At 65.5% G+C, this 54470-nt stretch carries 57 protein-coding genes and 2 riboswitches; of the genes, 16 read left to right on the top strand and 41 right to left on the bottom strand.

The genetic code is table 11. The annotated features are described in order from the left end of the window. Window positions 1-211 precede the first annotated feature (211 nt). Together ACFSCT_RS07010 and ACFSCT_RS07005 are read right to left on the bottom strand one after the other, a co-directional pair. Window positions 212-883 carry an alpha/beta hydrolase gene (locus ACFSCT_RS07010; protein ID WP_379141345.1) on the bottom strand — a complete coding sequence of 224 codons (672 nt, stop codon included), beginning with the start codon at window positions 881-883 and terminating at the stop codon, window positions 212-214. Then, complete coding sequence (locus ACFSCT_RS07005) at window positions 880-1503, bottom strand: DNA-3-methyladenine glycosylase family protein (protein ID WP_379141417.1); 624 nt, start codon at window positions 1501-1503, stop codon at window positions 880-882. The genes ACFSCT_RS07010 and ACFSCT_RS07005 overlap by 4 nt, the downstream gene beginning before the upstream one ends. A 97-nt stretch (window positions 1504-1600) precedes the next feature. On the opposite strand from ACFSCT_RS07005, the gene ACFSCT_RS07000 reads away from it, so the two are divergent. Further along, window positions 1601-2827 carry an MFS transporter gene (locus ACFSCT_RS07000; RefSeq protein WP_379141343.1) on the top strand — a complete coding sequence of 409 codons (1227 nt, stop codon included), beginning with the start codon at window positions 1601-1603 and terminating at the stop codon, window positions 2825-2827. A gap of 52 nt (window positions 2828-2879) precedes the next feature. On the opposite strand, the gene ACFSCT_RS06995 is transcribed toward ACFSCT_RS07000, so the two are convergent. The 17 genes from ACFSCT_RS06995 to ACFSCT_RS06915 all read right to left on the bottom strand — a co-directional run bounded on the left by ACFSCT_RS06995 (window position 2880) and on the right by ACFSCT_RS06915 (window position 18815). Further along, entirely contained in the window at window positions 2880-3437 is a 558-nt protein-coding gene (locus ACFSCT_RS06995) for a DsbE family thiol:disulfide interchange protein (protein ID WP_379141341.1), read from the bottom strand. Then, window positions 3430-3591 carry a heme exporter protein CcmD gene (gene ccmD, locus ACFSCT_RS06990; RefSeq protein WP_379141339.1) on the bottom strand — a complete coding sequence of 54 codons (162 nt, stop codon included), beginning with the start codon at window positions 3589-3591 and terminating at the stop codon, window positions 3430-3432. Before ccmD ends, ACFSCT_RS06995 begins: the two co-directional genes overlap by 8 nt. Beyond that, window positions 3591-4316 carry a heme ABC transporter permease gene (locus ACFSCT_RS06985; protein WP_379141337.1) on the bottom strand — a complete coding sequence of 242 codons (726 nt, stop codon included), beginning with the start codon at window positions 4314-4316 and terminating at the stop codon, window positions 3591-3593. Before ACFSCT_RS06985 ends, ccmD begins: the two co-directional genes overlap by 1 nt. A gap of 52 nt (window positions 4317-4368) precedes the next feature. Beyond that, window positions 4369-5025 carry a heme exporter protein CcmB gene (gene ccmB, locus ACFSCT_RS06980; protein WP_379141335.1) on the bottom strand — a complete coding sequence of 219 codons (657 nt, stop codon included), beginning with the start codon at window positions 5023-5025 and terminating at the stop codon, window positions 4369-4371. A 28-nt stretch (window positions 5026-5053) separates the two neighbouring features. Beyond that, a complete protein-coding gene (gene ccmA / locus ACFSCT_RS06975; protein ID WP_379141333.1) occupies window positions 5054-5680 on the bottom strand; it encodes a heme ABC exporter ATP-binding protein CcmA in 627 nt (208 codons plus the stop codon). Further along, window positions 5677-6039: an Mth938-like domain-containing protein gene (locus ACFSCT_RS06970; RefSeq protein ID WP_379141332.1), complete on the bottom strand. Its 363-nt coding sequence runs from the start codon at window positions 6037-6039 to the stop codon at window positions 5677-5679. The genes ccmA and ACFSCT_RS06970 overlap by 4 nt, the downstream gene beginning before the upstream one ends. Then, window positions 6039-7040 carry a protein translocase subunit SecF gene (gene secF, locus ACFSCT_RS06965; protein WP_379141330.1) on the bottom strand — a complete coding sequence of 334 codons (1002 nt, stop codon included), beginning with the start codon at window positions 7038-7040 and terminating at the stop codon, window positions 6039-6041. Before secF ends, ACFSCT_RS06970 begins: the two co-directional genes overlap by 1 nt. A 1-nt stretch (window position 7041) precedes the next feature. Continuing rightward, window positions 7042-8712, bottom strand: a complete 1671-nt coding sequence (gene secD, locus ACFSCT_RS06960) for a protein translocase subunit SecD (RefSeq protein ID WP_379141328.1) — start codon at window positions 8710-8712, stop codon at window positions 7042-7044. A gap of 94 nt (window positions 8713-8806) precedes the next feature. Beyond that, window positions 8807-9136, bottom strand: a complete 330-nt coding sequence (gene yajC / locus ACFSCT_RS06955) for a preprotein translocase subunit YajC (protein ID WP_379141326.1) — start codon at window positions 9134-9136, stop codon at window positions 8807-8809. Window positions 9137-10080: 944 nt separating this feature from the next. Beyond that, window positions 10081-11781 carry a methyl-accepting chemotaxis protein gene (locus ACFSCT_RS06950; protein ID WP_379141324.1) on the bottom strand — a complete coding sequence of 567 codons (1701 nt, stop codon included), beginning with the start codon at window positions 11779-11781 and terminating at the stop codon, window positions 10081-10083. A gap of 95 nt (window positions 11782-11876) precedes the next feature. Then, the gene (locus tag ACFSCT_RS06945; RefSeq protein WP_379141322.1) at window positions 11877-12338 is read right to left on the bottom strand and encodes an arsenate-mycothiol transferase ArsC; all 462 of its coding nucleotides are present in this window, start codon (window positions 12336-12338) and stop codon (window positions 11877-11879) included. A gap of 3 nt (window positions 12339-12341) precedes the next feature. After that, entirely contained in the window at window positions 12342-12821 is a 480-nt protein-coding gene (locus ACFSCT_RS06940) for a UPF0262 family protein (RefSeq protein ID WP_379141320.1), read from the bottom strand. 26 nt (window positions 12822-12847) lie between these two features. Further along, a complete protein-coding gene (gene hisD, locus ACFSCT_RS06935) occupies window positions 12848-14161 on the bottom strand; it encodes a histidinol dehydrogenase (RefSeq protein WP_379141318.1) in 1314 nt (437 codons plus the stop codon). 183 nt (window positions 14162-14344) lie between these two features. Further along, window positions 14345-14800 (bottom strand): Hsp20 family protein, encoded by a 456-nt coding sequence (locus ACFSCT_RS06930; RefSeq protein ID WP_379141316.1) that lies wholly within the window; start codon window positions 14798-14800, stop codon window positions 14345-14347. Between the two features lie 108 nt (window positions 14801-14908). Next, window positions 14909-16279, bottom strand: coding sequence for a glycolate oxidase subunit GlcF (glcF, locus tag ACFSCT_RS06925; protein WP_379141314.1), 1371 nt, complete (start codon window positions 16277-16279; stop codon window positions 14909-14911). 3 nt (window positions 16280-16282) lie between these two features. Then, the gene (locus tag ACFSCT_RS06920) at window positions 16283-17377 is read right to left on the bottom strand and encodes an FAD-binding protein (protein ID WP_379141311.1); all 1095 of its coding nucleotides are present in this window, start codon (window positions 17375-17377) and stop codon (window positions 16283-16285) included. Continuing rightward, the gene (locus tag ACFSCT_RS06915) at window positions 17367-18815 is read right to left on the bottom strand and encodes an FAD-linked oxidase C-terminal domain-containing protein (protein WP_379141309.1); all 1449 of its coding nucleotides are present in this window, start codon (window positions 18813-18815) and stop codon (window positions 17367-17369) included. The genes ACFSCT_RS06920 and ACFSCT_RS06915 overlap by 11 nt, the downstream gene beginning before the upstream one ends. Before the next feature lie 90 nt (window positions 18816-18905). On the opposite strand from ACFSCT_RS06915, the gene ACFSCT_RS06910 reads away from it, so the two are divergent. Then, entirely contained in the window at window positions 18906-19631 is a 726-nt protein-coding gene (locus ACFSCT_RS06910; RefSeq protein ID WP_379141307.1) for a DUF599 domain-containing protein, read from the top strand. On the opposite strand, the gene ACFSCT_RS06905 is transcribed toward ACFSCT_RS06910, so the two are convergent. Then, window positions 19613-20791, bottom strand: coding sequence for an MFS transporter (locus tag ACFSCT_RS06905; RefSeq protein ID WP_379141305.1), 1179 nt, complete (start codon window positions 20789-20791; stop codon window positions 19613-19615). The two genes, ACFSCT_RS06910 and ACFSCT_RS06905, sit on opposite strands and share 19 nt — an antisense overlap. 248 nt (window positions 20792-21039) lie before the next feature. Here ACFSCT_RS06905 and ACFSCT_RS06900 point away from each other — a divergent pair, with 248 nt between their 5' ends. The 4 genes from ACFSCT_RS06900 (at window position 21040) to ACFSCT_RS06885 (ending at window position 25085) form a co-directional block, all read left to right on the top strand. Beyond that, entirely contained in the window at window positions 21040-22185 is a 1146-nt protein-coding gene (locus ACFSCT_RS06900; RefSeq protein WP_379141415.1) for an acyl-CoA dehydrogenase family protein, read from the top strand. Beyond that, a complete protein-coding gene (locus ACFSCT_RS06895) occupies window positions 22185-23201 on the top strand; it encodes an enoyl-CoA hydratase/isomerase family protein (RefSeq protein ID WP_379141304.1) in 1017 nt (338 codons plus the stop codon). The genes ACFSCT_RS06900 and ACFSCT_RS06895 overlap by 1 nt, the downstream gene beginning before the upstream one ends. 4 nt (window positions 23202-23205) lie before the next feature. After that, window positions 23206-24078 (top strand): 3-hydroxyisobutyrate dehydrogenase, encoded by an 873-nt coding sequence (mmsB, locus tag ACFSCT_RS06890; RefSeq protein WP_379141302.1) that lies wholly within the window; start codon window positions 23206-23208, stop codon window positions 24076-24078. Between the two features lie 140 nt (window positions 24079-24218). Next, entirely contained in the window at window positions 24219-25085 is an 867-nt protein-coding gene (locus tag ACFSCT_RS06885) for a hypothetical protein (protein ID WP_379141300.1), read from the top strand. An 80-nt stretch (window positions 25086-25165) separates the two neighbouring features. Here ACFSCT_RS06885 and aroA read toward each other — a convergent pair whose 3' ends face one another. From aroA to ACFSCT_RS06850, 7 genes are all read right to left on the bottom strand, one after another. Continuing rightward, complete coding sequence (gene aroA, locus ACFSCT_RS06880) at window positions 25166-26497, bottom strand: 3-phosphoshikimate 1-carboxyvinyltransferase (RefSeq protein WP_379141298.1); 1332 nt, start codon at window positions 26495-26497, stop codon at window positions 25166-25168. A 76-nt stretch (window positions 26498-26573) separates the two neighbouring features. Beyond that, window positions 26574-27302, bottom strand: coding sequence for a tRNA (guanine(46)-N(7))-methyltransferase TrmB (trmB, locus tag ACFSCT_RS06875; RefSeq protein WP_379141296.1), 729 nt, complete (start codon window positions 27300-27302; stop codon window positions 26574-26576). A 156-nt stretch (window positions 27303-27458) separates the two neighbouring features. Continuing rightward, window positions 27459-27938 carry a VOC family protein gene (locus tag ACFSCT_RS06870; protein ID WP_379141295.1) on the bottom strand — a complete coding sequence of 160 codons (480 nt, stop codon included), beginning with the start codon at window positions 27936-27938 and terminating at the stop codon, window positions 27459-27461. 184 nt (window positions 27939-28122) lie between these two features. Beyond that, window positions 28123-29100, bottom strand: a complete 978-nt coding sequence (locus tag ACFSCT_RS06865; protein ID WP_379141293.1) for a toll/interleukin-1 receptor domain-containing protein — start codon at window positions 29098-29100, stop codon at window positions 28123-28125. Window positions 29101-29299: 199 nt separating this feature from the next. Continuing rightward, the gene (gene metK / locus ACFSCT_RS06860; RefSeq protein ID WP_379141291.1) at window positions 29300-30466 is read right to left on the bottom strand and encodes a methionine adenosyltransferase; all 1167 of its coding nucleotides are present in this window, start codon (window positions 30464-30466) and stop codon (window positions 29300-29302) included. 4 nt (window positions 30467-30470) lie between these two features. Beyond that, a riboswitch (SAM-SAH riboswitch) is annotated at window positions 30471-30518 on the bottom strand. 50 nt (window positions 30519-30568) lie between these two features. Then, window positions 30569-32125, bottom strand: coding sequence for an apolipoprotein N-acyltransferase (lnt, locus tag ACFSCT_RS06855; RefSeq protein ID WP_379141289.1), 1557 nt, complete (start codon window positions 32123-32125; stop codon window positions 30569-30571). A gap of 7 nt (window positions 32126-32132) precedes the next feature. Further along, window positions 32133-32756, bottom strand: coding sequence for a DnaJ domain-containing protein (locus ACFSCT_RS06850; RefSeq protein WP_379141287.1), 624 nt, complete (start codon window positions 32754-32756; stop codon window positions 32133-32135). A gap of 79 nt (window positions 32757-32835) precedes the next feature. Here ACFSCT_RS06850 and ACFSCT_RS06845 point away from each other — a divergent pair, with 79 nt between their 5' ends. Continuing rightward, complete coding sequence (locus ACFSCT_RS06845; RefSeq protein WP_379141285.1) at window positions 32836-33090, top strand: BolA family protein; 255 nt, start codon at window positions 32836-32838, stop codon at window positions 33088-33090. A gap of 70 nt (window positions 33091-33160) precedes the next feature. On the opposite strand, the gene ACFSCT_RS06840 is transcribed toward ACFSCT_RS06845, so the two are convergent. Both ACFSCT_RS06840 and ACFSCT_RS06835 read right to left on the bottom strand, forming a co-directional pair. After that, window positions 33161-34312 carry a low temperature requirement protein A gene (locus tag ACFSCT_RS06840; RefSeq protein ID WP_379141283.1) on the bottom strand — a complete coding sequence of 384 codons (1152 nt, stop codon included), beginning with the start codon at window positions 34310-34312 and terminating at the stop codon, window positions 33161-33163. Window positions 34313-34414: 102 nt separating this feature from the next. Next, window positions 34415-35257 carry an AAA family ATPase gene (locus ACFSCT_RS06835; protein WP_379141280.1) on the bottom strand — a complete coding sequence of 281 codons (843 nt, stop codon included), beginning with the start codon at window positions 35255-35257 and terminating at the stop codon, window positions 34415-34417. Window positions 35258-35425: 168 nt separating this feature from the next. Here ACFSCT_RS06835 and dksA point away from each other — a divergent pair, with 168 nt between their 5' ends. After that, the gene (gene dksA / locus ACFSCT_RS06830; protein WP_379141278.1) at window positions 35426-35848 is read left to right on the top strand and encodes an RNA polymerase-binding protein DksA; all 423 of its coding nucleotides are present in this window, start codon (window positions 35426-35428) and stop codon (window positions 35846-35848) included. A 393-nt stretch (window positions 35849-36241) separates the two neighbouring features. Here dksA and ACFSCT_RS06825 read toward each other — a convergent pair whose 3' ends face one another. The 5 genes from ACFSCT_RS06825 to ndk all read right to left on the bottom strand — a co-directional run bounded on the left by ACFSCT_RS06825 (window position 36242) and on the right by ndk (window position 39619). Then, complete coding sequence (locus ACFSCT_RS06825) at window positions 36242-36475, bottom strand: acyl carrier protein (RefSeq protein WP_028720942.1); 234 nt, start codon at window positions 36473-36475, stop codon at window positions 36242-36244. 164 nt (window positions 36476-36639) lie between these two features. Further along, window positions 36640-37377, bottom strand: coding sequence for a 3-oxoacyl-ACP reductase FabG (gene fabG, locus ACFSCT_RS06820; RefSeq protein WP_379141276.1), 738 nt, complete (start codon window positions 37375-37377; stop codon window positions 36640-36642). After that, window positions 37370-38080, bottom strand: a complete 711-nt coding sequence (locus ACFSCT_RS06815) for an aspartate/glutamate racemase family protein (RefSeq protein WP_379141274.1) — start codon at window positions 38078-38080, stop codon at window positions 37370-37372. The genes fabG and ACFSCT_RS06815 overlap by 8 nt, the downstream gene beginning before the upstream one ends. A 3-nt stretch (window positions 38081-38083) precedes the next feature. Beyond that, a complete protein-coding gene (gene fabD / locus ACFSCT_RS06810) occupies window positions 38084-39013 on the bottom strand; it encodes an ACP S-malonyltransferase (RefSeq protein ID WP_379141272.1) in 930 nt (309 codons plus the stop codon). A gap of 183 nt (window positions 39014-39196) precedes the next feature. Next, window positions 39197-39619, bottom strand: coding sequence for a nucleoside-diphosphate kinase (ndk, locus tag ACFSCT_RS06805; protein WP_379141270.1), 423 nt, complete (start codon window positions 39617-39619; stop codon window positions 39197-39199). Window positions 39620-39756: 137 nt separating this feature from the next. Between ndk and ACFSCT_RS06800 the strand changes: the two genes are divergently transcribed. Beyond that, window positions 39757-41610 carry an ABC-F family ATP-binding cassette domain-containing protein gene (locus ACFSCT_RS06800; protein WP_379141268.1) on the top strand — a complete coding sequence of 618 codons (1854 nt, stop codon included), beginning with the start codon at window positions 39757-39759 and terminating at the stop codon, window positions 41608-41610. Window positions 41611-41758: 148 nt separating this feature from the next. Continuing rightward, window positions 41759-42502, top strand: a complete 744-nt coding sequence (locus tag ACFSCT_RS06795; protein WP_379141266.1) for a MipA/OmpV family protein — start codon at window positions 41759-41761, stop codon at window positions 42500-42502. A gap of 84 nt (window positions 42503-42586) precedes the next feature. Here ACFSCT_RS06795 and ACFSCT_RS06790 read toward each other — a convergent pair whose 3' ends face one another. Together ACFSCT_RS06790 and ACFSCT_RS06785 are read right to left on the bottom strand one after the other, a co-directional pair. Further along, the gene (locus ACFSCT_RS06790; protein WP_379141263.1) at window positions 42587-43021 is read right to left on the bottom strand and encodes a 6,7-dimethyl-8-ribityllumazine synthase; all 435 of its coding nucleotides are present in this window, start codon (window positions 43019-43021) and stop codon (window positions 42587-42589) included. 74 nt (window positions 43022-43095) lie between these two features. Beyond that, window positions 43096-43242, bottom strand: a riboswitch (FMN riboswitch). A 93-nt stretch (window positions 43243-43335) separates the two neighbouring features. Then, on the bottom strand, window positions 43336-43788 hold the full coding sequence (locus tag ACFSCT_RS06785) for an Lrp/AsnC family transcriptional regulator (protein ID WP_379141260.1): 453 nt from the start codon (window positions 43786-43788) through the stop codon (window positions 43336-43338). 93 nt (window positions 43789-43881) lie between these two features. Here ACFSCT_RS06785 and ACFSCT_RS06780 point away from each other — a divergent pair, with 93 nt between their 5' ends. Next, window positions 43882-44469, top strand: a complete 588-nt coding sequence (locus ACFSCT_RS06780) for a LysE family translocator (protein WP_379141258.1) — start codon at window positions 43882-43884, stop codon at window positions 44467-44469. A gap of 57 nt (window positions 44470-44526) precedes the next feature. Here ACFSCT_RS06780 and bfr read toward each other — a convergent pair whose 3' ends face one another. Together bfr and ACFSCT_RS06770 are read right to left on the bottom strand one after the other, a co-directional pair. Then, the gene (bfr, locus tag ACFSCT_RS06775) at window positions 44527-45012 is read right to left on the bottom strand and encodes a bacterioferritin (RefSeq protein ID WP_379141256.1); all 486 of its coding nucleotides are present in this window, start codon (window positions 45010-45012) and stop codon (window positions 44527-44529) included. Between the two features lie 99 nt (window positions 45013-45111). Next, entirely contained in the window at window positions 45112-45357 is a 246-nt protein-coding gene (locus tag ACFSCT_RS06770) for a (2Fe-2S)-binding protein (protein WP_379141254.1), read from the bottom strand. A 179-nt stretch (window positions 45358-45536) separates the two neighbouring features. Between ACFSCT_RS06770 and queA the strand changes: the two genes are divergently transcribed. The 4 genes from queA to lpdA all read left to right on the top strand — a co-directional run bounded on the left by queA (window position 45537) and on the right by lpdA (window position 50117). After that, a complete protein-coding gene (queA, locus tag ACFSCT_RS06765; RefSeq protein ID WP_379141252.1) occupies window positions 45537-46583 on the top strand; it encodes a tRNA preQ1(34) S-adenosylmethionine ribosyltransferase-isomerase QueA in 1047 nt (348 codons plus the stop codon). A gap of 68 nt (window positions 46584-46651) precedes the next feature. Continuing rightward, complete coding sequence (locus tag ACFSCT_RS06760) at window positions 46652-48061, top strand: MFS transporter (RefSeq protein ID WP_379141250.1); 1410 nt, start codon at window positions 46652-46654, stop codon at window positions 48059-48061. Between the two features lie 49 nt (window positions 48062-48110). Next, window positions 48111-48680 (top strand): DUF924 family protein, encoded by a 570-nt coding sequence (locus ACFSCT_RS06755; protein ID WP_379141248.1) that lies wholly within the window; start codon window positions 48111-48113, stop codon window positions 48678-48680. A gap of 42 nt (window positions 48681-48722) precedes the next feature. Then, window positions 48723-50117 (top strand): dihydrolipoyl dehydrogenase, encoded by a 1395-nt coding sequence (lpdA, locus tag ACFSCT_RS06750; RefSeq protein ID WP_379141246.1) that lies wholly within the window; start codon window positions 48723-48725, stop codon window positions 50115-50117. A 622-nt stretch (window positions 50118-50739) separates the two neighbouring features. On the opposite strand, the gene ACFSCT_RS06745 is transcribed toward lpdA, so the two are convergent. Further along, the gene (locus tag ACFSCT_RS06745; RefSeq protein WP_379141245.1) at window positions 50740-51180 is read right to left on the bottom strand and encodes a hypothetical protein; all 441 of its coding nucleotides are present in this window, start codon (window positions 51178-51180) and stop codon (window positions 50740-50742) included. Between the two features lie 175 nt (window positions 51181-51355). Continuing rightward, window positions 51356-51541, bottom strand: a complete 186-nt coding sequence (locus ACFSCT_RS06740; RefSeq protein ID WP_379141243.1) for a hypothetical protein — start codon at window positions 51539-51541, stop codon at window positions 51356-51358. 264 nt (window positions 51542-51805) lie between these two features. Between ACFSCT_RS06740 and moaA the strand changes: the two genes are divergently transcribed. Continuing rightward, window positions 51806-52807: a GTP 3',8-cyclase MoaA gene (gene moaA, locus ACFSCT_RS06735; RefSeq protein WP_379141413.1), complete on the top strand. Its 1002-nt coding sequence runs from the start codon at window positions 51806-51808 to the stop codon at window positions 52805-52807. 25 nt (window positions 52808-52832) lie between these two features. Here the strand turns inward: moaA and ACFSCT_RS06730 are convergent, their stop codons facing one another. Beyond that, a complete protein-coding gene (locus ACFSCT_RS06730; RefSeq protein ID WP_379141241.1) occupies window positions 52833-54401 on the bottom strand; it encodes an acyl-CoA synthetase in 1569 nt (522 codons plus the stop codon). Window positions 54402-54470: the final 69 nt, after the last annotated feature.

Raw genomic sequence — 54470 nt, 5'->3', positions numbered from 1 at the left:
ACGGGCGGGAACGGCGCGCCGCTCGCTTAACGACGGTGCCTTAACGCCGGCGGCCTTTTTGGGCCTTCGCATAGGCGGACTGAAGCCGGGCCGAAGCCAGAACCACGGCGGCACTGCCCGAAAGTGCGATGGCGGCTGCAAGAATCATGCTCATGACTGGGTCCCCTTAACTCGTCCTCACAACCTCAACGTAATCGCCCTGTCCGGGGTTTCAATCCCCCGCGTTCGCATAGCCCAGTTCTTCGCGAAGAAACGCCAATGCCACCGACAGCCCGTCGGGCGCGATACCGTGGGCGGTCCCCTTCATGACATGGCCGTAGACGTCGAAGCCCGCCGCGATCAGGGCATTCCCGGCAAGCTGCATATCCTCGAACGGCACGACCGGATCCTGATCGCCATGAATCAGCAGCACCGGCGGCTTGACCCTGGCCTCGGCGGCCAGCAGTTCGGGCATCAGAAGCCGGCCGGAAAAACCGACGATGCCGGCGACGGGCTGGTCACGGCGCGGCGCGACATGCAGCGCCATCATCGTGCCCTGCGAAAACCCGACCAGCGCCATCCGGTCGGGCGTCAGCCCCTCATCGGCAAGGACCTTGTCCAGAAAGCCGTTCAGATCGCGGACCGAAGCCGCCTGCGCCTGTTGCGCCTGCGCCTCGGTTGAGCCGTCGATCCACGGGATCGGAAACCATTGCCGCCCGGCCGGGTTGGCGACGCTGGGATCGGGCGCGTCGGGCGCATAGAACGCCGTATCGGGCATATGGGGCAGAAGCGCATCGGCCAGCCCCAGCAAATCGGCGCCATCGGCACCGTAGCCATGTAGGAAAACCACCACCGAGCCCGGCTTTTCGGGGCCCTTCCGTCCTGATTGCAGTTGCCGCGTCATGAAACCCCCTCGCGCCCCTTGGCCATGCGGTAATAGGCCCACAGCGCCCGCGCCGCAACCGATCTCCATGGGCGCCAGGGCTCGGCGAGGGCGCGCAGCGCGACCGGTCCGGGGCGTGCCGGCAGCTCAAAGATCAGCCGCGCGGCCTCGGCCAGCGCCAGATCACCGGCGGCGAAGGCGTCGGCCCGGCCAAGCGCGAATTTCAGATAGATCTCGGCCGTCCATTGCCCCACGCCCGGCAAAGCGACAAGCGCCGCGATCACCGCATCGTCGGACAAGTCGCGCAACCCCTGCCAGTCGACGGGCGCCGCTGCGATCCCGCGCAGATACCGGATTTTCGCCGCCGACAACCCCGCCGCCCGCAGCAAAGCGTCATCCGCCGCGATGATCGCGTCGGGCGCGGTCAGTCCCGCAGCCGTCATCCGCCCCAGGATCGCGCCGGCCGCATGGGTCGAGATCTGCTGACCGACGATGGTTTCAAGCAGCGCCCCAAACCCGTCATCCCGGCGCCGCAACGGCAGCGGTCCCAGCGTGGGCAGCACGCGCGCCCAGACCGGATCGCGTTCCATCAGCCAGCGCGCGCCCTCGGCCAGATCCTCGGGCCCCGAGATGATCCGCATGTTCCGGCCCTGCGACACGCTGTCCCCCGCCAATCGTCGCCCTTTCCATTTGCACGGCGCAAGGTTAACCAACCGCAAGGCAAAGGAAACCCGAACCATGCAACATGCGACCTCTTCACAGCCGATGCGGCGCGCCTGGCGCAACGTGGCGGTGCTGACGGTGGCGCAGGCGGTTCTGGGCGCGCAGATGCCGATGATCTTCATCGTCGGCGGCCTGACCGGGCAGATGATTTCACCCGATCCCTGCCTCGCCACCCTGCCGCTGTCGATGATCATCCTTGGCAACGCCCTGACCACCCGGCCGCTTTCGGCCTTCATGGGGCGTCACGGGCGGCGCGCCGGGTTCATCCTTGGCAACCTCGCCGGTGCGCTTGGCGCGATCATCGCCTGCTTTGCGATCTGGATTCACTCCTTTCCCGTTCTGGTTCTGGGCAGCCTGTTCACCGGCGTCTACATGGCCTCGCAGGGTTATCTGCGTTTCGCCGCGACCGACACCGCGCCCGAGGCGTTCCGGCCGCGCGCAATATCCTATGTTCTGGCCGGCGGTCTGGCGGCGGCGCTGATCGGGCAGGCGCTGGTCCGGGTGACGGCCGAGGCGATGGCGATCCCGTTTCTGGCCACCTATGCCGCCGTCGCGATCATGAATCTGCTGGGGCCGCTGGTCTATATGTGGCTGGATATTCCCCGCCTGCCGGTGCGCGCCCACAGCGACGGCGCGCGGACCCCGATCATGAAACTGCTGGGCCAGCGGTCGATCGCGCTCGCGGTGATCTGCGGCACGATCAGCTATGCGCTGATGAACCTGGTGATGACCTCGACGCCGCTGGCCATCGTGGGCTGCGGGTTTACCACCGGCGATGCGGCGGGCGTGGTCTCGGCCCATGTGCTGGCGATGTATGTGCCGAGCTTCTTCGCCGGCGCCCTGATCAGCCGCTTCGGCGTGCGCCGGATCATCGCCGTCGGGCTGGTGCTGTTGGCTACCGCCGGCGTCATCGGCCTGACCGGGGTGAACCTTGGTCAGTTCTACGGCACGCTGATCATGCTGGGCATGGGCTGGAACTTTGGCTTCATCGGCGCCACCGCGCTTCTGACCAGCTCGACCCCGCCCGAGGATCGCGCCCGGGTTCAGGGCATCAACGATATGGTGGTGTTCTCGGGCGTGTTTCTGGCCTCGCTCTCCTCGGGCTGGCTGATGAACTGCCATTCCGGGGCCAGCGCCCAATCGGGGTGGAGCGCGGTGAACATGGCGGTATTCCCGCTGATCCTGGTCGCGCTTGCCGCCCTGATCGTGATGAGCCTGCCGCGCAAGCGCCCCGGTGTCTGATACCAGCGCCTGACCCCGGCGCCTGATCTCGGTCGCTGATCCCGGCGCCTGATCAGGACCCGCTCTGACCGTTCTCGCGCTGCGCCTTTTCCAGTTCCGGCAGGAAACGCTGGCGAAGATCGTCGCCCACCAACGGGCCGGCAAAGCGGTACAATACCCGGCCCTGACCATCCAGAATGAAGGTCTCGGGCGGGGCACTGACCCCCCAGTCAAGCGCGCTGCGGCCACGCGGATCGTAGCCAAGGGCAAAATACGGATCGCCCTCGTCCTTCAGGTATTTCTGCGCGTCCGTGGCGTTGTCCTTGAAATTCACCCCCGCGACCGGGATGCCCTGTGCGGCCAGATTGGTCAGCGTCGGATGCTCGGCCCGACATGGCGGGCACCAGCTTGCCCAGAAATTCACCACCGTGACCTTGCCGGTGCGCAGCGCCTCAGGCGTCAGCAGGGTCTTTCCGGGCAGCGTCTCGGTCGGAACGGCCGGGGCCTCGCGTCCGATCAGCGCCGAGGGGATCTGCGTCGGATCACTGCGGTCCAGCCCCCACAGGAACACGGCCGCAAGCCCCGCGAATGCCAGCGGCGGCAATGCGATCAAAGGTGAAATCCTAGCCATTCTGCCCTTCCTTCCGCGTAATCTCGCGCCGCTGCAATTCGCGCCGCAGCCGGGCGTTGCGGGCCAGCGTCTGCCAGATCAGCAGCGCCAGAAGCCCAAGCGACACGCCATAGGCGCCCAGAACCGGGATCACGTATTTGCCAAGCTCGGGCATCAGCCCCCCTCTCTGGCGTCCAGAACGGCGATGCGGCGGGCGCGGATCTCGGTTCTGGTGCGGATCAGCACAAGGGTCAGGAACAAGAGCACGAACCCGGCCATGCAGACATAAAGCGGATATCGAAACACCCAGGACATGCGTTCCCCCGGCGTGACCGACAGCGACGCGCCCTGATGCAGCCCCTGCGACCAGAAAATCGCCGCATAGCGCGACAGGACCGCAAAGACCGAGCCGACGAGGCACAGCACGCCGGTCAGATCTGCGGCGCTGTCCGGGTCCTCGATCGCCTGCCACAGCGCGATATAGCCAAGATAGAACAGGAACAGGACCAGAAACGAGGTCAGCCGCGGATCCCACGCCCACCACGTACCCCACATCGGTTGCCCCCAGATCGCGCCGGTGATCAGCGCGATCACCGTCATCACCGCGCCGACCGGAGCCGCCGCGCGCGCCAGCAACGCGCTGACATGATGCCTGCGGATGATCCAGATCAGCGAAGCGACCAGCATCATCAGCCAGCAGTTGATCGCCATCAGCGCGGCGGGCACATGCAGGAACAGGATCTTGACCGAGGATTGCATCCGCTGGTCATCCGGGGTCAGGAAAAACCCCCAGATCAGGCCGACGGCGCAAAACGCCACCGCCGCAGCCGCCACGTAGGGCAGGATGACGCCCGTCGTGCGCATGAATTTCAGCGGATTGGCATATTCCCAGATCGACATGGTTCCTGCTATCGTGATGGGCGTCGCCGCTCAAGTCCCCGCACCGGGCCGTTCACCGCAGGTTGATGCGTAAAGCGGCGGCTGCGGCAAAAGGTATCAGGGCCAGCGTGCCAAGGGTGATCGCGCCCAGAAGCGCAAGCGGTGTCGCGACCCCGGCGCCGGCGGCGCCGCGATGGACCACCTCGGCCCCGAAAATCAGGCTGGGCACATAAAGCGGCAGCACCAGAAGCGAGAGCAACAGCCCGCCGCGGCGCACCCCCACCGTCAGCGCCGCGCCGAACGCCCCCAGCATCGACAGGGCCGGCGTCCCGATCAGCAGGGACAGGACCAGCCATGCCCATGCGGCGCCGGGCAGATGCAAGAGCAGGCCCAGAACCGGCGCGGCCACGACCAGCGGCAGACCCGTCGTCATCCAATGCGCGACAGCCTTGGCGGCCACCACGCCCTCCAGCGGCAGCGGCGCCGTCGCCAGCAGATCAAGCGAGCCGTCCTCGGCATCCAGCGCGAAGATCCGGTCCAGCGACAAAAGACAGGCCAGAAGCGCGCCGACCCACAGGATACCGGGCGCGATCGGGGCAAGCAGCGCCGGGTCGCTGCCGACGCCGAACGGCACCAGCGTGCACAGGATCAGGAAAAATCCGACACCCAGCCCGAAGCCGCCCCCGGCCCGAAAGCTCAACCGCAACTCCCTGATCAGCAGCGCCAGCATCGCCCCTCCTCCGCGCGCGGTCCGTGGTTCACGCGAAAGCCGCGTCGAAACCCGACAGCGGCGCGGCATCGCGGGGTGCGGCGAATTCGGACAACTCCAACCGCAGGGCCTCGATCCCCAGATCCAGATGGGTGGCGATGATGGCCGCGCCGCCGCCGGCCAGATGCGCCGCCAGCATCGCCCGGAACAGATCGGCCGACCGGCTGTCAAGCGAGACGGTGGGCTCATCCAGAACCCAGACCGGGCGACCGGTCACCGCCAGCCGCGCCAGCCCCAGCCGGCGCCTTTGCCCCGCCGACAACCGGCCGGCCAGACGATCGCCGAGCGCGCTCAGATCCATTGCGGCCAGCGCCGGCGCGATCTGGTCGCCGCCGAACACCGCCGCCCAGAACCGCAGGTTTTCGCTGACCGTCAGCGCGGATTTCACCCCGTCGGCGTGGCCGGCATAGGCGATCGCGTCCGGCTGGCAGCGGACCCGGCCGGCGGCCGGGCGCTGCAATCCCGCGATGGTGCGCAAAAGCGAGGTTTTCCCGGCCCCGTTCGGCCCGGTCAGAACCGCCGCCTGCCCCGGCATCAGGGTAAGGTTCAGCCCGTGGAGCAGACGCCGCCCGCCGCGTTCGACCGCCAGATCCTCAAGGGCCAGCGCCGGGCTCATTCCGCCGGGACGGGCAACAGGGCGGCGGCGACGCGCCGGCCCTCGGACAACAGCACGTTATAGGTGCGCGCGGCGGTCGGCGTGGCCATGGCATCGGCCATCAATCCGGCGGTTTGCAGCGCCTGCCGCAGCGGGGCCGGCATCGGCGCGATTTCCGAACCCATGCCCAGAAACAACACGTCCACGCGGCCCGCCAAAGCCAGCAACGGCGCCGTATCCTCAAACCCCGCCCAGCCCTCGACGCTCCACGGCGTCATCAAGAGCGGGCCGCGATGCACCTGACCGCGCACGCGGAAAAACCCCGGGCCGTAGCCGTCGATGGGCACGAGCCCCCCGAAATCGGTGGGCTCCATCGCCATCAGGGCAGATCCGCAAACGGCGTATCGCCGCGCTTTTCGTCGACCTTCTTGCCGGGATCCTTGGGGTCGGGCTTGGACCAGTCACGCTTGACGCCAAGCCAAAGCACCACGTTCTTGGCCACATAGACCGAGGAATAGGTGCCGATCACGATGCCGAAGGTGATCGCAAAGACAAAGCCGCGGATCACGTCGCCGCCGAAGATCAACAGCGCCAAAAGCGCGATCAAGGTCGTGCCCGAGGTCATCACGGTCCGCGACAGCGTCTCGTTGACCGACAGGTTCATCACGTCCCTGAGCGGCATGGTCTTGTATTTGATCAGGTTTTCGCGAAGCCGGTCAAAGACGACCACAGTGTCGTTGATCGAATAACCGACGATGGTCAGGATCGCGGCGACCGTGGTCAGGTCGAACTTCAACTGAAACAGGGCAAAGACACCCAGCGTGATCAGCACGTCATGGACCAGCGACACCGCCGCCCCGATCGCAAACTGCCATTCAAACCGCAGCCAGATATAGATCGCGATCGCGACCAATGCCGCGAGCACCGCCTGAACCGCCGAGGTGATCAGCTCGCCCGAGACTTTCGGGCCGACCGATTCACTGGCGCCGAAGGTGACCGCCGGATCGACCGCCTTCACCGCCGCCTCGACCTGGGCCACCGTCTCGGGCGACACGGTCTCCTGATCCGGCTCGACCCCGATGCGGATCTGGGCAACGTGCTGATCGGCGCGGAAGGTCGGATCATAGACCTGAGTGATGGTCAGATCAGGCAGGTTCAACGGCGTCAGCGCCGAACGATAGGCCCCGATATCAAGCGGTTGCGTGGTTTCGGCCCGGATCGTCGTGCCGCCCTTGAAGTCGATGCCAAAGTTCATCCCCATCGTCAGGACAAGGATGACCGAAGCGATCGCCGCAACCGTCGACAGCCCGAAGGTCAGGAACTGCCAGCGGAAAAAGTCGATGTTGGTGTGGTCGGGGACAAGTTTCAGACGGAATGCCATGTCAGACCTCAATCGTGCGGGGACGGCGCCAGTCGAACCATGTGGCCATGATCAGGCGAGTGACATAGATTGCCGTGAAAAGCGATGTGATGATGCCGATGGCCAGCGTCACGGCAAAGCCCTTGACCGGGCCCGAACCCAGATAGAACAGGATGCCCGCGATCATCAGCGTGGTAATGTTACTGTCGAAAATCGCCGAGAATGCGCGCGCATAGCCCAGCTCGATGGCCTTGGCCGGACCGCGGCTGGTGCGCAATTCCTCGCGTATACGCTCGAATATCAGCACGTTGGCGTCGACCGCCATGCCCATGGTCAGGACGATCCCGGCGATACCGGGCAGCGTCAGCGTGGCCCCGATCACCGACAGGATGGCGAAAATGAGGATGATGTTCACCACAAGCGCGATCGAGGCGAAGACCCCGAACAGCCCATAGGTCGCGATCATCAGCAGCACGACCGCGCCATAGCCGACCATCGCGGCGACGCGCCCGGCGTCGATGCTGTCCTGACCGAGTTCCGGCCCGACTGTGCGTTCCTGAAGAAAGCTCAGCCCGGCCGGCAGGGCGCCGGCGCGCAACTGAACCGCCAGCAGCGTCGATTGCTCGACATTCATGCCGCCCGAAATCTGTCCGGTGCCGCCCGGAATGGCCGAGCGGATGACCGGCGCCGAGATGACCTGATCATCCAGAACGATGGCGAAGGGCTGGTTGATATTGGCCGCGGTGAACGCGCCGAAACGCTTGGCGGCCGAGGCGTTGAAGCGGAACTCCACCGCCGGCTTGCCGTCCTGATCAAAGGCCGGGCGCGCGTCGACCAGATCCTCGCCGGTCACGACGGGGGCGGATTCGAGCGTGTAGTAGATGCCCTTCTCGCGCTCGTCGGCGGATGGCAGCACCATATTGCCCGCGCCCGGGTTGGCATTCGGATCGGTGCCACGGCCCACGACCGGGTTGAAGGTCAGTTTCGCGGTGGTGCCGATCAGTTGTTTCAGCTCTTCCGCCGAGCCGAGACCCGGCACCTGAATCAGGATACGGTTTTCACCCTCGCGGATGATCGTCGGTTCGCGGGTGCCGACCTCATCCACGCGGTTGCGGATGATTTCCAGCGCCTGCTGCATGGTGCGCTCGTCCGTGGCGGCCTTTTCAGCGTCGCTGAGGGTGATGGTCAGCGTGTTGCCCTGCCCGCGGATGTTCAGATCGGATTCGCCCGCGCCGGTCAGCGTGGTGACCGGTGTCGCGAAGCCGCGGGCGATCTCGACCGCCTTGGCGATCCCGTCGGGATTGCCGATCTCGATGCGCAGCTCTCCGTCGGGGGCGGGCACGCGGCGGATTCCGCCGACATCGGCCCGCGCATCGCTGAGCGCGCGGCGCAGGTCGGGCCACAGCGCGTCGATGCGCGCCTTATAGACATCCTCGACCTGAACGCTCGCCAGAAGCTGAACCCCGCCGCGCAGGTCAAGGCCAAGGTTCACAAGTTGCGAGGGCAGCCAGTTCGGCCAGCCGTCGATCGCCTGCTGGGTCGCGGCATCGGTGACCCCGGTCTTTTCGACCCGGGCGATCGCGTCGTTATGCGCCTCGACCCGTTTGTAGAACAGGTTGGGCATCGCCCCAACAATGCCCAGAACGCATATCCCGATGATCAGGATGCGTTTCCATAACGAAGTTTTGAGCATGTTTCAGCGCTTTCAGATCAGAATCGGGGCCAATGCCCGGTCGGACGAGGAATGCCGGCGCGAACCGCGCCGGCCGGGGAAGATCAGGACGGAATCAGGCCGCCGGGGCATCCGCCTTGCTGATCACCTGCGACACCGTGGAACGCACGATGCGGACCTTGATTCCGTCGGCGATCTCGACCTCCAGCTCGCCATCGTCGCGGACCTTGGACACCTTGCCGATGATGCCGCCCTGAGTGACGACGGTATCGCCGCGACGCAGCGCCTCGACCATGTTGCGATGTTCGCGCACCCGCTTTTGCTGCGGGCGGATCATCAGAAAATACATGATCACGAAGATCAGGATCAGCGGGGCGAATTGCGCCAGCATCTGGGCGCCGCCGGCCGGAGCCGCGGCTTGAGCGTAAGCGGGAGAAACGAACATCTAGATTCCTTGCCAAGACCTCTGACGGATACGGGGAAAGACGCCCCCGCGCGAATTGGCGCAGAACCTATCCGTTCAGGTGACGGAACGCAAGGAAAGCCGGGCGGCAATCGCGTGACGTCGGTAAGGGCGAAAAGCCGGCCCAAAGCGCCCCGCATGGTTTCGGGATCCGGGTAGTTTCGGGACCCGGATGGTTTCGGGGGTGAAGCGTCGCAGAGCGCAGTCACATCACGGTCGCGATACCGGTGAGGGTGTCGCGGACATGCCCCGGTAGCCCGACGGCGGTCCGCGCCAACGGCCGCGCCGCCCCGTCGGCCCGCGCGATTCTTGTGGTCTGAATTTTGCGGCGCGGATTCTGCGGCGCGGATTTTTGTAGCCCGGGTGGTCTTGGCCGATATTTTATGGCCCGTATTTTGTTGCCCATATTTCGTCGCCCGGATTTGTGGTCGGGACCGTTATGGCCCGTGCTTTGAGGCCCAGATTTTGCGACGTGAACGGCGCAGATGCCAAACACCGCCCTGCCCCGGATACTGTTCGGTCGGATCAAGCACCGGCGACGAAGGCCTCCCCGTAGCGCGCCGGATAGCGGGAGCGGCGGTTTTGGGACCCGGTATCGGCCCGCGTGCGGCGTTCCGGCGGCTCGGGCCGTCGGGGCGGCATCCGGTTTCGCCCATCGGCATGCCCACAACGGGTCCGTTCACGCCCCTATGCGGCCAGCAACCTGGCCGCCCGGAACGCATGCGGGCCGGAATGCGCCGCCCCGAACACACCCCGGCCGAAAGGCGCCCGCTGGGACGCGCAGTCCGGAACCCGCCGGCCCGAACACACCCCGGCCAAAACGCGCAGGCCGGGAAGCGCCGACCGGGACGTGCAGGCGGGGAAGTGCAGGCAGGGAAGCGCGGGCCGGAACGCGCTCGCATGAGCGCGCCGGCCGGCAAATGCCGTCACGCGGCTCGGTGACCCGGGCGGCCCAGAATGGACCGGACCGCCGCCGCCTTCTGGCCGGTCTGAAACGCCGACAGGACCTGCGTCAGCTCTTCGATCTGGGTGCCGAGCGATGTGGCCGCGTTGGCATAGCGATCGGACAGGGACAGGTTGGCCTGATTGACGTTATCAAGCTGCGAGAGCGCCTCGGACACCTCGCGGACCCCGGTCGCCTGCTCGGTGGTGGCATGGGCGATACCGGCGATATTCTGCACCATGTCCGACATCGAGCCGCGAATGGCATCAAGCGAGGTGCCGGCCGCGCGCACCAGATCGACGCCGGTTTTCACCTCGGTCTCGCTTTTCGAGATCAGTTCGGCGATGTTCTGCGATGCCTTCGCCGATTGCTGGGCGAGGTTGCGCACCTCGTTCGCGACGACGGCGAAGCCGCGGCCGACCTCGCCCGCCCGCGCGGCCTCGACCGCCGCATTGATCGACAGCAGATTGGTCTGGAACGCGAATGTGTCGATGACGCGGGTGAATTTCGCCATATGGCGGGTGTGCTGGTCGATCCGCTCCATCGCGGCCATCGCCTGCGCGACGATTTCGGCGCCTTTCAGCACGCTGTCCTGCGCGCCCCGGGCAAGCTGGTCGGCCTCGCACGCCGCCTGGCTGGTCATGCTGACATTGCCGGAAATCTGTTCGACCGCCGCCGCCGTCTGTTCCAGCGACGCGGCCTGGCTTTCGCCACGCCGGGCGAGATCGACCGCGCCGCGAGAGATTTCGCCGGCCTCGCCGTTCATCTCATCAGCGCGGCGGCGGATGTCGTTCACCATCGCGGTGAAGCTTTCCATCGAGAAATTGAAGCTGTCGCGCACCCCGGCGAAATCGCCCGCGACCTTTTCCGACAGCCGGATGGTCAGGTCGCCGTGGGACATGCGTTCCAGCCCGCTGACCAGTTCCTCGATCGCCAGTTTCGCCTCGGTCACGTCGCTGGCGTATTTCACGATCTTCTGGACCTTGCCGGCGTTGTCGAGAATCGGGTTGTAGCTGGCGACGATCCAGACCGGGCGGTTACCCTTGCAGACCCGTCTGAATTCGCCGATCCGAAAGCGTCCGTTGCTGAGATCGTCCCACAGCAGTTCATATTCAGGGCTGCGGGCATGGTCGGGATCGCAGAACATGCGGTGGTGGCGGCCCTGAATTTCCTCAAGCGTATAGCCCATGACCTTTAGAAAATTGGCGTTGGCGGTGACGATCTCCCCCGCCGGGGTGAATTCGATGAACGCCTGCGCCCGCTGCAAGGCGTCGATCTGCCGGGTCGCGGCAAGCGCGGCGGTCTTGGCCCCGGTCACATCCACGGCGAAACAGGTGATATGCGCGATCTGGCCGGCATCGTCGCGCAGGGGAACAAAGCTCGCGTTAAGATAGATGCGCTGACCGTCGCGCCCGGTCCCGCGGTATTCGCCGCATTGCCCCCGCCCCTGCCGCAGGTCGGTCCAGAACCCGACAAGCTCCCCGCCCTTCGCGTCCGATAAGGCCAGCAGGTCGGTCAGCGGCTGGCCCAGGAGCTGGTCGCGTTGATATCCGGTGATCTTCAGACCGATGTCGTTGATCCGCAGGATGCGCCCGGCGGGATCACAGGTCAGGATGCACTGCACCTGATCCAGCGCGGCCATGGCCTGAGCCGGTTCAAGATGGATGATTTCTTCTTGCGACATTGATGCCCCCGTTCACAGTCAGGGGCGAGATTAGGCCGGACCGCTTAATCCCCGGTTAAAACGCGCCAGGCGCCGGGCGGATAATGCGTAAAAACCTATGCATTACAGATCGGCTCGCCAAAGCGGGCCAGCATGCTGTCGCGGATCTGGTCGCGGGTGGCGCGATAGGCGTTCAGGATCGGCTCGCGCCCCTCGGCAAGGCCCGTGGGGTCCATGATCGGCCAATATTCGACTTCGAGGTGATAGATTCGGGTCAGATCCAGCGCCCGGCGCTGGCTGGCCGGGGACAGCGCCACGACCAGATCAAAGCCCGACAGGTCGTCGCCCCATTCCTGCATTTCGTCGAAACTGCGGGCGCGATGGCGCGAAAGCTCGACCCCGATTTCCTTGCAGACGGCGACCGTAAAGCCGTCGATCTCCATATCGTTGAAAACGCCGGCGGATTGCACGTAGGTGCCCTGACCGTAGAATTTCTTCATCATCCCCTCCGCCATGGGCGAGCGGATGGCGTTATGGTCACAGCAGAAAAGCACCGATCCCGGAAGGCCTTTCGCCATGGATCAGCCCTGCGGTACCAGGGCGCAGATCAGCGTGAAAAGACGCCGCGCCGTGTCGATATCCAGATCCGCCTTGCCTTCCAGCCGTTCCTGCAGCGTACGCGCACCTTCGTTGTGAATACCGCGCCGGGCCATGTCGATCGCCTCGATCTGGCCGGGTGGCAGACGTTTCACCGCCTCGAAATAGCTTTCGCAGATCTGGAAATAATCCTTGACCACCTGCCGGAACGGCCCCATCGCCAGATGGAATTCGGCCACTTTCGATTTCGCTTCGGTCATCACGTCGAACACCAGCCGGCCCTCGCGCATCGCAAGCGTCAGCACGAACGGTCCCGGCGGCACCGGCTGCCCGTCGCGGGCGGGCACGGTGAAGGCGTTATCCTCCAGCAGATCGAAAATCGCCACGCGACGTTCCTGCTCCATCTCCGGGGTCGGCGGAGGCAGCGCGCTGTCATCAATCTCAATACGGCTTATGCGGCTCATTCTGGGTGGTTCCGGGCGCAAAAGGGCTATTCAAGGCTGGTACGGTTCTGCGCGTCAAGTCTTGATTGAATGGACATGCCATGCGCCGACAGCCCCTCGGCCGCGGCAAGCCGCACGGCGGCCGGGCCGATCGCGGCCAGCGCGTCCGGCGACAGCCGCGCGACCGTGGTCCGCTTGAGGAAATCGGTGACCGCCAGACCGGACGCATGCCGGGCCGAGCGTGAGGTCGGCAGGACATGGTTCGGGCCGCTGACGTAATCGCCGGCGGCTTCCGGCGTCCATGCGCCAAGAAAGATCGCGCCGGCATGCCGGCATTCGGTGGCCAGCGTCTCGGGGTCGGCCACGCAAAGCTCCAGATGCTCGGGCGCGAAACGGTTCGAGATCGCGGCGGCTTCGGACAGGTCGCGGGTGACGATGATCGCGCCGTGATCGCGCCAGCTGGCGCCGGCGATCTCGCGCCGGGGCAGGCGGGCCAGAAGCGCATCGACCGCCGCCGCCACCGCATCGGCCAGCGCCGGGTCGTCGGTCAGCAGGATCGACTGGGCGTCGGCGTCATGCTCGGCCTGCGCCATCAGGTCCAGCGCCAGCCATTCGGGGTTCTGGCCAGCGTCCGCGATGATCAGCACTTCCGAGGGGCCGGCGATGGAATCGATGCCGACCCGGCCAAAGACCTGCCGCTTGGCGGCCGCGACATAGGCGTTTCCCGGGCCGGTGATCTTGTCGACCGGGCGGATCGTGTCGGTGCCATAGGCCAGCGCCGCGATCGCCTGCGCGCCGCCGATACGGTACACCTCGTCCACGCCGGCCAGATCGCAGGCCGCCAGCACCAGCGGATTGATCACCCCGTCGGGGGTCGGCACGCAGACCACCAGCCGTCCCACCCCCGCGACCCGCGCCGGGATCGCGTTCATCAGCACCGACGAGGGATAGCTCGCCTGCCCCCCGGGCACGTAAAGGCCGGCCGCATCGACCGGGGTCCAGCGCCAGCCAAGGGTCGCGCCCTCGGGGTCGGTCCAGCTTTGATCGGTGGGCATCTGGCGGGCGTGATAGGCGCGGATGCGGTCGGCGGCGCGTTGCAAGGCGGCCTTGTCGGCCGGATCGACGCGGGCGATCTCTGCGGCGATTTCATCGGCCGGAATGGCCAGCGTTGCCGGTTGAAGCCGCTGGCGGTCGAACCGCGCGGTCAGCTCGATCAGCGCCGCGTCGCCGCGCTTGCGGACATCGGCGATAATCGCCGCCACGACATCGTTCACGTCGGCTGCGTCTTCGCGCTTGGCCGACAGCAGGCCAGCGAGGTTTTCCTCGAAATCCGGGGCGGAACTGGTCAGTCTGATGGCCATGGGCGCCCTCCTTCTTCCCGCAAGGTCTTAGCGGCTGCGCGGGGGCTGCTCAAGGCTCAAGCGCCGCGAGTCCGAGGCTTTACGCATAAGAAATATGGGCTTTACGCATGGGAAAGGCGCGCATCGGCAAGGCAATGCGCGCCAGACTGCGCCGACCAAGCGGCCGGGCATGTGAAAAGCCGATCAGGCGTCCAGCTTTTCCACGGCTTTGGGCGCGGTGTTTTCGATGGCGATCCGGCGCGGTTTCAGCGCCTCGGGGATCTCGCGCACCAGGTCGATGTGCAGCATGCCATCCACATGGCTCGCGCCTTCCACCCGGACGTGATCGGCAAGGGTGAACTTGCGCTCGAACGCGCGGGTAGCGATGCCGCGATGCAGATAGGCGCGGTTCTCGGTCTCGGCGGCTTTCTTGGCCGCGATCACGACCGCGCCTTCCTTGACCTCGACCGACAGATCGTCAGGCGCGAAACCCGCCACGGCGATTGAGATGCGATAGGCATTCTCGCCGGTTTTCTCGATGTTATAGGGGGGATAGGTGGGCTGAGAGCCATCGGCGGACAAAGCCCGGTCCATCATGTCGGCGATACGGTCAAAGCCAACGGTCGCCCGGTAAAGGGGCGTCATGTCGATATTGCGCATTTTCTCATCCTTCGAAAAGCGATGTCAATCTGCCCCCCGGCGGCCGGGCGGGCGGTTCAGTCGCCGGGACCCTTGCGGCGCCCCGGCACCGAACATCTGGGAAGGATTTCAGACGGTTTCAAGATCGCCCGCCGCCCCCGCGCCGGCGCGCCGGGCCGGATCGGCGTCTTTCAGCGCGCCTTTCAACGCGGCGGGACACGGCCCCCCCGTGGCCCAGTCCAGAAGCTGAACCGTATGCACCACCGGCACGCCGGTGCCGCCGCCGATCTGCATCATGCAGCCGATATTGCCGGCGGCGATGACCTGCGGGGCGGTGGCCTCGAGTGTCGCGACCTTGCGACGGCGCAACTCGGCCGAAATCTCGGGCTGCATCAGGTTATAGGTCCCGGCCGAGCCACAGCAGATATGCGGGTTTTCGGGTTCGACCACGCTGAACCCGGCGGCTTTCAGCAGCGATTTCGGCGGCGTCAGCACCCGCTGGCCGTGCTGCAACGAACAGGCCGAGTGATAGGCGACGCGCAGGCCCGCGCCATTACCCGTCGCGGCACCCGTAACGGCGGGCAGGCCAAGCCGGTCGAGGAATTCGGTGACGTCCCGGGCCAGACCCGCGACCTTTCTGGCCTCGGCCTCCTCGGGGCGGCCGGCGAACATGGTGCCGTAATCCTTGACCGTGGTGCCGCAGCCCGAGGCGTTGATGATGATTGCATCCAGCGGCGCCTCGGCATCGGCGGCAAGAAAGCTGCGGATCGTGGCGGCTGCTTGCGCATGGGCCGGTTCCGACATGCCCATATGGTGGGTCAGCGCGCCGCAACAGCCGGGATCGGGGGGGATGACCACCTCGCAGCCGGTCCGCGTCAGCAGGCGGATGGTCGCGTCGTTGATGTCGGTATCAAGCGCGCGCTGCGCGCAACCGATCAGCAGCGCCACCCGCGCCCGTTTTTCGCCCTCGGCCGGGAAGGTCTGCGGCCGGTCGTTCCGGCTGACCGGCGGCAGGCTTGCCGGCGCCATGTCCAGCATGGCGCGCAGCCGCGCGTCGGGCATCAGCCGCCGGAACGGGCGGGCCAGTTTCGCCCCCATCAGCGCCAGCCGGAAGCGCCGCGGATAGGGCAGGATCGCGGCCAGCATCCGCCGCAGCATCCGGTCACGCCACGGCCGGCGATAGGTGCGTTGAATATAGGCGCGGGCGTGGTCGACCAGATGCATGTAATTCACCCCCGAGGGGCAGGTCGTCATGCAGGCCAGACAGGACAGGCAGCGGTCGATATGCTTCACCGTGCCCGGATCGGCGGGACGGCCCGATTCCAGCATGTCCTTGATCAGATAGATGCGCCCGCGCGGGCTGTCCAACTCGTCGCCGAGCACCTGAAAGGTCGGGCAGGTCGCGGTGCAGAACCCGCAATGAACGCAGGCCCGCAGAACCTTGTTCGAGCGCGCGGTTTCCGGGTCGGCAAGCTGTTCGGGGGTGAAATTGGTCTGCATCGTTTAATCCCCGAATATGCCGCGCGGATCGAATTTCGCCCGCAATTCCGCGTTCAGCCGGGCGACGCGCGGGTCGGGGGCGGGGAATATCCGGCCATCGTCCATGCATTCGCCCTGCCCCGGCAACCCCGGCGGCGGCGTCCAGCCGCGCGGCAGCCGGACCCAGATCAGCGCCCCGCCCCAATCCAGCGCCACCGGCGTCGGCAGCACCCGCAGCAACTGGCCGCTCTGCGACGGCCGGCACAGAATGCGCCAAAGCTGATCTCCGGCCAGATCGGAAACCAGATCGGAAACCGGATCGGTGATGCCTACGCCAGCGGTGACGGAGGCGGTGACAGCGACCGGAATATCGGCCAGCTCGCGCCAGTCCGCCGCATCGGCGGCATCGACCTCGACCGGGCCGAACTGCGCCAGCACGCGGCTGAGTTCGCCGGCGCGAAAACCGACCGAACCGGCCAGCCCCTCGACCCGGACCATCGCGCCGCGCCCCGGCAACCATGCCGCGCCGCTGACGTCATGGGGGCTGGTCAGCGCCGCCGTCAGCGCCGCGACCGCGTGGGCCGCATCAAGATCCGGCAGCGACAGCGTGCGCGCGGCGGGCGGGATCGGCGCGGTCTTGAAGGCGACCTCGGTCAGCACGCCCAGCGTGCCCCGGCTGCCCGCCATCAGCTTGACTAGATCATAGCCGGTGACGTTCTTCATCACCCGGCCGCCGTTCTTGGCCACCTGCCCCAACCCGTCGACAAAGCGCAACCCGATAAGGCTGTCGCGGCACGCCCCCGCCTGAACCCGGCGCGGACCCGAGGCGTTCATCGCCACCATGCCGCCCAGCGTCGCGCGGGCCGGCGACGGCGGTTCAAAGGCAAGCTGCTGCCCCTCGGCCGCGAGGATCGCGTCGATGCTGTCCAATGTGGTTCCGGCGGCGGCGACCAGGGTCATCGCGGCGGGCTCGTAAAGCGTGACGCCGGTCAACCCGGCCATCTCGATCACGGTCGTATCTTCGGGCGGGGTGCGATGCGTGCCGCCACCCCTGACATGCAGCGGGCCCGAGGCGGTTCTGACGATCTCGGCCAGGCGTTCCTCGGACTCAGGCCGCATTCGGTCGCGCCTCGCGTCGGGAGCGGCTGGCGGCCAGCGGGAAAACCTTGGCCGCGTTCAACAGCCAATGCGGGTCGAACACGTCCTTGACCCGCATCTGCGCGTCCATATCCTGATCCGAGAACTGCACCCCCATCAGGTCGCGCTTTTCGATGCCGACGCCATGTTCGCCGGTCAGGCAGCCGCCGACCTCGACGCAAAGCCGCAGGATATCGGCGCCAAGCGCCTCGCACCGCTCCAGATCGCCGGGCTTGTTGGCATTGTACAGGATCAGCGGGTGCATGTTGCCATCGCCGGCGTGAAAGACATTCGCGACCTCAAGCCCCGCTTCCTGCGAAAGCTGCCCGATCCGCGCCAGCACCTGCGGCAGGGCGCTGACCGGGATGGTGCCGTCCAGACACATGTAATCGTTCAACTGCCCCATCGCGCCAAAGGCGGATTTGCGGCCCAGCCAGATGCGGCGGCTTTCGTCCTCGGACTGGCTTTCGCGAAACTCGATCGGATAAAACCCCTCGGCGATCTGCCGGATCAGGCCAAGCTGTTCGTCGATTTCGGGCGGCGAGCCCTCGACATCGATGATCAGAAGCGCCTCGCATGCGGGATAGCCGGCGCCGGCGAAGGCTTCGGTCGCCATGATGCAGGGGCGGTCCATGAATTCGATGGCGACCGGAATGATGCCGGCGCGGATGATCGCGGCCACGCAGGCGCCGGCGGTTTCGCTGCTGTCGAACGCGACCAGCACCGGCCGCGCGCCCAAGGGCTTCGGCAGGATGCGCAGCGTCGCCTCGGTCACCACGCCAAGCTGGCCCTCGGCGCCGCAGATGACGCCCAGCAGATCAAGCCCCGGCGCCTCGCCCATCGGGCCGCCAAGCTCGACCACGCTGCCGTCCATCAGGACCACGGTCGCGCCCAGCAGGTTGTTGGTGGTGACGCCGTATTTCAGGCAATGCGCCCCGCCCGAGTTCATCGCGATATTGCCGCCGATGGCGCAGGCCAGTTGCGACGAGGGGTCGGGGGCGTAAAAGAACCCCTCGGCCTCGACCGCGCCCGATACCGACAGGTTGGTGCGCCCGGCCTGCACCCGGATCAGCCGGTCGCCGTAATCGGTCTCCAGCACCGCGTTCATCCGCGCCAGACCAAGGATCACCGCATCCGACGAGGGCATGGCGCCGCCGGCAAGGCTGGTTCCCGACCCGCGCGGCACCACCGGCACGCCCTCGGCATGGCAGATGGCCAGCGCGGCGGCAACCTCGGCCGTGGTCCGGGGCAGGATCGCGGCCAGCGGCGGACAGCGATAGGCCGACAGCGCGTCGCATTCATAGGCCCGCGTCTCATGCGGATCGTCGATCACGCTGTCGGCGCCAAGCACCGCGCGCAGCTTGGCCACGATCTCGGCCTTGCGCGCGATCACGCCCTGATCCGGTGCCGGCATTTCCATCGGCTGGCCCTCCCCTCGTGCTTGCCGCAGGTGATTATGACCGAACGCGCGGGCTTGGCAACCGCGCCGGCGCTCGGCTAGATGGGCCGCATGCAGGGCATAGGCGCCATATTCGGACCCTTCGGTCCTCTGGACATCGCGGCGGTGGCGTTCCTGTTCCTCGCCTGGCTTTCGACCGGCTGGATCATCGAGCATCCGCCGGCGCGCCACCCCTCGGTCTCGGTGCTGATGAAAGCCTATCGCCGCGAGTGGATGCGCCAGCTTATCACCCGCCAGCCGCGCATCTTCGACAGCGCCACGCAGGAAGGCCTGCGGCAGGCGACCAGCTTCTACGCCTCGGCCTGCATGATCGCGATCGGCGGCGGCGTGGCGCTTTTGGGCAATACCGAACGGCTGGCGGGCATCGCCACCGAGCTGGAACTGGGTCGCGCGCCGCTGATCATCTATGAGGTCAAGATCGTCACGGCGCTGTTTCTGGTGGTGACGGCGTTTCTGAAATTCGTCTGGGCGCATCGGCTGTTCGGCTATTGCGCGATCGTCATGGCGGCGGTGCCGAATGACCCGTACGACGCGCTCGCCCTGCCCCGCGCGGCGCAGGCGGCCGAGTTGAACATCACCGCCGCGCGCAGTTTCAACACCGGGCTGCGCTCGGTCTATTATGCGCTCGGGGCGCTTGCATGGCTGATCGGGCCGTGGATGCTGATCGCGGCGGTGGCGGTGGTGACATGGATCACGCTTAGGCGCGAGTTTCTGTCGCACTCGCGCCGGGTGGTGCTGGAAAACCTGCCGCTGAACGATCAGCGGCGCCGGGACTGAGCCCAGCACAGACCCAGCAGCAAAAGCCCGACCAGCGTCACCCCGACCGCGACCCATGCCGGCGCGCGCCAGCCGTAACCGGCGGCAAGCGCCATGCCCGCCAGCCACGGACCCAGCGCATTGGCGGCATTGAACGCGGCGTGGTTCATCGCGGCGGCCATGTTCTGCGCCTTGTCGGCCACATCCATCAGCCGGGTCTGCAACGGGATCACCACACCGCAGCCCAGACCGATCAGCAGGCTGGCGATCATCATCAGCGGCCAGCTTCCGACCGCGAATGCCGCGAAGATCTGGCCGAAAATCATGAACAGCACAAAGCCCAGCGCCGTGCCCCAGATGCTGCGGTCGGTCAACCGGCCCGCCACGATGTTGGAAATGGTCATGCCGATGCCGAACAAGGACAGCGCCCCCGGCACCACCCAGCCCGGCCCCTGCGTGGTGGCCAGAATGGCGGCGGACATATAGCTGTAGACCGCGAACAGCCCGCCGCAGCCGACCGCGCCGAACAACAGCACCAGCAGCACCGCCGGGTTGCGCAGCGCCCGCAATTCATCCAGCGGCCGCGCGTTGGGGTTGCTGTGACCGCGCGCGCCGACCTGAAGGATCAGCGCCGCCGACATCAGCCCGATGACCCCCGGCAGCGCAAAACCCCAGCGCCAGCCAAGCCCCTGCCCCAGCGCCCCGGCCAGCGGCACGCCCGCGATATTGGCGATGGTCAGCCCCAGCAGAACCTGCGCCGCGCCACGCGCGCGATGCTCGCGTGGCAATTGCTCGGCCGCGAACACCATCGAGACGCCCAGAAACGCGCCATGCGGCACACCGGCCAGAAACCGGAACAGGGTCAGCGTCGCCAGCCCCGGCGCAAAGGCGGCGATCAGGTTCAGGACACCGTAGGCCCCGATCAGCATCGCCAGATAGCGCCGCCGCGGCAACCGCGCGCCAAGCACGGCCATCACCGGCGCGCCAAAGACGACGCCCAGCGCATAGGCGCTGATCACATGGCCGGCCTGCGCATCGGTCGCGCCGAAATCGGCCGCGAACCACGGCAACAGCCCCATGGCCGCGAATTCCGAGGTGCCGATCGCAAATGCGCCCAACATAAGCGCCATGATGGACCAGTTGATGCCGGTGCGGGGTGGATTGATGGCGGTCGCGCTCATCCGGGTCTCCGATTCCGGGACCATTGCCCGGCGCAAATTCATTGGGGTCGCAAATTCAATGGGTCATTGAGGATCCGACTTCCATACCAGACTTTTCTGCGGTGCGGCATAAGCCATTCCGCAGCCCAGCCTTGCGCGCCGCGCAAATCGCGCAACCGCATCCGCCCTGCCCGGTTTGCTTGCAAAATTGCTGCAACATTTACAGACAAGACAAAAGCCGGACAATGACAACGATGAGAGAGGTCGCGATGGATTTCGCGCTAAGCGAAGAACAGCAGGCCATATTCGATCTGGCCCGCGACTTTGGCGCCGAACATATTGCCCCGCACGCCCGGGCGTGGGAAGCCGAGGGCACGATCCCCAGGGATCTGTGGCCGAAGCTCGCCGAGCTTGGTCTGGGCGGCCTTTACGTGTCCGAGGAATACGGCGGATCGAACCTGTCGCGGCTGGACGGAACGCTGGTGTTCGAGGCGCTGGCGATGGCCTGCCCCGCGGTCGGGTCGTTTCTGTCGATCCACAACATGTGCGGCGGGATGATCGACAAGTTCGGCGCGGCGGAAATGCGGGCGCGCCTGCTGCCCGAGCTTTGCGCGATGTCGAAAATCTACAGCTATTGCCTGACCGAACCGGGATCCGGCTCGGACGCGGCGGCGCTGCGCACGCGGGCGGACCGCAGCAACGCGGGCTATGTCCTGAACGGGACCAAGGCCTTTATTTCAGGCGGCGGCTATTCCGATGCCTATGTGGTGATGGTCCGCACCGGCGAGGACGGGCCGAAGGGCATATCCACGGTCGTGGTTCAGGACGGCACCCCGGGGCTTAGCTTCGGCGCGCCCGAGGACAAGATGGGCTGGCGCGCGCAGCCGACGGCTCAGGTCCAGTTCGACGATTGCGCAGTGCCGGCGGACGGTCTGCTGGGGCAGGAAGGGCGCGGCTTCAGCTATGCCATGGCCGGCCTTGACGGCGGCCGTCTGAACATCGCGGCCGGTGCGCTTGGCGGCGCGCAGGCGGCGCTGGACGCGACCCTTGGCTATATGGCCGAGCGCAAGGCTTTCGGCAAAACCCTCGATCAGTTTCAGGCCCTGCAATTCCGGCTGGCCGAGATGGAGGTCGCGCTGCAATCGACCCGCACTTTCCTGCGTCAGGCGGCATGGAAGCTCGACAGTGGCGCGCCCGATGCCTCGAAATACTGCGCCATGGCCAAGCTTTACGTCACCGACCGCGCCTTCGAGGTCGCGAACCAGTGCCTGCAACTGCACGGCGGCTATGGCTATCTGGCCGATTACGGGATCGAGAAGATCGTCCGCGACCTGCGGGTTCATCAGATCCTCGAGGGCACGAACGAAATCATGCGGCTGATCGTCAGCCGCGCGCTTCTGGCCGAGAGGGCGTGATGGAGAAGCTTCATATCCGCAAGGACGGCCGCGCCGGACGCATCACCTTTACCCGGCCGCAGGCGCTGAACGCGCTTGATCACGAGATGGCGCTGGCGGTCACCCGGGCCCTGAACGACTGGCGGGACGATCCGCAGGTGGAACTGGTGCTGATCGACGCCGAGGGTGATCGCGCCTTTTGCGCCGGCGGCGATATCGCGGCGATCTACCATGCCGGGCGCGCCGGGGATTTCGCCGCCGGCGCCGGCTTCTTCGCCGATGAATACCGGATGAACGCACTGATCGCGGAATATCCAAAGCCGGTCGTGGCTTTCATGCACGGCTTTGTCATGGGCGGCGGCGTCGGTGTCGGCGGCCACGCCAGCCACCGCATCGTCGGCGACAGCACCCGCATCGCCATGCCGGAATCCGGCATCGGGCTTATCCCTGATGTCGGCGGAAGCTGGCTTCTGGCCCATGCGCCGGGCCGGATGGGCGAATACCTGACCCTGACCGGCGCGCGCATGGGTCCGGGCGATGCGATCGCGGCGCATTTCGCCGATACCTACCTGCCCGAAGCGCAATGGCCGGCGCTGAAGGAAAAACTGGCCGAAACCGGCGACGTTGGCCTGATCGTCGGCGCGCCGCCGCCCGAGGCGCCGATCGCGGGCGCGGATCTGTCGGCCTATGGCGGCCGTGATCTTGCCGCGATCGTCAGGGCGGTTAACGCCTCGGGCGACAAAGACGGCGATGCGGCGAAGGCGCTGGCCCGCAACTCTCCGCTGTCGATGGCGGCGGGGCTGGCGCTGGTCCGGGCGGCGCGCGCCGACGATTCCGTGCGCGATGCGCTGGCCCGCGAATACCGTTTTACCAGCCGCGCGGCCGAGTTCGGCGATTTTCTGGAGGGCGTCCGGGCGCAGATCATCGACAAGGACCGCCAGCCCCGCTGGCGCCACGCCGGCGCGGGCGACGTGACCAAGGACGAGGTCGACGCGATGCTGGCACCGCTTGGCCCCAATGAATTGTGGAAGGAGTAACGGCATGAAGATCGGCTTTATCGGGCTTGGAAACATGGGTGCGCCGATGGCGCGCAATCTGGCGCGCGCGGGGCATGAGGTGACGGGCTTCGACACCGCCGCGCCGACACCCGAAGGCGTCACGCCGGTGAACAACGCGGCCGATGCCGTTGCCGGCGCCGAAGTCGTCATAACCATGCTGCCGAATGGCGAGATCCTGCGCGCGGTCGCCGATCAGATCATCGACAGGATGCAGCCCGGCGCGGTCCTGTGCGACTGCTCGACCGTCGACGTGGCCAGCGCCCGCGCGGTGGCCGCGCAGGCCGGGGCGGCGGGGCTGGGGGCGCTTGACGCGCCGGTCTCGGGCGGGATCGGCGGCGCAGACGCCGGCACCCTGACCTTCATGGTCGGCGGCAGCGGCGACGCCTTCGCGACCGTTCAGCCACTTTTCGAGGTGATGGGGCAAAAGGCCGTCCATTGCGGGGAATCCGGTGCCGGACAGGCCGCCAAGATCTGCAACAACATGATCCTTGGCGTCACCATGATCGCCACTTGCGAGGCTTTCGCGCTGGCCGACAAGCTGGGTCTGGACCGGCAAAAGATGTTCGACGTGGTGTCGACAAGCTCGGGCTCCAGCTGGTCGATGAACACCTATTGCCCGGCCCCCGGCGTGGGTCCGAAATCGCCCGCGGACAACGAATACAAGCCCGGTTTCGCCGCCGAACTGATGCTGAAGGACCTGCGCCTGTCGCAGACCGCGGCCGAGGAAGCGGACGCCGATACGCCGATGGGACAGCTTGCCACCGCGCTGTATTCAACTTTTGTTGAAGAGGAAAACGGGCGTGGAAAAGATTTTTCCGCGATGCTGCCAAGACTTGTGTCGCGCCACCGGTCCTGATCTGTGAATATCCCGGGAAATACCCGCGTTGCGGCAAGGGAACAAAGCCGCCGGCCCGGTGTTCTGTTTTCATATCAATTATTGGTTTCGGCGCAGAAGTGCCGGGCCACCCAACCCAGATGACAAAGTGAGAAACCACAATGTCCGTTTATAACAAACTCGCCGCGCTGTTGATCGGCGCCAGCCTGGTGGTGACGGCGCCGGCTGCACTGGCGAAAGACAATAAGGGCAACGGTAAGGGCAATTCGCACGCCGCCTATGTCCTCAAGGGAAATCAGGGCAAGCATCAGAAGCAGGCTGCCCAGAAGAAGAAGGCCAAGAAACAGGCCGCGCAACAGCAGGAACGGCGCAAGATCCTGCTTCAGCAACAGCGCCAGCAGGCCGCCAAGAAACAGGTCCGCCGCGCCGTCACCGCGCGGGCCTTGGCCACCTCCGAGGGGCCGATCGTCTTTCGCGATGGCCGGGTCGTCGTCCGCGACCGCGTAGAGCCCCCCCGCATCGTCCGGCGTACCAGCCCGCTGGCCGAGCTTGAGGCGCTGCGCCAGCGCGAGTTGACCCGTCAGTGGCAGCAGGTCCAGCGCGACAACCCGCAGTACTATCGCGAGCAACTGCTTGGCGCCAACCGCTTCTTCACGGTGGACCGTGACCGTTACCTGCGCGATGGCCGCGAATACGTCTGGTCGCGTGACCGCGACTGGTCCGAATACTATCGCACCCAGCCGCAATATGTTTACGCGCAAAGCGTCAACTGCCCGCCGGGTCTGGCCAAGAAAAGCCCCGCCTGCGTCCCCCCCGGTCAGGCCAAGAAAGGCGTGGCGGATATTCAGGTCGGACGGATCTACGACCGCGACACGATCCATTATATCACCGAGCCCGGACGCTATGGCCTTGGCGCCCCGCCCTCGGGGTCGCGCTATGCGGTGATCGGCAACCGACTGGTGCGGGTGGATTCGCAGACCGATCAGGTCCTGTCGATCATCCGTCTGGTCGAGAATATTCTGGACTGACGCCACTTCCGGGGGCGGTCACCCGCCGCCCACAAACGCCCGCCGACCCGGCCGCCGACGCGCGGCGACCGATCGCGGATCTACAGCGCCGCACCCAGCCGCCGCATCAACGGAACGAAATCCGGGAATGATGTGGCGATGGGGGCGGCGTCGTCGATTCCGACCGGGCTTTCGGCGACCAGCCCCAGCACCAGAAACGACATGGCGATGCGGTGATCCAGATGGGTGGCGACGGTGGCGCCGCCCGCGACCTTGCCGCCGGTCCCCTGCACGATCATATGCGCGTCTCCGGTTTCCACCTCGACGCCGTTGGCGCGCAGGCCCACCGCCATCGCCTCGATCCGGTCGGTTTCCTTGACCCGCAGCTCCTTCAGTCCCCGCATCGTGGTCGGCCCCGTCGCCATCGCGGCCACCACCGACAGGATCGGATATTCGTCGATCATGCTAGGCGCGCGTTCGGCCGGCACATCGACGCCCTTCAGCGCCGAGGCCCGCACGATCAGGTCGGCGACCGGCTCGCCCCCCTCCTCGCGTTCATTTTCAAAGCGAATGTCGGCGCCCATTTCCAGCAATGTGCGATAGAAGCCATCGCGGGTCGGATTGCGGCTGACCCCGGGCACGCGGATTTCCGACCCCGGCACGATCAGCGCCGCCGCGACCGGAAACGCCGCCGAGGACGGATCGCGCGGCACCGCCACGTCCTGCGGGCGCAGCTCGGGCCGGCCGGTCAGGGTGATTTCGCGGCCCTCCGGGGTTTCGGCCGTGGTGATCGTGGCGCCGAAACCGGCCAGCATACGCTCGGTATGATCGCGCGTCGGCTCATGCTCGACCACGACGGTCTGGCCGGGCGCATTCAGCCCCGCCAGCAGCACCGCCGATTTCACCTGCGCCGAGGGCACCGGCAGCACATAGCGCACCGGCACCGGCTCGGCCACGCCGGTCACGGTGATCGGCAGGCGGCCGCCTTCGCGCGCGGCGAATTCGGCCCCGAACAGCGCCAGCGGATCGGTCACCCGGCCCATCGGGCGGCGCGACAGGCTTGCGTCGCCGGTGAAGGTGGCGCGGATCGGGGTCGTCGCCATCGCGCCCATGATCAGCCGCACGCCGGTGCCCGAATTGCCGCAGTCGATTACGCCTTCGGGCTCGGCAAAGCCGCCGACGCCCACGCCGTCGACAGTCCATTCCCCATCACCCAGCCGATTCACACTCGCGCCAAAAGCCTGCATCGCCTTGGCGGTGTCCAGAACGTCCTGCCCTTCCAGCAACCCGGTGATACGGGTGCGTCCGACCGAAAGCGCACCAAGGATCAGCGCCCGATGGCTGACTGATTTGTCGCCGGGAATTTCGGCCACGCCGGTCAGCGGGCCGCTTTTGCGCGCGGTCATCGGTTGCGGTTCGGCGTGGCTGGACATGGGCTTTCCCCGGGCTTGGTTCGCCGTCCGTGGATAGCGCCAGTTCGCAGGGCCGTCCAGCCGGCCCGCGCGGGGGTTAGCGGCGATAGGTCAGGTAATGCGGCACCCGCCCCTCGCGCAGGGCCTTTTGTTCATACCGCGTCGACAGCCAGTCATCCCACGGCTGATCGCTGTCGGCGACCGGCGTGAAGCCTGCCGCCGGCACCTCTTCGCGGGCCTGACGGACGTAATCGGGAATGTCGGTGGCGATGCGGAACTCGGCGCCCGGGCGCATGATCCGGGCCAAAGGCTCCAGATGCTCGGGCGTGACAAAGCGGCGGCGGTGATGGCGCGCCTTCGGCCAGGGGTCGGGATAGTTCAGAAACGCCCGGTCGATCGCGGCATCGGGCAGCACATCCATCAGGTCCCGCGCGTCGCCCGGCAGGATGCTGACATTTTCGACCCCGGCCGCGCGGATCTTGCCCAGCAGCATGGCGACGCCGTTGATGAAGGGCTCGCAGCCGATGACGCCGACCTGCGGATAAAGGCACGCCATATGGACCAGATGTTCACCGCCGCCAAAGCCGATCTCCAGCCACAAGGGACGATCGTCGCCAAAGATCGTGCCGGGGGCGATGGGGCGGCGATCGGGGTTTTCGTCGAAGGTGACGCCCTTGGGCCGCAGATGGGCCAGATCCTCCAGATACCCCTTCTGGCTTTGGCGCAAGGTCTTGCCATGGCGGCGGCCATAGAAGTTGCGCCGCGTAAGCGCGGGATCGGAAGGGCTGAGATCGGGGGCTTCGGGGTCCGAGGGGCTGTGTGACATGGCCGCGCGGGTTATCCCTCGCCGTCCCCGGGGTCAAGCGCCAAGGGGCCGCTGTGGGGGATAAGGGGCCCCGTTGGGCGTGGGCGCGGGCGGCCTAAGCCCCGTGCTGCTCGTTATCTGATCCCTATGGGTCCTGCGCGCGCGGGGCCGGGCTTGCTAGCCCCGCCGCGCCTTGTCGATCGCCGCCACGTCGATCTTTTGCATCTCCATCATCGCCTCGAAGGCGCGACGCGCCTCATCGCCGCCGGCGGCCAGCGCCTCGGTCAGCGTGCGCGGGGTGATCTGCCATGACACGCCCCATTTGTCCTTGCACCAGCCGCAGGCGCTTTCCTGGCCGCCGTTGTCGACGATGGCATTCCAATAGCGGTCGGTTTCCGCCTGATCCTCGGTCGCGATCTGAAACGAAAACGCCTCGCTTTGCCGGAAGGCCGTGCCGCCGTTAAGCCCGATGCAAGGGATGCCGCAGACGGTGAAGTCGACGGTCAGCACGTCGCCCTTTTTCCCCGAGGGGTAATCGGCCGGCGCGCGATGCACCGCGGTCACGGCGCTGTCGGGAAAAACCCCGGCATAAAACCGCGCCGCCGCCTCGGCGTCCTTGTCATACCACAGACAAACGGTGTTTTTCGGGATAGCCATGGGGTTTCCTTTCGGAGGGTGGAGCGGGCCTGCGTCGGTGGGACGAATGCGCATGCCTAAAACCGAGGTTCGCGGCAAAGGTTCCCAAAGCGTTGGTGCAGGATTCTATGGATAGGCTAATTTCTGCGAGACGGACGGGCGGTTTCCGCCAAATCCGTTGGTGCCGATTACGCGATAATACCCACTAACGAGAACGCTGAAGCGGCTCCATCAGTATCGACCAGTAAAACTCTGCAACTCCTTCAGAACTTAGCTTAGCCTCTTCGTTCCCACTGCGTGAAAAAGACATTGGGCTGGCCCGCATGAACAACGACTGTTCATCAAAATCCACGGATACAGACGCATTATAGCCGTTTGTCGCAGCATTTTCATGCATCGAATAGTAAATATCCCTATCTCCACCGAACATCCCGCCGCGAAAAATTGTGCAGGCGCTGACTTGATTGCCGGACCGATAGATAACAGCGGTGAACCGATCCGCGTCGATACGTCTGAAACGTGTCTCAACATCAGCGTTTCGCCGCTCTAATTCCCCGAGTGATCCCTCGAAGAAATTTGAGACAAATTCGAATGTTTCATCACGGAACGCGGCCTGATCATGTTGAGTGAATATCTTTGTCACACGCATGTTTGACGAACGCGGTAAGGTTGTTGCAGCGGCCGGTGTGGCTAGTGGTGAATGGATGGAAGAAATAGCGGTTGCCGTCGGTTCGGTTGTCTTTCCAAGCTCTTCAACAGCCCTACGAATGGCGCGGGTCACGTCAAGAAATGCGTCGTCCCGATCGGCCCATTTGGTGATCGGTTCGGCGTCGGTGGGGGTTGCGAGCAGCTTGCCAAACGGCGCCTTTTTCCATTCGCACGGTCGCAGGATCACCGGTATCACGCGGGCCGAACCCTCTGCGTGCCGCTCCATCGCACGCTTCACTTCTATCTCGTAGCAGTATGTCGAGGCGAGGAAGTCTGGACTTACCAAAAATAATATAACGTCTGCCTGCTCGAGTTTTTCGTGGATAGCCGGGTTCATTTCATCGCCGGCAGTGATTTCTCTGTCGTGCCAAGGTGCGAGCAGCCCCTCACGTTTCAACATTACAAGATTGACCTCGAGCCGGTCCCGAAGCGCCTCATCCACATGACAATACGAAAAAAACAACCGGGCAGCCATAGCTTCTCCAACCCTCGCATGCACAGCAGGTATGACTTTGCGGCAGGCGTTTCGTCAAAGATAAAATTCGTATGATCGAAGCGATAGCACGGTTGCGTTGATAGGCCGACCCGTCTGTTTGCGTTGACCGCATCCCGCGCCAAAACGGCCGGGCAGCAATACCACCCGGCCGTATTCTCACTCCACCGGAATTGAACCGTCAGACCGCCTTTTTCAGCGCCTCGGTCAGGTCGGTGCGTTCCCAGCTGAAACCGCCATCGTCTTCGGGGGCGCGGCCGAAATGGCCATAGGCGGCGGTGCGGCGATAGATCGGGCGGTTCAGCGACAGGTGGTCGCGGATGCCGCGCGGGGTCAGGTCCATGACCCGGCCAAGCGCGCGCTCGATCTCGGCCTCGGGGACCTCGCCGGTGCCGAAAGTGTCGGCATAGATCGACAGCGGTTTCGCCACGCCGATCGCGTAGGAAAGCTGGATCACGCAGCGTTTCGCCAGCCCCGCGGCGACGACGTTCTTGGCCAGATACCGCGCCGCATAGGCGGCCGAGCGGTCGACCTTGGTCGGATCCTTGCCGGAAAACGCCCCGCCGCCATGCGGCGCCGCGCCGCCATAGGTGTCGACGATGATCTTGCGCCCGGTCAGACCGGCATCGCCGTCGGGGCCGCCGATGACGAAGGTGCCGGTCGGGTTCACCCACCATTCGGTCTTGTCGGTCAGCCAGCCCGCGGGCAGCACCTCGCGCACATAGGGCTCGACGATGGCGCGGATGTCGTCCGAAGTCTGGTTTTCGTCCTTGTGCTGATGCGAGAGGACAAGGCTGGTGATCTCGGCCGGCTTGCCATTCTCGTACCGCACGGAAAGCTGGGCCTTGGCATCGGGACCAAGCGTCGGCTCGGCACCGGATTTGCGGGCCTCGGCCAGACGGCGCAGGATCGCGTGCGCATACTGGATCGGCGCGGGCATAAGCTCGGGCGTCTCATCAACGGCATAGCCGAACATGATGCCCTGATCCCCGGCCCCGTCGCGGTCCACGCCCTGGGCGATATGGGCCGATTGTTCGTGCAGGAAATTCATCACATGGCAGGTATTCCAGTGAAATTTCTCCTGCTCGTAGCCGATGTCGTGGATCGTGTCGCGGGCGATCTGGCCGATGCGGCCCATGTAATTGCTCAGCTTGTCGCGGTCCGACAGGCCGATTTCCCCACCGATGACGACCATTCCGGTGGTGGCGAAGGCTTCGCAGGCGACGCGGGCGTTCGGTTCCTCGGTCAGCAGCGCGTCAAGCACCGCGTCCGAGATCTGGTCGCACAATTTGTCGGGGTGCCCCTCGGACACGGATTCCGAGGTGAATACGAAATTTTCTCTGGTCATGAATTGCTCCATTAGGTGAAGCCCGTCCGCCAGGAAGCCGTTGGACGGGCCGTGTCGTCCCGCCCGAGTTAGCCCCGCCCGGGACGAAGGTCAATGGAGCGGCTAAAGTCCGCCCGATTTTCGGGGCGTCCGCCGGCGCGCGGCCACGGCGACCAGCAAAACCGCCAATGCCGCGTCCAAAGGCACCCACCAATCGCCCCAGCGTATGAACGGCGTCGGCGGCAGCGCGGCGGGAAGCGCGGTGTCGATCAGACCGACCGTGCCCAGACCAAGCTGTTGCCGCACCCGGCCCCGCGCGTCGATCACCGCGCTGACCCCGGTATTGGCGACACGCAGCAGCGGCAGCCCCGATTCGATCGCCCGCAGCCGCGCCTGCGCCAGATGCTGCCACGGGCCGGTCCATGTTCCGAACCATGCGTCATTGGTGGCCTGCAACAACCAGCCGGGACGTTCGTCGTCCCCGCGCAGATGGTCGGGAAAGATCACCTCGTAACAGATCAGCGGCTGAACCGGCGGCAGGTCGCCCAGTTGCAGCACGCGCGGCCCCGCCCCGGGGGTGAAGCCCGACCCAAGCTGCGCCGCAAAGGCGTTTATCCCGAAGCGGCGCAACTGTTTGCCCCAGGGAAGGTATTCGCCGAAGGGGACCAGATGAAACTTGTCATAGATCGCGCCGGTCTGCCCCGCGGGGGTGATCTCGGCCAGACTGTTGAAATATTCGCCGTTGCGGCCGCTTTGCACGCCGATCACCACCCGCGCGCCCTGCGCCGCCTGCGCGATGCGCAGCAATTCGTCCCCCGGCTGCTCCAGCAGGAAATTCACCGCCGTTTCGGGCCAGATCACCAGATCGGGGCGGCGGCCGTCGCGGCCGGGTGCGGCGGTCAGGTCCAGCATCCGGCCGTAAAACACCCCCGCCCATTGCGGGTCCCATTTCCGCGCCTGCACCGCGTCCGGCTGAACCAGCCGCACCGTCCGGGCCAGATCAGGCGGCAGGGGCGCGGCCATGCGCCAACTGCCAAGGCCCCAGCAGGCGGCAAGGAACAGGGCCGAGGCGATGGTGCCCGTGATGATCCCGCGCCGCGTCGGTCCCAGCGCCACCGGCAGCACCGCCGCCACCACCGTGACCGAGGACAGCCCCAGCGCGCCGCAATATGCCGCCAGTTGCGCGATCGGCGTTTCCACCCAGATCTGGCCGTTCAGCGCCCATGGAAAGCCGGTGAATATCCAGCCGCGCAGCCAGTCGGACAGCACCAGACAGGCCGCAAAACCCAGCGCCCGCAATGAGACCCCGCGCCCCGCATGCCACGCGACCCAGCCCGGTATCGCCCAGAACATGCCGCCGCCCAGCGCCATCAGAAGCAGCGCGAAAGGGGCCATCCAGCCGAAAATCTCGGGCTGGACCAGAAACGGATCGACGATCCAATTCAGCGCCAGCGCGAAATAGCCCATGCCGCAGGCCAGCGCGCGGCGAAACGCGGCTGCGCCCGCCGGCGCCTCGGCCACGAACCACAGCACAAGCGCGAATGCGACCAGCGAGATCGGCCAGTACCCAAAGGGCGACAGCCCCAACGAGGCCAGCATTCCGGCGAAAAACCCCGGCGCGACCGAAATCAGGTTCCGTCCGGCCCGGGCGGCCGAGAAGCGGGGCAGATACGCGCTCATCCTGCGATCAATCGCGGAAATTCCGGCTGTCCTTGATCTGGTCCCAGGCCCAGACCACCTCTTGCAAACGCTCCTCGTCCGAGCGGTCGCCGCCGTTCATGTCGGGGTGAAGGTCCTTGACCAGTGACTTGTATTGCTTGCGGATTTCCGCCTTGGTCCAGCTATCCTTGGCCTCGAGGATCTCGACCGCCTTGCGTTCCGTCGCGGGCAGTTTGCGGGTCGAACTGCGCACCGCCGGGTTGGTGCCATTCGCGCCCAGAATCTCCAGCGGATCGTCGACGCCGTGCCGTGCCCATGCCTGTTCCTGCGCGGCGCGGCCAAAGGGTCGCGTGGGCCGTTCCCAGACCGTCGCATTGTCCAGAAAATTCTGGAACTCCTCCTCGGTCTGGCCCTGAAAATAGTTCCAGTTCAGATTGTATTCGCGCACATGGTCCTTGCAGAACCAATAGTAATCGTCCAGCGCGCGGGGTGATTTGGGGGCGCGGTATTGCCCCGGTTTGTCGCAGCCCTGCTTGTCGCAGGTCCTGCTTGAGGTCTCGAACGCGCCGGACATGCCGCGCCTTCCCTTGGCCCGGCGTTTCTTGTCCGAAGCCGCCGAGATATCGAACCCAAACGGGTCTTCCTGGGTCATTAAGCGTCCTGCTGATTGCCATTTCCGACTCGGGATGCGCAGTCTAGGGCATTTCGCGCCGCATGAAAGGGGTTGACGCATGGGAATCACGCAAGAGTTGCAGGAACGGCTGAAAACCCTGAACCCGACCCGGCTGGAGATTCGCGACGACAGCGAAAAGCACCGTGGTCATGGCGGCTGGCGCGAAGGCGGCGAGACGCATTTTCACATCACCCTGCGCGCGCCCGCGCTGGCCGGCCTGTCGCGGATCGCGCGGCACCGGCTGATCCACGACACTCTGGGCGCCGATCTGGTCGGCCGCATTCATGCGCTGTCGATGGATCTGGACGGTTAGGCGGTCGCGCACGAATAGTAGGCAGATCCGGACGATTGCCCCCCGGGGCGCGGATGCGGCGCGGGATGCCTTACCGGAACCGTGTCATCTGCGGCACGCGCCAAAGCAGCGCGATCCACATCAGAACCGCAAAGGCGACGGTGGACAGCCCCAGCGCGCCGCCGATCAGCACCACGACGCTCATCACCGGCAGCGCCCAGCCCCGGATCCCCAGCGCATAATGGCGGTCCCTGACGAACCACAGCGCCGCCATGACCACCGCCAGCGATGCCGCCAGCCACCAGGCCACATCGTCCGGGGCGGCCTTGCTTTCACCCGCGACCAGATCCATCTGGGCGGCGACGACCGCGCCAATCACGGCAATGCCGCCGAAGATCAGCACATGCACGTAGCCCCAGCTGAACGCGGTGCTGAACGTCGAGCTTTTCAGGTGGTCGACCTCGGCGAAATACAGCCAGAACAGGGCGAAGGTGATGAACACGGCGGCGACCGAGGTCACGGCCGGCGCGAACTCGGCCTCGGGGCCGAACATCATGCCGAAGCCCAGACAGATCGACACCATGACCTCGCCCAGACTGATGATGGTCAGAAGCCCATAGCGTTCGATCATGTGGTGGCGGTGAAACGGGGTCAGCTTGGCCGATTCCGCATAGACCGGAACCGAAAATTCCAACGCCCAGATCACCGCCGCCATGCCGATGAACAGCCCGGTTCCCGGGGGCGCCAGAAAGTACAGGGCGACCCAGCCGAACTGGGCCAGCATGATCCCCCCGGCATAGCGCAGCGCGGTGCGTTCGTATTCCGGGTTGGATGAGGCGCAATACCACAACAGCGCCATTCCCACCCGCATGATGCACCAGCCCAGAACGCCAAAGCTCATGTCCAGCGTTTCAAAGATATAGCGCGCGCCGCCGGCGAAGATCAGCTCGCCCAGCATGATCACCATCACCAGAATCCGGAACACCGGCCCGTCATGGTCGAAGGCGCTGGCGAACCAGGTGAAATTCATCCACGCCCACCAGATCGCGAGGAACAGAAAGGCGAAGCGCGGAAAGGCTTGCAGCCCGTGCCCCTCGCTGATGGCGTGATGCAGGTTGGCGGTGATCGCCCCGATGGCGATGACGCTGATCAGGTCGAAGAACAGTTCTAGCTGGGTGGCGGCGCGGTGATGCTCGTTCGGATCGCGGGCGGCCAGCGGCGGCAGAGGAATGAGTTTGCGCATGATATCCTCATAACATCCGTACCCGATCCAAATCGAAGAACGGATCATCGCGCAAGAACTAATACCGGCCGTGACCCGGCGGGCGGCGGCGCCCCGCCCGGGTCAGCGCGTCTGTCGCCGCGCCAGAAACGCCAGTTTCTCGAACAGCGCCACGTCCTGTTCGTTCTTCAGCAGCGCCCCGTGCAGCTTGGGCAGCATGGTCGCGGGATCGCGCTTCAGATCCTCGGGCGCAAGATCGCTGGCCAATATCAGCTTCAGCCAGTCCAGCATCTCGCTGGTCGAGGGCCGTTTCTTCAGGCCCGGCGTCTCGCGCAGTTCAAAGAACTGCTCCAGCGCGGTGGACAGCAGGCGCGGCTTGAGGTTCGGGAAATGCACCGCGACGATCCGGGCCAGCGTCTCGGCATCGGGGAAACGGATATAGTGAAAAAAGCAGCGGCGCAGAAAAGCGTCGGGAAGCTCTTTTTCGTTGTTCGAGGTGATGATCACCACCGGCCGATGCTGCGCTTGCACGGTTTCGCCGGTCTCGTAGACGTGGAACTCCATCCGGTCGAGTTCCTGCAACAGGTCGTTCGGGAATTCGATGTCGGCCTTGTCGATCTCGTCGATCAGCAGGACGACCTTGCCCGGCGCCTCGAACGCCTGCCACAGCTTGCCCTTGCGGATATAGTTGCCAATGTCATGGACCCGGGCGTCGCCAAGCTGGCTGTCGCGCAGCCGGGAGACTGCATCGTATTCGTAAAGACCCTGCTGCGCCTTGGTGGTGGACTTGATGTTCCATTCCACGATCGGCAGTCCCAGACTGGCCGCGATCTGGCGCGCAAGCTCGGTTTTTCCGGTCCCCGGCTCACCTTTGACCAGCAACGGCCGCTCAAGCGTGATGGCTGCATTCACCGCCATGGTCAGATCGTCGGGCGCGATATAGCTGCTGGTCGATTTGAACTGCATCTTGTGGGGCCTTTCTGGATGGCCGCAAGCTAGCGGGGGCGTTGCCGGTTCGCAAGTTATCAGGCGAATGATGCGAACACCCTAGTGACAACCTACATAAAAGCCGTTAAGCGGACGCCGAAACACACGTTCTGTAACCAGTTGCAGGCGGCCTTGCAGGAGGAAAAGATGAAGCCCCAGATCTTTCTGCCGGAAGACTATCGCCCTGCCGAGGACGAGCCGTTCATGAACGATCGCCAGCTTGAATATTTCCGGCGCAAACTGACCGCGTGGAAGCAGGAGCTGATCGAACAATCCGCCGAAACGCTTGAAGGTCTGCAGGATTCGGCCCGCAACGTCCCCGATCTGGCCGACCGCGCGTCCGAGGAAACCGACCGCGCGATCGAGCTGCGCACCCGCGACCGTCAGCGCAAGCTGGTCAGCAAGATCGACGCCGCGCTGCGGCGCATCGAGGACGGCGAATACGGCTATTGCGAAATGACGGGTGAGCCGATCAGCCTGCGCCGTCTGGACGCCCGCCCCATCGCCACGATGACGCTGGAAGCGCAAGAGCGGCACGAACGCCGCGAACGGGTGCATCGCGACGACTGACACGCGGCGGTGACCAGCGGCGGCGACCGGCGGTGGTCGACCGTGGCAACCAGCGGCGATGACTGGCGGTGATGAAGAATGGCGGCGACGAAGAATGGCTGTGACCCACGTCCGTGACCGGCTGCGGTAACCGACTTGCCGTGACCGACCACGGCTTGCCCCGGCGGCGCACCCCGCCCGCACGACCCAGATCGACAGGACAGCGGCGCCGGGTGGTTCATCCGGCGCTTTCTTCATGGCGCATTCCGGCGACGACCGGACCCTGCGCGCTTTGGCCGCGGCCCGGAAAACCGGCATATCGCCTGCCCGGGAAAGCAAACGGGCGGCAACCGCGATGGTCGCCGCCCGCAATTTCGCACCGGCCGGTCAGCCCGGGCCGGACAGGGTTGCGGATCAGACCGCGCCCTGAATGAACTTCACGGCATCGCCGAAAGTCTGGATGGTCTCGGCCGCATCGTCCGGAATTTCGATGCCGAATTCTTCCTCGAAGGCCATAACCAGTTCAACGGTATCAAGGCTGTCAGCGCCCAGATCGTCGATGAAGGAGGCGGATTCGGTCACCTTGTCCTCATCCACGCCCAGATGCTCCACAACGATCTTTTTCACGCGATCGGCAATGTCGCTCATATCTCTTCCTCAGTTACGGGCATCCGCCCAAGTGTGCCCGCCGGCGATTCGCCGGAAAGGCGCCAGCCGAGGGCGGTTTCCCTGCGGCCATATTGGCGGGATATAGCACGCGGATGTGATCTTGCAACCGCAATAGGCGTGAAAACGCCCTTTCCCGCGCCCGGTCAGACCATCGCCATGCCGCCGTTCACATGCAGCGTGGCACCGGTCACATAGCCGGCCTCGGGGCTGGCGAGGTACAGCACGGCGGCGGCGATTTCCTGCCCCTCGCCCATGCGGCCGGCGGGGATCTGGGTCAGGATCCGGCCCTTCTGCTCGTCGTTCAGCTTGTCGGTCATGGCGGTCGCGATAAAGCCCGGGGCCACGCAGTTCACCGTGATGCCCCGGCTTGCGACCTCATAGGCCAGCGACTTCGACATGCCGACCAGACCGGCCTTGGCGGCGGCATAATTGGCCTGCCCCGGGTTGCCGGTCGCGCCGACCACCGAGGTGATGTTGACGATCCGCCCCCAGCGCGCCTTCATCATCCCGCGCAGCACCCCCCGGCACAGCCGGAAGGATGAGGTCAGGTTCACGTCGATGACCTGCGCCCATTCCTCATCGGACATGCGCATGAACAGGTTGTCGCGGGTGATGCCGGCGTTGTTGACCAGAACATCGACCCCGCCCATGGCCTCGGCGGCGGCTTTCGGCAGACCCTCGACCGCCGCCGCATCGCCCAGATCGGCGGTCACGACAAAGGCGCGGTCGCCGAGTTCCGCGGCGAGTTCCCGAAGCGGCGCCTCACGCGTGCCGGACAGCGCCACGCTTGCCCCCGCCCCGTGCAGCGCCTTGGCGACCGCCCCGCCGATCCCGCCTGATGCGCCGGTGATCAGCGCCTTTTTTCCTGTCAGATCAAACATCTTTCTCTCCTGTTGGGGCGTTTGCGGTCGTTAGCGCCGCACGGCAGTGAATTTCGACGGTGTCAAAGACCGGCGCGGCGACATTGTCCGGGGACAGCAGCAGACCGACCTCGGTGCAGCCCAGAACCAGACAATCCGCGCCATCCGCGATCAGGCCGGCGGCGGCCTGTTCAAAAACCCGGCGGCTTTCGGGGCGGACTATGTCGCGGCACAGTTCATCAAAAATGATGCGGTGGATTTCGGCGCGCCGATCGAGCCCGGGCACAAGGGGCGCCAAGCCGGCGGCGCGCAAACGGTCCAGATAGAACCCCCGCTCCATGGTGAAGGCGGTCGCGATCAGGCCGGGCCGGGACAGCCCGGCGGCGCGGATCGCGGCGGCGGTCGCGTCGGCGATATGGACGAAAGGCACGCCGACCGCCGCCCGGACCCGGTCGGCCACGGCATGCATGGTGTTGGTGGCAAGCATGATCAGCCCGGCGCCCGCGCGTTCCAGCCCCGCCGCCGCACCGGCCAGCAGCGCGCCCGCGTCGTCCCAGCGGTCCTCGGCCTGCATCCGGGCGATCGGGGCGAAATCGACCGAGGCGAGCAGCACCGGCGCGGAATGCAGACCGCCCCGGCTTTCCCCCACCATCTGGTTCAACCGCCTATAGTAATGGGCCGTCGACACCCATGACATGCCGCCAAGAATGCCGATGGTGCGCATGGATCAGCCCTTGAGGGCGGCGATATCGGCCGGGGTTCCGATGGCGCGGACCACCGCCTCGGGCGAGATGCGGCGAATCATGCCCGACAGCGCCTTGCCCGCCCCGATCTCCCAGAACTCGGTGACGCCGGCCTCGGTCATCCATGCGATGCTTTCGCGCCAGCGCACCGCGCCGGTTACCTGTTCGACCAGCAGGCGCCGGATCTCGCCCGGTTCGGTGACCGCCGCTGCCCGCACGTTTGCGACGACCGGCACCACCGGGGGGTTGATCTCGACCCCGGCCAGCGCCTCGGCCATCACCGCCGCGGCCGGCTGCATCAGCGCCGAATGGAACGGAGCCGAGACCGGCAGCATCAGCGCCCGCTTGGCGCCCTGTTCCTTGGCCAGCGTGGCGGCGCGTTCGACCGCATCCTTGTGGCCCGAGATCACCACCTGCGCGGGATCGTTGTCATTCGCGGCCTGACAGACCTCATCGCCCGCCGCCTCGCGCGCGATCTGGTCGACGGTGGCAAAATCGAGCCCCAGGATCGCGGCCATGGCGCCCTGCCCGACCGGCACCGCCTCTTGCATGGCGCGGCCCCGCAGACGCAGCAGCCGCGCAGTGTCGAACAGGCTCAGCGCCCCGGCCGCACAAAGCGCCGAATATTCGCCAAGGCTGTGACCGGCGACGAAATCGGCGTTACCCTCCAGCGGGAAGCCCTCGGCCTCAAGCGCGCGCAAGGCGGCGATGGATGTGGCCATCAGCGCCGGCTGGGCGTTTTCCGTCAGGGTCAGCGTCTTGATGTCGCCGGTCCAGATCAGGTCAGAGAGCTTTTCGTCCAGCGCCTCGTCAACCTCATCGAAAACCGCGCGGGCGGCGGGATAGGCTTCGGCCAGATCGCGGCCCATGCCGATGGTTTGGGCGCCCTGCCCGGGAAATACAAAGGCACGCATCTGCCAGATCCTCCAGATTGCTGTCAGGATCGGCATAGCCCAAGCCATGGCCCGCCCGCAACTGCCGGCCCCGCTTCACCGGATTTTCCGGGTAGCCAGCGCGAAGCCGCATGAACGCGGACGCGCATGAAAAAAGGGCGCGGCTAATGCCGCGCCCCTGTTCCGATCAGGCTGGATCAGCGATCAGCCGACCAGTTCCAGACCCGAGAAGAAGAAGGCGATTTCTTCCTTGGCGGTTTCCGGGGCGTCCGAGCCGTGGACCGAGTTTTCACCGACCGACAGGGCGTATTCGGCGCGGATCGTGCCGGCATCGGCTTTCGAGGGATCGGTCGCGCCCATCACTTCGCGGTTCTTGGCGATGGCGTTCTCGCCTTCCAGCACCTGCACGACGACGGGTTCCGAGGCCATGAACTCGACCAGCTCGCCATAGAAAGGCCGGTCCTTGTGGACGACATAGAACTGACCAGCCTGCGCGGGCGACAGGTGGATGCGCTTTTGCGCGACGATGCGCAGGCCCGCATCCTCGAATTTCTGGTTGATCTTGCCGGTCAGGTTACGGCGGGTCGCGTCGGGTTTGATGATCGAAAGCGTGCGTTCGATGGCCATGTCATTCACCTTTTTCGGGGCCCGAGCCAACCTCGGGCCGAAATCCGCGCCCCGTTAACATGCGTCGGCCGCAATGGAAAGCAGGTTGCGGATCGCCGGCGATTGACCATGGCGCGCGTTTGCGGCATCCCCCCGCAATGCTTCGTATAGATGACATCAGTTTCAACATCGAAGGCCGGCCGCTGTTCGAACATGCCAGCGCCTCGATCCCGACCGGGCACAAGGTCGGCCTTGTCGGACCGAACGGCGCCGGCAAGACCACGCTGTTCCGGCTGATCAAGGGGGAACTGACACTGGACGGCGGCAGCATCTCGCTGCCGTCGCGGGCGCGGATCGGCGGCGTGGCGCAGGAAGCCCGCGCGACCGACCTGTCGATTCTGGAAACCACCCTTGCGGCGGATACCGAACGCGCCGCGCTTCTGGCCGAATCCGAGACCGCGACCGATCCGCATCGCATCGCCGAGATCCACGCCCGGCTGACCGACATCGACGCATGGTCGGCCGAGGCCCGCGCGGCGACCATCTTGCAGGGGCTTGGCTTCTCGACCGAGGATCAGGCCCGCCCCACGCGCGACTTCTCGGGCGGGTGGCGGATGCGCATGGCGCTGGCGGGCGTGCTGTTCGCGCAGCCCGACCTGTTGTTGCTGGACGAACCGACCAACTATCTGGATCTGGAAGGCGCGCTGTGGCTTGAAGGCTATCTGGCCCGCTATCCCCATACCGTCATCATCATCAGCCATGATCGCGGGCTGCTGAACCGGGCGGTGAACCACATCCTGCATCTGGAAAACCGGCAGTTGACGCTGTGGTCCGGCGGGTATGACGAATTCGCCAAGGCCCGCGCCGCGCAGCGCGCCCTGCAGGCGGCCGAGGCGAAAAAGCAAGAGGCCCGGCGCGCGCATCTGCAATCCTTCGTCGACCGCTTCCGGTCGAAGGCCAGCAAGGCGGTGCAGGCGCAATCGCGTCTGAAGATGCTGGCGAAGATGGAGCCGATCACCGCCCCCGCCGAGGCCAAGTTCCACCGCTTCACCTTTCCCCAGCCCGAGGAGCTTTCGCCCCCGATCATCACCATGGACGGCGTGTCGACCGGCTATGGCGACCGCGAGGTGCTGCGGCGGCTGAGCCTGCGCATAGATCAGGACGACCGCATCGCGCTTTTGGGCCGGAACGGTCAGGGCAAATCCACGCTGTCCAAGCTGCTGGCGAACCGTTTGCCGGCGATGTCGGGCAAGATCGTGCGGTCGTCCAAGCTGCGGGTCGGTTACTTCGCCCAGCATCAGGTGGACGAACTGCATCTGGACGAAACGCCCCTGGATCACATCCGCCGCCTGCGCCCGAACGAAACCCCGGCGCGGCTGCGGGCGCGGCTGGCCGGGTTCGGGCTGATGGAGGCGCAGGCCGAAACGCTGGTCGGGCGCCTGTCGGGCGGGCAGAAGGCGCGGCTGTCGCTGCTGATCGCCACCATCGACGCGCCGCATCTGCTGATCCTCGACGAACCGACCAACCACCTTGATATCGAAAGCCGCGAGGCGCTGGTCGAGGCGCTGAACGACTACACCGGCGCGGTGGTGCTGGTCAGCCACGACATGCATCTGTTGGGGTTGGTGGCGGACCGGCTTTGGCTGGTCTCGGACGGCGGCGTGTCGCCCTATCCGCATGATCTCGACACCTATCGCCGCAGTCTGCTGGCCGGGGATGAAACCAAGCCCGTCCCGGCGGCCGCGCCCAAACCCGCCGCGCCCAAGCGGCCGTCGCGCGATGCCATGCTGGAACTGCGGGCCGAGGCGCGCCGCGCCGAGGAGCGCGTCGGCAAGCTGACCGAGATGCTGGAAAAGCTGGACGTGAAGCTGGCCGATTCCGATCTGTGGAACGACCCGCACGAGGCCGAACGCTGGGGCCGCAAGCGGGCCGAAGCGCAGCAGGCGATGGCGCTTGCCGAATCGCTGTGGCTCGAGGCGCTGGAGCGGCTGGAGGCCGCCGAAAGCGTCTGATCCCGCCCGGCCGGAAACACCGCCCGCACCGGGCGCCGCGACCTCGCCGCCACACATCACGACTAATTCCCGCGGCGCGGCCTTATCCCTTGCAATGAGGCCGCAGCGGGCGCTAGTTGAACCCCAGATTTCAATTATCGGTTGCGCCATGAAACTCATCCATGCCCTGATCCCCGCCATGCTTCTGGCCACCCCGCTTGCCGCGCAGGGGCTTGAGGGTCGGACCCTTTCGGCCGAACTCGGTCTGGGCGCGTCCTACAAGCCGACCTACCCCGGATCGGACCAGATGGAGACCGCGCCGTGGTTCATCTGGCGCAACGTCTCGCTAAGCCGGGGCGATGGCTCGGCCGGTGACGCGCAGGGTTTCTCGGTCTCGCCGTCGTTCAACTATATCGGCAAGCGCAACGAAAAGGACGACAAGGATCTGGCGGGTCTGCCCGAGGTTGATCGCGCCTATGAAATCGGTGCCCGCTTCAGCTATACCACCGGCCCGGTCACCGGTTATGCCGTGGTCCGCAAAGGCTTCAAGGGTCACAAGGGCGTGGTGGGCAAGCTGGGCGCGACCTATCGCACCGACATCAACGACCGCCTGTCGCTGTGGTCCGGTGTGGGCGTGAACATGGGCAGCGATGATTATGTCGATACATATTTCGGCGTCACGCCCGAAGCCGCGGCAAGCAGCGGCTACCGGGCCTATAACCCCGGTGGCGGCGTCACCTCGGTCTCGGCATCGCTTGCCGCACGCTATGCGATCTCGGACGTGACGGCGCTGGTGGGTGAGCTGGAATATGGCCGTCTGGTCGGCGATGCGGCCGATTCGCCGCTGACTCAGGACAAGAACCAGCCGGTCGTGCGTCTGGGCATCACGCGCCGGTTCTCGTTCGGGTTCTAGGATCGCCGGGGGCCCGAGCCGCATTGCGGCCCGGCCCAACTTTCCCGGAAATGACGCCCGGTTTCCCGAGCGCCCCGCCGCGCTTTATGCCGCCAGTTTCTGCCGCAATCCGGTCATTTTCAGCGCCGCATCGGCGGCCTCGCGGCCTTTGACCACGAAATGCTCGCGGTAAATGGCGTTGTGATGCGCGGTCTCCTGATAATGATGCGGGGTCAGTGATACCGACAGCACCGGCACATCGGCGTCGAGCCCCGCCTGCATCAGCCCGCTGACCACCGCCTGCGCCACGAAATCGTGCCGATAGATACCGCCATCGACGACAAGGGCGGCGGCGACAACCGCATCATAGCGCCCGGTTCTGGCAAGACTGCGGGCCAGCAATGGCATCTCGAACGCGCCCGGCACGTCGAAAACATCGACCTGTTCCGCCGGTATCTTCTGAAGAAAGCCGACCAGAGCCTGATCGACGATATCGGCATGCCAGTTCGCCTTGATGAAGGCATATCGGGTGTGTGTCATGGTGATCTCCTTGCAAAGCGACACGTCACCCAAGGCGATCACATGGGTTCGCCCGGCCGTGCAGCCGCGCATCCCCACATTCTCTTTCTTCCGGACTGTAACCGTCGGCCCAGGAATCGCACCTGATCTGCTGGACCCCCGACCCATGGCCGGGGCGCTCGCGGGCTTGCATGGACATGCTTACCGCCGGTGGGGAGTTTCACCCCGCCCTGAGAATACCACCCGTTCTGGAACAGATGCGGCGCAAGCGCAAGACGCCCGCGCCGGCCAAAGTGGTGCGGCAGGAAAAGCCGATCGGCGCCACGCAGGCCCAATCAGGCACGTTCATCCTTCGGGCTGTCCATCACGACATGCGTGGTAATCGTGGCGATCAATGGAAACGCGCCCAAAACGTCGATGTGAAACTGCTTATAGGCATTCAGATCGGCGACCTCGACGCGCAGCAGATATTCGATCGTGCCGGTGACATTGTGGCATTCGCGGACCGCCGGAGCGAGCTTGCAGGCGCGCTCAAACGCCCGCTGCGCCTCGTTCGAGTGTCGGGACAACCCGACTGTCACATAGGCGACAAAACCAACCCCCCGCGCCGTCGGGCTGATGACGGCACGATAGCCCGCGATGATCCCGCGACGCTCCATGTCCTGAACCCGGCGCAGGCAGGCCGAGGGCGAAAGCCCCACCTTGGCCGCCAACTCGACATTGGCGATTCGCCCGTCACGGCGAAGCTCTTGCAATATTCGTTCTGATATTTGGCTTTCTACGGTCATGGATTGCTACCTTGTCCACTTATCCAACATATTAGAACAGAAATTGCGGTTCGATTGCGCAATAATTGCGCCACAAGACATCTTTGGTGCAGCATGAACTGGAATTTATTCGTCGCCCTTACGGGTTTCGCCTTTGTCACCTCGGTCACGCCGGGGCCGAACAACATGATGCTGATGGCCTCGGGCGCGAATTTCGGCCTGCGCCGGACGGTGCCGCACCTTTTGGGGGTGGCGCTTGGGTTCGGGGCGATGGTCGCGGTTCTGGGGCTGGGGGTCGACCGGCTGTTCGCCGCGATGCCAGCCCTTGGTCAGGCGCTGATGTGGGTCAGCTTGGCCTATATGCTTTGGCTGGCGTGGAAACTGGCCCATGCCAACGCGCCGGGCACCGCCGAGGCTTCGGCGACGCCGCTGACCTTCATGCAGGCCGCCGCATTTCAATGGGTCAATCCCAAGGCATGGGCGATGGCGCTGGGGGCACTGTCCGCCTATGCCGCCGGCGCGGGCGGGGCGCTGATCGTCGCGCTGGTGTTTACCGCGATCAACCTGCCCAGCGTGCTGATCTGGGTCGTTGCGGGTCAGTCGGTGCGGCGCTGGCTTACCAACCCCAAACGGTTGCAGATTTTCAACTGGACGATGGCGATCGCGCTTGTCGGATCTATGCTGCCGGTGCTGTGGCATTGATCCCCAAAAAGACAAAGGGCGGCCAAAGCCGCCCTTCTTCCCGTGATGTGTCGGGGCCTACTCGGCCTTGCTGGCCGGCTTGGCGTTGAGCTGGCCGAATTTCTCGGCGCCGATGGATTCGTGCAACTGAAGCTGGGTCTCGAGAAAGTCGATATGCCCCTCTTCGTCCGCGATCAGCGATTCGAACAGGTCCTTGCTGACGTAATCGCCCACCTTCTCGCAATGCTCGCGCGCTTCGATATACAGTTTGCGCGCATCGTATTCGCCGGCCAGATCGGCCTCCATCGTCTCTTTCAGGTTCTCACCGATTCGCAGCGGGTCCAGCTTTTGCAGATTCGGATGACCCTCAAGAAAGATGATGCGCTGGATCAGCCGGTCGGCGTGGTGCATCTCTTCGATCGATTCAGCGCGGGATTTGTCGGCGATATGGCCATATCCCCAATCCTCCTGCAGGCGATAATGCAGCCAGTACTGGCTGACAGCGGTCAGCTCCGACCGCAGCGCCGCGTTAAGATATTCAATGACTTTCTTGTCGCCCTTCATGTCGCATCGCTTTCCTGATGGCTTGCCTTACAAACGTCATGATAGGCGGCTTGCCGGAAAAAGCAAACGCCCGGAAGCGCTTGGCGGAAGGCGCGGGACCTAGCCCGAGCTTCGGTTTCCAAGCGCCGGCCGCAGCCGCGGGACCGGCCGGGCGACCCCGACGTTATGGCAGTTCTGAAGCTGGTCCAGAAACAGCGGCATGCAGCCGCCGCAATCGGCCTGTTTGCCCAATGCGCGCCAGACCTTGCGCGGCGTGATGATGGTTTCGGCATCCGCCGCCCGCATCCAGTCGACCGCGTTGCGGATGTCGCGGTCCGTAATGCTGTTGCAGTGGCAAACGATCATGGCGGCCTTCCCGATGGGCTATGCCGATTTCCTAGTATTCCAGTCAGATTTTGTAAAGCCCGACAAAATCACTAAACCGCCATCGCCGCACCCTGCCCGCTTGACGCCCCCCGACTTGACGCCCCCAGACTTGCCCCCCAGACTTGACGCCCCCCGACCTGTCGGCGCATTGCACGCGCATGAAGCTGAGTGATTTCGATTTCGACCTGCCCGAGGGGCTGATTGCCACCCGTCCGGCGCGGCCGCGCACGGCGGCGCGTTTGCTGGTGGCCGATGATGCGGGGCTGCATGACCTGCGCGTCAGCGACCTGCCCGGGCTGCTGCGGGCGGGCGACATGCTGGTTCTGAACAATACCCGCGTCATCCCCGCCCGGCTGAACGGCACCCGCCGCCGCGCCACCCCGCAGGGCGAGGCCGTGGCGAAGGTCGAGGTCACGCTGCTGGAACCGGCGGCGACGGGATGGCGCGCACTGGCCCGCCCATTGCGAAAGCTGCGCGTGGGCGAGGTGATCCGCTTTGGCGAGCAACTGGCGGGAACCGTCGTCTTAATGACGGAAACCGATCTGGTGCTGGCGTTCGATTCGTCGGGGGCCGATTTCGAAGCCGCGCTGGCTCAGGTCGGCGCCATGCCGCTGCCGCCTTATATCGCGGCGCAGCGCGCGCCGGACGAACAGGACCGCGACGATTACCAGACCGTATTCGCGCGTCACGCGGGCGCGGTCGCCGCCCCCACCGCCAGCCTGCATTTTGATGCGGCACTTCTGGACGCGATCCGCGCCAAGGGCGTCGGCATGACCGAGGTCACGCTGCATGTCGGCGCCGGCACATTTCTGCCGGTCAAGGTCGATGACGTGGCCAGCCACCGGATGCATGCCGAATGGGGCGAGGTGACACCCGAGGCCGCCGCCGCGATCAACGCCGCCCGCGCCGCCGGCGGCCGCATCATCCCGGTCGGCACCACCGCGCTGCGGCTGATCGAAAGCGCCGCGACACCCGATGGCACGCTCGCGCCTTTCCGCGGCACCACCGATATTTTCATCTATCCCGGCTATCGCTTTCGCGCCACCGACGGGCTGATGACCAATTTTCATCTGCCGAAATCGACGCTTCTGATGCTGGTCAGCGCGCTTATGGGCCCCGAGCGGATACGGCAGATCTATGACCACGCCGTTGTGAACAATTACCGTTTCTTTTCTTATGGGGACGCATCGCTTTTGCTGCCGTGATAAGGCATTGCGGCGACGATCCTCTGGCCCATGCCGGACGACGTTCCGAATAATGCAGGAGTATTGCCTTGCTGACCGTCCTTCGCACCACCTGGCCGCTGCTTTTGGGCGTATTGATGCTGATGGTGGGCAACGGGATGCAGGGCACGCTTCTGGGCGTGCGCGGCAATATCGAGGGCATGAGCACGACCGCCATGTCCATCGTCATGTCGGGCTATTTCGGCGGCTTCCTGCTGGGCAGCCGGCTGGTCCCGGGCCTGATCCGCAAGGTCGGGCATATCCGGGTATTTTCGGCGCTTGGCAGCATGATCTCGGCGGTGCTGATCCTGTACGCCGCGGCCCCGATCTGGCCGGTCTGGACGGTGATGCGCATCGTCATCGGTTTTTGCTTCTCGGGCGTCTACATCATCGCCGAAAGCTGGCTGAACGCTGGCTCGACCAACGAGACGCGCGGACAGGCGCTGTCGGCCTATATGATCGTGCAGATGCTGGGCATCGTCTCGGCGCAAGTGCTGATGAACACCGCCGATCCGCATGGCTGGATCCTGTTCGTGATCCCCTCGGTTCTGGTTTCGCTGGCGTTCACGCCGATGCTGCTGTCCCGCCAGCCGGCGCCGTCGTTTCAGGACGTGAAGCGGCTGAGCATCCGGCGGCTTTATCAGGCGTCGCCGCTGGGCTGCATCGGGATCTTCCTGATGGGCGGGGTGTTTTCGGCGCTGTCGGGCATGTCCTCGGTCTGGGGATCGCTGAAGGGGCTGAACGTCACGGAAATCTCGATGTTCGTGGCGGCGATCTATCTGGGCGGCCTGATATTCCAGTACCCGATCGGCTGGCTGTCCGATCACCGGGAACGGCGGGGGATCATCCTGTGGCTCTGCGTCCTTGGCGCGGTCGCGGCCATTGGCGTGGTGGTGATCGACCCGGGCATCTGGGGGCTGTTGGCGGCAGCGGTGATCATCGGCGGCGTCGCCAACCCGGTCTATGCGCTGCTGCTGGCCTATACCAACGATTTTCTGGACAATTCCCAGATGGCGGCTGCCTCGGCGGGGCTGTTGTTCCTGAACGGCATCGGCGCGATCGTCGGCCCGCTGATCACCGGCTGGCTGATGTCGCTGATCGGGGTCAACGGCTTTTTCGTCTGGATCGCGCTGTTGCTGGCCTGGCTTGCCGGCTATGCCGCATGGCGGCGCACCCGCCGGGCCGCCCTGCCGCGCGAACAGACCGGCGCCTATGCGGTCATCTCGCCCACCGCGACGCCCCTTGCGGTCGAGGCGGCGCTGGAGAATGCGCAGTCGGATACCCCTGCGGCGGATACCCCTGCAAGCGATGGCCCCGATACGGACGCCGCGTCGCCGGGCGCAAGCCCCGATGCGGATGGCACGGCGGGCCACGAGCCGGGCGACGGGCCGGAAGAAGAACCGGCCGGTTCGGATGGGGCCGAGGACATGCCGGCGCATCCCAAACCCGCCGCGCCTTGATCCCGCGCCCCGGCTCTGCCAGCATGGTTGGCAGATGTGGGGGAAAATCATGACACCGGATGACATCAACGATTTCTGGATCCACGAGGTCGGGCCGAAAGGCTGGTACAACAGCACCCCGGCGCTGGACGAGCGTATCCGGAACCTGTTCATGTCCGCCTGGGAGGATGCCGAGACGCTGACCGCGGAATGGGCCGACAATCCGCGCGGCGCATTGGCCGCGCTGATCCTGACCGATCAGTTCCCGCGCAACATGTTCCGCAACGATCCCCGCGCCTATTCCACCGATCCGCTGGCGCGCCGTATCGCCACCGCCGCCGTGGATGCGGGCTTTGACCAGCAGATCGACCCGCCCGCGCGGCAGTTCTTCTATCTGCCGTTCGAGCATTCCGAGGATCTGGCCGATCAGGACCGCGCCGTCGCTCTGTTCACCGAACGCATGCCGGGCGAGAATCTGACCCACGCGCAACTGCATCGCGATACCATCGCCCGCTTTGGCCGCTTTCCATGGCGCAACAAGGATCTGGGCCGCACCCCCTCGCCCGAGGAAGACCGGCTGATGGCGGCCGGCGGCTATGGCGCGCTGGTCAGCGGCAAGGCACGGCTTGATGCCCTGTGACAACTGGTTTAACGCTGAACTAAATTTTCATTGGGGGTTACGATGGCCGACAGCAGCTTTGACGTGGTGGTGATCGGATCGGGTCCGGGCGGATATGTCTGCGCGATACGCGCGGCACAGTTGGGGCTGAAGGTGGCCTGCATCGAACGCGAGCATCTGGGCGGCATCTGCCTCAACTGGGGCTGCATCCCGACCAAGGCGCTGCTGCGTTCGGCCGAGGTCTATCACCAGATGGAAAACGCCAAGGATTACGGGCTCAAGGCCGATGGTGTCGGTTTCGATTTCGACGCCGTTATCAACCGCTCGCGCGGGGTGGCCAAGCAGCTTGCGGGCGGCGTCGGGCATCTTCTGAAGAAGAACAAGGTCACCGTCATCATGGGCGAGGCCCGGCTTGCCGGCAAAGGCAAGATCGTCGTCAAGACCGACAAGGGCGAAGAGACGGTGACGGCCAAGTCCATCGTTATCGCCACCGGTGCGCGGGCGCGCGAGCTGCCGGGGCTGGAACCCGACGGTAAGCGGGTCTGGAACTACAAGACCGCGCTGAAACCGCCGCATATGCCCAAAAAACTGCTGGTCATCGGCTCTGGCGCCATCGGCATCGAATTCGCGAGCTTCTTCAACACGCTTGGCGCCGACACCACGGTGGTCGAGGTGCTGGACCGGGTGCTGCCGGTCGAGGATGCGGAAATCTCGGCGCTGGCCAAGAAGCAGTTCCAGAAACAGGGGATGAAGATCATGGAGAAGGCGACGGTCAAGTCGCTGGACCGCAAGGGCGACAAGGTGATCGCCGAGATTGAATCGGGCGGCAAGACCGAGAAGCAGGAATTCGACACGGTGATTTCGGCGGTCGGCATCGTCGGCAATGTCGAGAACCTCGGGCTGGAACAGGCCGGCATCAAGGTCGACCGCACCCATATCGTGACCGACGAATTCTGCCGCACCGGCGCCGATGGCGTCTTTGCGATCGGCGATGTCGCGGGCGCGCCCTGGCTTGCGCACAAGGCGAGCCATGAGGGCGTCATGGTGGCCGAAATGATCGCGGGCGGCCATCCGCACGCGGTGAAACCCTCGGCCATCGCCGGCTGCACCTATTGCCAGCCGCAGGTCGCCTCGGTCGGTCTGACCGAGGAAAAGGCCAAGGCGGCGGGCTATGACATCAAGGTCGGCCGTTTCCCGTTCATCGGCAACGGCAAGGCGATCGCGCTTGGCGAACCCGACGGCCTGATCAAGACCATCTTCGACGCCAAGACCGGCGAGTTGCTGGGGGCGCATATGGTCGGCGCCGAGGTGACCGAGCTGATTCAGGGCTATCTGATCGGCCGCACGCTGGAAACCACCGAGGCCGAGTTGATCGAAACCGTTTTCCCGCACCCGACCCTGTCCGAGATGATGCACGAATCGGTGCTGGCCGCCTATGGCCGCGCGATCCACATCTGACGGCGGGGCGGTCGCACCGCAGATCGGAAAGCCGGCCCCACCCGGGCCGGTTTTTCATTGCAAGGGGGGGGCACGCGACCCGGCGTCGTGCATCCGCGATCCCGATGAAGGCGGCATTTATCGGGGGGAAAATTCGCCGGTTCTCCTGCGCCACGGGGCAAGGCGCATTTCTGCCGGTCCGGTTCGGGGCAAGGGGCCGAAGCTAATCTTTGCCCTTTCAACCCCGGAATTTGCATCGCGCCATCCGCGCGGATGCCTGCATTGCCCCGGTTCCCCGCCGATACGGCGGATCTTCCGCACCTGCCGGATATCCGATTCCGCGATCACTTGCGGCTGATGAAGCGCGAATCCCCACTCCCCCGTCGGGCCACGCAAACATCGGCGCGCCCCTTGTCGACCGGTTCGCTGTGACCGCCGGATTGCCGGCATTTTTGCGGTGGGCAATCCGACGCCGCCCCGGTCGATGACGGAGCACCCGAAACGCATGCGAATACGCGCAAAGCGCGGCCGTGCCGCAGCCGCGCGTCGCTTTTTCGATGGCCACCCTCCCGTAGAGCGGACGCCGCGACGGCCGGGCAGGTAAAAGCGCCCGGCAATCGGTGGCTCAGGCGCGACGAACGCCCTACAGGGCGTAAAGATCGACCGATGGCAGTTCGGTGATATCGACGCCAAGCGCGCGCATCGCCGACAGCGACATCTGGGTCGCGCCGGTCCCCGGCAGAAGATCCACATTGACGGATTTCGAGCCGCCCGCGACCGTCACCCGGCCTTTGGTCGGCGCCTTGACCAGACTGGTCTTGACCCAGTTGCCGCCCTGCGCCGGATCACCCAGCGAGGCAACCGACGTGCCCAGCTTGCCGCCCGACTTGACCGTGACGACCGGGGTTTCCGACGTGGCCTGTGCGGTGGGCGAGGCGTCGGTCGTCACCACCGTGGTCGACCCGGCCGGCGCGGTCGTGGTGGTCGACCCCGATGGCGTGGTCACCGTGGTCGTCGACATGTTTTCACATGCCGCAAGCCCCAGTGCTGCCGCGAAAAATGCGGCGGTGCTTAGGTATTTCATCTCAAATCTCCCTAGGTCAGAAAAATCCCGGGCCGTCCGCGATGCCTTCGGCCCGGCGTTTCGTCATCGGATTGCTATCCCGTCCGACGATACGCCGTCCAGACCGGCGGAACAGCCCCGGATGATGGGCCTGATTGCCGGCCGCCCATCCACGCCGCCCGCGACTTTCCGCGCCTTACAATGCGACGTTGCCCGACGGGGTCGAGGGCGTGACCACGATGGTCGGATCCGGCGCGGCCGAGTTGATGACGGCCGTCGATCCCGCCGGGGCGGTGACCGTGGTCGTGGGGGTGTCGCAGCCGGCGACGGCCAGCGCCGAAAGCAGCAGAACGGCAGGCAGGGTGTAAGCGGGCAGTTTCATGCGTATCCTCCGATTGCAGACGATGTTGATTGCGGTTGATTGCGATCATCTTTCCGTGAGCCATGATTACCCGGTTGCGATCGGCCCGCAACTGCGCTGTTGCGCGATAACGCTGCAATCGTCGCGATCGCATCAATTGTGCCACGCCCGCCCGGGCTGCTTGCGCCACCGCCCGGCCCCGCCTACATTCCCCCTATGGACGACGCCAATATCACGGCGCCATTGGCCGCCGACGCGGTCGGCGCAACGCCGCAGGCGGCGCAGATGAAAGCGCCGCTGATCGACCCGTTCGCGCGGCCGATCACCTATCTGCGCGTCTCGGTCACCGACCGCTGCGATTTCCGCTGCACCTATTGCATGGCCGAACATATGCAGTTCCTGCCCAAGCGTGACCTGCTGACGCTGGAGGAGCTGGATCGGCTGGCCTCGGCCTTCGTCGGTCTGGGGGTGCGGAAGCTGCGCATCACCGGCGGCGAGCCGCTGGTGCGCCGCGACATCATGACGTTTTTCCGCGGCATCTCGCGGCATCTGGGCCGGGGGCTGGATGAGCTGACCCTGACCACAAACGGCAGCCAGCTTGCCCGCTTCGCCGATCAGCTCGCCGATTGCGGCATCCGCCGGATCAACGTCTCGCTGGATACGCTGGATGCGGAAAAATTCGCCCGCATCACCCGCTGGGGCCGGCTAGAGCAGGTGCTGGCCGGGATCGGCGCCGCAACCCGCGCCGGCATCCGGGTCAAGATCAACACCGTCGCGATCAAGGGCTTCAATGAGGATGAGCTGTTCGACCTGACCGCGTGGTGCGCGGCCGAAGGGCACGACCTGACCTTCATCGAGATCATGCCGATGGGCGAAATGGACGACGCCGAGCGGCTGGGCAGCTATTGGCCGCTGGCCGATCTGCGGGCGCGGCTGGCGGAACGCTATGATCTGACCGATCTGGACCAGCGGACCGGGGGCCCTGCCCGCTATGTGCGGCTGGATCAGACCGGGCAGACCGTCGGGTTCATCACGCCGCTTACGCATAACTTCTGCGAAAGCTGCAACCGGGTCCGCGTGACCTGCACGGGCGAACTTTACATGTGCCTTGGTCAGGAGGATCGGGCCGACCTGCGCGCGCCCCTGCGGGCCAGCCCCGATGACGCGGCCCTGCAACAGGCGATCCGCAACGCCATCGCCCGCAAGCCCAAGGGGCATGATTTCGATTATTCGCGCGGCCAGGTCGCCGGCCGCGTCACCCGCCACATGAGCCATACCGGCGGTTAGGAAACCCCGGCCGCCATGCGCCGGGTCATAATTCCTTTGCCTGCCCGCGCAGGATGAATTTCTGGATTTTTCCGGTCGTGGTTTTGGGCACCTCGCCGAAAACCACGGTTTTCGGCACCTTGAACGCCGCCATCTGGTCGCGGCAGAAGCCGATGATCTCGGCCTCGGTGGCGCTGGCGCCCGGTCGCAATTCGATGAAGGCGCAGGGGGTTTCACCCCATTTCTCGTCCGGGCGCGCCACGACCGCGGCGACCATCACCGCCGGGTGACGATAAAGCACATCCTCGACCTCGACCGACGAGATATTCTCGCCGCCCGAGATGATGATGTCCTTCGCGCGGTCCTTGATCTCGATATATCCGTCGGGATGCATCACCCCCAGATCGCCCGAGGCGAACCAGCCGCCCCGAAAGGATTTCCGGGTGGCCGAGGGATTTTTCAGATAGCCCTTCATCACGTTATTGCCGCGCATGAATATCTCGCCCAGCGTCGCGCCATCCGCGGGCACCGGTTCCAGCGTGTCGGGGTTGGCCACCATCAGCCCTTCCAGCGCAAGGTTGGTCACCCCCTGCCGAACCTTCAGCCGCGCCCGCTCGGGCGCGCTTTTCGCGTCCCATTCCTGTTTCCATTCGCAGATCGTCGACGGGCCGTAGGTTTCGGTCAGACCATAGACATGGGTGACCTCGACGCCCATCGCCTCCATCGCCTCGATCACCTTGGCGGGCGGCGGTGCGCCGGCGGTCATCACCTTGACCTTGTGATCGAAATCCTTGAGCGCGTCCGGGGCGCTGGCCAGCATGTTCAGCACGATCGGCGCGCCCGAAAAATGGGTGACCTTCTCATCCCGGATCAACCGATAGATCGGTTCGGCCCTGACCGCGCGCAGACAGACGCAGACCCCCGCATTCGCGGCGATCGTCCATGGAAAGCACCAGCCGTTGCAATGAAACATCGGCAGGGTCCACAGATAACGCGCATGCTGCGGCATGCCCCAGTTGACCAGATGCGCCAGCGCGTTCAGCGCCGCGCCCCGGTGATGGCAGACGACGCCCTTCGGGTCGCCCGTCGTCCCCGAGGTATAGTTCAGGCTGATCGCGTCCCATTCGTCGGCGGGCAGATCCCATGCGAATTCGGGATCGCCCTCGGCCAGCAGATCGTCATAGCTGAGTGTGCCGATGCGGGTGCCGCCTTCGAAACTGGGGTCGGGAATGTCGACGACCAGCAGGTCATCGCGCCCGGTCATTGCAACCGCGCGTTGGACGGTTTCGGCGAACTCGGGGTCGACCATGACGATCCGGGCCTCGCCATGGTTCAGGATGAAGGCGATGGTTTCGGCGTCAAGCCGGGTGTTGATCGCGTTCAGGACCGCGCCGGTCATCGGCACGGCGAAATGGGCCTCGAACATCTCGGGGATATTGGCGGCGACGATGGCCACGGTATCGCCCCGGGCGATGCTCCGCCGCGACAGCGCGCTGGCGATCCGGCGTATCCGGGCATAGGTCTCGCCCCAGGTCCGGCGCACGCCACCGTCATGGACAACCGCCGGATAATCGGGAAAGACCTGCGCGGTTCGGCGCAGAAAGCTAAGGGGCACCTCGATTTTTCACTGAATTCCTCTGAACGGACGAGATCAGCGGCTTGAAGCGGGGACTGCGACCGCCCG

Source organism: Paracoccus pacificus (assembly GCF_042680785.1).
Lineage (GTDB): Bacteria > Pseudomonadota > Alphaproteobacteria > Rhodobacterales > Rhodobacteraceae > Paracoccus > Paracoccus pacificus.
Note: the sequence above shows the minus strand (reverse complement) of the source record. Positions and strands in the feature narration are given on the sequence as shown.

Bases quoted from the DNA above. Each gene is read 5' to 3' on its own strand.
- ACFSCT_RS06780 (WP_379141258.1), top strand. From the start codon at position 43,882: ATGAACTGGAATTTATTCGTCGCCCTTACGGGTTTCGCCTTTGTCACC.
- ACFSCT_RS06745 (WP_379141245.1), bottom strand. From the start codon at position 51,180: ATGAAATACCTAAGCACCGCCGCATTTTTCGCGGCAGCACTGGGGCTT.
- fabG (WP_379141276.1), bottom strand. From the start codon at position 37,377: ATGTTTGATCTGACAGGAAAAAAGGCGCTGATCACCGGCGCATCAGGC.
- ACFSCT_RS06970 (WP_379141332.1), bottom strand. From the start codon at position 6,039: ATGGCGATGGAGCCCACCGATTTCGGGGGGCTCGTGCCCATCGACGGC.
- bfr (WP_379141256.1), bottom strand. From the start codon at position 45,012: ATGAAGGGCGACAAGAAAGTCATTGAATATCTTAACGCGGCGCTGCGG.
- ACFSCT_RS06995 (WP_379141341.1), bottom strand. From the start codon at position 3,437: ATGGCTAGGATTTCACCTTTGATCGCATTGCCGCCGCTGGCATTCGCG.
- ACFSCT_RS06930 (WP_379141316.1), bottom strand. From the start codon at position 14,800: ATGCGCAATATCGACATGACGCCCCTTTACCGGGCGACCGTTGGCTTT.
- secF (WP_379141330.1), bottom strand. From the start codon at position 7,040: ATGGCATTCCGTCTGAAACTTGTCCCCGACCACACCAACATCGACTTT.
- lpdA (WP_379141246.1), top strand. From the start codon at position 48,723: ATGGCCGACAGCAGCTTTGACGTGGTGGTGATCGGATCGGGTCCGGGC.
- ACFSCT_RS06905 (WP_379141305.1), bottom strand. From the start codon at position 20,791: ATGAGCGCGACCGCCATCAATCCACCCCGCACCGGCATCAACTGGTCC.
- ACFSCT_RS07005 (WP_379141417.1), bottom strand. From the start codon at position 1,503: ATGCGGATCATCTCGGGGCCCGAGGATCTGGCCGAGGGCGCGCGCTGG.
- hisD (WP_379141318.1), bottom strand. From the start codon at position 14,161: ATGGCCATCAGACTGACCAGTTCCGCCCCGGATTTCGAGGAAAACCTC.
- ACFSCT_RS06910 (WP_379141307.1), top strand. From the start codon at position 18,906: ATGCAGGGCATAGGCGCCATATTCGGACCCTTCGGTCCTCTGGACATC.
- ACFSCT_RS06870 (WP_379141295.1), bottom strand. From the start codon at position 27,938: ATGGCTATCCCGAAAAACACCGTTTGTCTGTGGTATGACAAGGACGCC.
- ACFSCT_RS06900 (WP_379141415.1), top strand. From the start codon at position 21,040: ATGGATTTCGCGCTAAGCGAAGAACAGCAGGCCATATTCGATCTGGCC.
- moaA (WP_379141413.1), top strand. From the start codon at position 51,806: ATGAAAGCGCCGCTGATCGACCCGTTCGCGCGGCCGATCACCTATCTG.
- ACFSCT_RS06845 (WP_379141285.1), top strand. From the start codon at position 32,836: ATGGGAATCACGCAAGAGTTGCAGGAACGGCTGAAAACCCTGAACCCG.
- ccmD (WP_379141339.1), bottom strand. From the start codon at position 3,591: ATGCCCGAGCTTGGCAAATACGTGATCCCGGTTCTGGGCGCCTATGGC.
- ACFSCT_RS06795 (WP_379141266.1), top strand. From the start codon at position 41,759: ATGAAACTCATCCATGCCCTGATCCCCGCCATGCTTCTGGCCACCCCG.
- queA (WP_379141252.1), top strand. From the start codon at position 45,537: ATGAAGCTGAGTGATTTCGATTTCGACCTGCCCGAGGGGCTGATTGCC.
- mmsB (WP_379141302.1), top strand. From the start codon at position 23,206: ATGAAGATCGGCTTTATCGGGCTTGGAAACATGGGTGCGCCGATGGCG.
- fabD (WP_379141272.1), bottom strand. From the start codon at position 39,013: ATGCGTGCCTTTGTATTTCCCGGGCAGGGCGCCCAAACCATCGGCATG.
- metK (WP_379141291.1), bottom strand. From the start codon at position 30,466: ATGACCAGAGAAAATTTCGTATTCACCTCGGAATCCGTGTCCGAGGGG.
- ACFSCT_RS06790 (WP_379141263.1), bottom strand. From the start codon at position 43,021: ATGACACACACCCGATATGCCTTCATCAAGGCGAACTGGCATGCCGAT.
- ACFSCT_RS06885 (WP_379141300.1), top strand. From the start codon at position 24,219: ATGTCCGTTTATAACAAACTCGCCGCGCTGTTGATCGGCGCCAGCCTG.
- glcF (WP_379141314.1), bottom strand. From the start codon at position 16,279: ATGCAGACCAATTTCACCCCCGAACAGCTTGCCGACCCGGAAACCGCG.
- ACFSCT_RS06740 (WP_379141243.1), bottom strand. From the start codon at position 51,541: ATGAAACTGCCCGCTTACACCCTGCCTGCCGTTCTGCTGCTTTCGGCG.
- trmB (WP_379141296.1), bottom strand. From the start codon at position 27,302: ATGTCACACAGCCCCTCGGACCCCGAAGCCCCCGATCTCAGCCCTTCC.
- ACFSCT_RS06800 (WP_379141268.1), top strand. From the start codon at position 39,757: ATGCTTCGTATAGATGACATCAGTTTCAACATCGAAGGCCGGCCGCTG.
- ACFSCT_RS06950 (WP_379141324.1), bottom strand. From the start codon at position 11,781: ATGTCGCAAGAAGAAATCATCCATCTTGAACCGGCTCAGGCCATGGCC.
- secD (WP_379141328.1), bottom strand. From the start codon at position 8,712: ATGCTCAAAACTTCGTTATGGAAACGCATCCTGATCATCGGGATATGC.
- ACFSCT_RS07000 (WP_379141343.1), top strand. From the start codon at position 1,601: ATGCAACATGCGACCTCTTCACAGCCGATGCGGCGCGCCTGGCGCAAC.
- aroA (WP_379141298.1), bottom strand. From the start codon at position 26,497: ATGTCCAGCCACGCCGAACCGCAACCGATGACCGCGCGCAAAAGCGGC.
- ACFSCT_RS06770 (WP_379141254.1), bottom strand. From the start codon at position 45,357: ATGATCGTTTGCCACTGCAACAGCATTACGGACCGCGACATCCGCAAC.
- ACFSCT_RS06785 (WP_379141260.1), bottom strand. From the start codon at position 43,788: ATGACCGTAGAAAGCCAAATATCAGAACGAATATTGCAAGAGCTTCGC.
- ACFSCT_RS06915 (WP_379141309.1), bottom strand. From the start codon at position 18,815: ATGGAAATGCCGGCACCGGATCAGGGCGTGATCGCGCGCAAGGCCGAG.
- dksA (WP_379141278.1), top strand. From the start codon at position 35,426: ATGAAGCCCCAGATCTTTCTGCCGGAAGACTATCGCCCTGCCGAGGAC.
- ACFSCT_RS06985 (WP_379141337.1), bottom strand. From the start codon at position 4,316: ATGTCGATCTGGGAATATGCCAATCCGCTGAAATTCATGCGCACGACG.
- lnt (WP_379141289.1), bottom strand. From the start codon at position 32,125: ATGAGCGCGTATCTGCCCCGCTTCTCGGCCGCCCGGGCCGGACGGAAC.
- ACFSCT_RS06895 (WP_379141304.1), top strand. From the start codon at position 22,185: ATGGAGAAGCTTCATATCCGCAAGGACGGCCGCGCCGGACGCATCACC.
- ACFSCT_RS06755 (WP_379141248.1), top strand. From the start codon at position 48,111: ATGACACCGGATGACATCAACGATTTCTGGATCCACGAGGTCGGGCCG.
- ACFSCT_RS06920 (WP_379141311.1), bottom strand. From the start codon at position 17,377: ATGCGGCCTGAGTCCGAGGAACGCCTGGCCGAGATCGTCAGAACCGCC.
- ACFSCT_RS06835 (WP_379141280.1), bottom strand. From the start codon at position 35,257: ATGCAGTTCAAATCGACCAGCAGCTATATCGCGCCCGACGATCTGACC.
- ACFSCT_RS06815 (WP_379141274.1), bottom strand. From the start codon at position 38,080: ATGCGCACCATCGGCATTCTTGGCGGCATGTCATGGGTGTCGACGGCC.
- ndk (WP_379141270.1), bottom strand. From the start codon at position 39,619: ATGGCCATCGAACGCACGCTTTCGATCATCAAACCCGACGCGACCCGC.
- ACFSCT_RS06945 (WP_379141322.1), bottom strand. From the start codon at position 12,338: ATGGCGAAAGGCCTTCCGGGATCGGTGCTTTTCTGCTGTGACCATAAC.
- ACFSCT_RS07010 (WP_379141345.1), bottom strand. From the start codon at position 883: ATGACGCGGCAACTGCAATCAGGACGGAAGGGCCCCGAAAAGCCGGGC.
- ACFSCT_RS06850 (WP_379141287.1), bottom strand. From the start codon at position 32,756: ATGACCCAGGAAGACCCGTTTGGGTTCGATATCTCGGCGGCTTCGGAC.
- ACFSCT_RS06940 (WP_379141320.1), bottom strand. From the start codon at position 12,821: ATGAGCCGCATAAGCCGTATTGAGATTGATGACAGCGCGCTGCCTCCG.
- ACFSCT_RS06840 (WP_379141283.1), bottom strand. From the start codon at position 34,312: ATGCGCAAACTCATTCCTCTGCCGCCGCTGGCCGCCCGCGATCCGAAC.
- ccmA (WP_379141333.1), bottom strand. From the start codon at position 5,680: ATGAGCCCGGCGCTGGCCCTTGAGGATCTGGCGGTCGAACGCGGCGGG.
- ACFSCT_RS06825 (WP_028720942.1), bottom strand. From the start codon at position 36,475: ATGAGCGACATTGCCGATCGCGTGAAAAAGATCGTTGTGGAGCATCTG.
- yajC (WP_379141326.1), bottom strand. From the start codon at position 9,136: ATGTTCGTTTCTCCCGCTTACGCTCAAGCCGCGGCTCCGGCCGGCGGC.
- ccmB (WP_379141335.1), bottom strand. From the start codon at position 5,025: ATGCTGGCGCTGCTGATCAGGGAGTTGCGGTTGAGCTTTCGGGCCGGG.
- ACFSCT_RS06865 (WP_379141293.1), bottom strand. From the start codon at position 29,100: ATGGCTGCCCGGTTGTTTTTTTCGTATTGTCATGTGGATGAGGCGCTT.